This is a genomic window from Nitrospirillum pindoramense, assembly GCF_007827955.1.
Classification (GTDB): Bacteria; Pseudomonadota; Alphaproteobacteria; order Azospirillales; family Azospirillaceae; genus Nitrospirillum; species Nitrospirillum amazonense_B.
In genome coordinates this window covers 1-56,945 of sequence record NZ_VITR01000021.1, presented here as the reverse complement: position 1 = coordinate 56,945, position 56,945 = coordinate 1, and the positions used below count along the sequence as shown (strand labels likewise).

Here is a 56,945-nt window from a genome sequence, read left to right as displayed (position 1 = left end):
TATCAGAGAAGCGTTAAGACTTTTTTGACATGGGCACCAGAGATGTTTGGCGAAGATTTATCGTTCGGGGGGGCGACGGCTGCTGGAATAGCTGAAAATGGCGTTGAAGCCGAACAGCAGCAGCAGCATGCCCACGATGACCTCGGCCGCCACCACCAGCCGGATGAAGCTGCCCACCGGCACGATGTCGCCATACCCCACGGTAGACAGGGTGACGACGGAGAAATAAAGGCTTTCGGCGAAGCCGATCCGCTGTGGCGTGCCGCCGATCATGAACTGGTTGAGGGGCGCGAACCGATCAACCACCGTGTAAAGGGCGGCGAAGATGATCACCAGCAGGGAATAGAAGGTGAAGAAGGCGAAGGCCGGCTCCGCCAGTCCCGCCACCTGCTCGAAGAACTCCTCGAACAGCAGCCCCGTCTCCAGCAGCAGGACCACCACGTCGTAGCTGACCAGCAGCACGATGAAGGAGATGAACCCCATGGCGGCGACGAAGGCGTCGCGGACCACCGGCTGGGGCGTCTCCGGGGTCAGCAGGAAGGTGGCGGCCCCCACCACGCCCAGCGGCAGCACCCAGCCGAAGGCCCGGCCGAAGCGCCGCAAATCGCGCCGGGTCGGCCCCTGAGGGCGGCCATGGACGATGGCGCGGATGCCGGCGCGCCGGATGACCACGCCCGCCAGGAACGCCGCCAAGGGCAAGACGAAGCCCAGCCCCAGCAGATAGGCCGGCAGCTTGGCGAAGTGGGCCTCGACGAAGAACTCGAAAATGATGGCGTAGATGCCGACGAAGTTGGCAAGGCCGATAGTGAAGAAGCGGCTGCCCGGAAACAACAGGTGGCAGGAGCCCACGACCACGACCACGGCGCCCAGCAACGCCAGCGTCAGGCCCGGATCGGCCCCCTGGATGGTGAGGGAGATCAAGGCCAGCAGGCCCACCGTCAGGGCGATGGGCGTCACCAGTGAGCGCTTGCGACGGCGGCGGGGCGTGGCGCTGGCGTTCATCACCAACCGCCCTGCGCCAGCCAGCGTTCCACCTGCACCAGGCGGTCGGCGCCCCAGAACCCCTCCCCCTCCACGAAGATGAAGGGCGAGCCGAAGACGCCCCTGGCCATGGCCGCATCGGTGGCAGCGCGCAACGCGTCCTTCACCGCCGGGTCCTGCACACCGCTCCGCACCGCGTCCCCATCCATGCCGATGCCGGCGGCGACATCGGCCACCGCGTCTATCCCAGAAATGTCCCGCCCCTCCTGCCAGTGGGCGCGATACAGCGCCTTCGCCAAGCTCCGCGCCAAATCGACGTCGCGGGCGGCTGCCCAGTAATAGGCGCGCGAGGGCGTGACCGCGTTGATCGGCATCACCTCAGGCCAGGTAAGGGGCAGGTCGTAATAACGGGCGCAGCGCACCACGTCATGGCGCAGATAATCGCCCTGCAAAGGGCGTTGGACAGTGGCCGCCACGCCCGTGCTCTTGAATACCGCCCCCAGCAGGATGGGATGCCAGGCGACGGTCCGGCCATGACGCGCGGCCAGCTCATCGATGGCCATGGCGGCGAAATAGCCGTAGGGCGAGGCGAAGTCGAAATAGAAATCCAAGGGCTGCGCAGCCATCACCGGGTGGCCCCATCCTGATAGGAGGACGGCCGCCCCTCCCGGCGCGGCCGTCCCCAGTATGCCCACCTGCCGGATGAGATCCAGCGTGTCAGTGCAGACGCTCGATGGCCACGGCCGTCGCCTCGCCCCCCCCGATGCACAGGCTGGCCACGCCCCGGGCCAGGTCATAACGGTGCAGCGCCGCCAGCAAGGTCACGAGGATGCGGGCGCCGGACGCCCCGATGGGGTGGCCGAGGGCGCAGGCGCCGCCATGGACGTTGACCTTGTCGTGCGGAATGTCGAACTCCCGCATCGCCGCCATGGGCACCACGGCGAAGGCCTCGTTGATCTCGAACAGGTCGACATCCCGGGCCGACCAGCCGGTCTTGGCGAACAGGGTTTCGATGGCCCCGATGGGGGCGGTGGTGAACCAGTTGGGCGCGCGGGCATGGCTGGCGTGGCCGACGATGCGGGCCAGGGGCGTCAGGCCGCGCTTCTCCGCCACGCTGGCGCGGGTCAGCACCAGGGCGGCGGCGCCGTCGCTTATGCTGGCGCTGCTGGCCGCCGTGACCGTGCCGTCCTTGCGGAACGGGGTCTTCAGGGTCGGGATCTTCTCGGGCTTGCCTTTCAGCGGCTGCTCATCGCGGGTGATGACGACATCGCCGCCCTTGCCCTTGACCGTGACGCCCACCGTCTCGCCATCGAACCAGCCGCCTTCCACCGCGGCCTTGGCCCGGCGCAGGCTTTCGATGGCGTAGGCGTCCTGCATCTCGCGGGTGAACTGGTAATGGGCGGCCGTATCCTCGGCGAAGGTGCCCATGGCGCGGCCACGGTCGTAGGCGTCCTCCAGCCCGTCCAGCGCCATGTGGTCATAGATGGTGGCATGGCCATAGCGGTAGCCGCCCCGCGCCCGGTCCAGCAGATAGGGGGCGTTGGACATGCTTTCCATGCCACCGGCCAGCGCGATGTCGACGCTGCCCGCCACCAGCAGGTCATGGGCGACCATGGCCGCCTTCATGCCGCTGCCGCACATCTTGTTGAGGGTGCTGCAGGGCACGGACTGCGGCAAGCCGGCGGCCAGCGCCGCCTGGCGGCCGGGCGCCTGGCCCTGGCCGGCCTGCAGCACACAGCCCATCACCACCTCGTCAATGGCGTCGGGCGCCAGGCCCGCGCGGTCCACCGCCCCCTTGACCGCGGCCGCCCCCAATTGGGCCGCCGGCAGGCTGGACAGGTCGCCCATCATGCCGCCCATGGCGGTGCGGGCGGTGCTGACAATGACAATCGGATCAGTCGACATGGCTTATCTCTCCCGTTTGATTGTGTGTGGCGGCAGCCGCGTCCGTGACCTGGGCATGCCAGGCGCGGCGAACGAAATCCAGGCCCTCCGGCTCACCCAGCAGGCGGCAGGTCATGGTCTGGGCGAAGGCGATACCCACCATCTGGAACGCGAACAGGGTGCAATCGAGGTCGGGGCGAAAATGGCCCGCCGTTACCGCCATGGCGGCACCCTGCTGGATGAAGGTGCGCAGGCGGCGCTGCGCCCCCGCGATCTCATCGCGCAAGGGGCCGGGCCGGTCATCCAGTTCCAGGCTGGCCGCCTGGATGGGACAGCCGCCCGGGAAAGGTGGGGACTGGTTCCAGGCCCACCAGCCCTCGGCAAAGGCCTCCAGCCGGGGCAGGCCGCGCGGCAGGGGCAGCACCGGCCGGATGACATGGGTGGTGAAGCACTCCTGGGCCTGCCGCAGCACGGCCACCTGCAACTGCTCCTTGGACCCGAAATGGGCGAACAGGCCGCTTTTCGATAGGCCGGTACGCTCCGCCAGCAGGCCGATGGTCAGGCCTGACAACCCGTCCGTGCTGGTGAGGCTCAACGCCTCCTCCAGGATGGCGGCGCGCGTGCGGACACCCTTGCTCATGGACGGAAAATAAACGAACGATCGTTCTATTGTCAAGATGACGGGCGGCGCCGGAACGGAAAAGGCCGCCCCGGATCACTCCGGGACGGCCTTTTTCAGATCACGCCTCCAGCGCTGTGGGCGCCGGATCAGTTCCCCTCGCCCGCCTCGTGCATCTGGGCGTCGACCACGGCCAGGGCGGACATGTTGACGATGCCGCGCACGGTGACGGACGGGGTCAGGATGTGGGCCGGCTGGGCGGCCCCCAGCAGCACCGGCCCCACCGGCTGCCCCTCGCCCAGGGTCTTCAGCAGGTTGAAGGCGATGTTGGCGGCGTCGCGGCTGGGCATGATCAGCAGGTTGGCCATGCCTTTCAGGCGACTGTTGGGGAACACGCGGTTGCGGATGTCCTCGGAGATGGCGCTGTCGGCATGCATCTCCCCCTCAACCTCCAGCGTCGGGCACTGCTGCTCGATCTTGGCCAGGGCGGCGCGCATGGTCAAGGCCGAGGCGTCGCCGTGGCTGCCGAAGTTGGAATGCGACAGCAGGGCCACCTTGGGCACCACGCCGAAGCGCCGGACCTCTTCCGCCGCGAGCGCGGTCATGGCCGCGATCTGGTCGGCCGTCGGCTCCGGCGTCACATAGGCGTCGGCCAGGAAGAAGGTGCCCTTGGGCAGGATCAGCACCGACAGGGCGGCCGGGATGGTCGTACCCGGCTTCAGGCCAATGACGTCCAGCACATGCTTAAGGTGCCAGTCGTACAGGCCGACGGTGCCGGCGATCATGGCGTCGGCGTCGCCCTTGCGCACCATCAGCGAGCCGATGACGGTGGTGTTGTTGCGCACCACCTGGCGGGCGCGGTCCGGGCTGACGCCCCGCCGCTCCATCGTGGCGTGGTAGCTCTGCCAATAATCGGCGTAGCGCGGATCGTTCTGCGGGTCGACCAACTCGACATCGCGGTCCAGCGCGATGCGCAGGCCCAGCTTCTCGATACGGCGGGCCACCACATCGCGACGGCCGATGAGGATGGGCTTGGCCAGGCCATCGTCCACCACGAACTGTACGGCGCGCAGCACCCGCTCCTCTTCGCCCTCGCAATAGACCAGGCGCTTGGGCGCCTGCTTGGCGCGGGAGAACACCGGCTTCATCAGCAGGCCGGAGCGGAAGACGAACTGCGACAACCGTTCGCGGTAGGCGTCGAAATCGGTGATAGGCCGGGTGGCCACGCCGCTGTCCATGGCGGCCTTGGCCACCGCCGGCGCGATCTCCAGGATCAGGCGCGGATCGAAAGGCTTGGGAATGATGTTGTCCGGGCCGAAACCGGCGGACTGGTCACCATAGGCGGCCGCCACCACGTCATGCTGCTCCGCCATGGCCAGGCGGGCGATGGCCTCCACCGCGGCGATCTTCATCGCCTCGTTGATCTGCGTCGCGCCCACGTCCAGGGCGCCGCGGAAGATGAAGGGGAAGCACAGGACGTTGTTGACCTGGTTGGGATAGTCGGAGCGGCCGGTGGCGATGATGGCGTCGGGCTGCGCCGCGCGCGCCTCCTCCGGCATGATTTCCGGGGTGGGGTTGGCCAGCGCCAGGATGACCGGCTGGCCCGCCATCTTGGACACCATGGCCTTGGTCAGCACGCGCGGCGCCGACAGGCCGAGGAAAATGTCCGCGCCATCGATGATGTCGTCCAGGGTGCGGGCGTTGGTCTTCTTGGCGTAACGCGCCTTGCGCGGGTCCATCAGCTCGGTGCGGCCGTCATAGACCACGCCCTTGATGTCGCTGACCCAGATGTTGTCCACGGGCATGCCCATGTCCACCAGCAGGTCCAGGCAGGCCAGCGCCGCAGCGCCGGCGCCGCTGGCCACCAGCTTGACCTCGTCGATCTTGCGGCCGCGCAGCTTCAGCGCGTTGGTGATGGCGGCGGCGACGATGATGGCGGTGCCGTGCTGGTCGTCATGGAAGACCGGGATCTTCATGCGCTCGCGCAGCTTGCTTTCCACGTAGAAGCATTCCGGCGCCTTGATGTCCTCAAGGTTGATGCCGCCGAACGTGGGCTCCAGCGCCGCGATGATGTCGACCAGCTTGTCGGGGTCCTTCTCATCGACCTCGATGTCGAAGACGTCGATGCCGGCGAACTTCTTGAACAGGACGCCCTTGCCCTCCATCACCGGCTTCGCGGCCAGGGGACCGATGTCGCCCAGGCCCAGGACGGCGGTGCCGTTGGTGATCACGGCCACCAGGTTGCCGCGCGAGGTCATCTGGCTGGCCTCGGCCGGGTCGGCGACGATCGCCTCGCAGGCGAAGGCCACGCCGGGCGAATAAGCCAAGGCCAGGTCGCGCTGAGTCGCCAGGGGCTTGGTCGGTTGGACGGCGATCTTACCCGGCGTCGGCAGCCGGTGATAGTCTAGGGCGGCTTCGCGAAACTCGTCGGACATGGGGCCGGTCTCTTCTGCGGGGGACTGGGTCCCGAACAGCCTCACAGGCGCCCGTGGCGCCACCGTCGCGGCGGCCCCACCGGCGCCGTCAAGCGTTCGGCGCCCTTCCTGCTTAGGCCCCAGGGCCCGCCATTGTCCAGAGGCGATGGACGGCAAGGTGCCATTCAGCCGGGACGCGACCGGCTGCCATGCGTTTGATCGGCCTGGAAAAGGCGCCCGGAAACGCGAAAGGCCGAACCAAGCGGTCCGGCCTTTCAGGTCTATGGTGCGGTCAAGAAGACTCGAACTTCCACGGGTTGCCCCACAGCGACCTCAACGCTGCGCGTCTACCAATTCCGCCATGACCGCATCATGTCAGAACCTCGCCGGCAAGGGCTTGCCAACGGGTGAACGGGGGAATAGCAAATCGCCGATCCCATAGCAAGCCCCCGTGTGGCCCTTATGGGATGGGACCCCCTATATAAAGGAGGGGGTTCCCGGACCCCGGCGTCGCCCGCATGCGGCGTCGATGAAAACGCCTTCACACGATGGGTAAGCGCCGCGCCATGTCCCCCCTCCCCTCACCCGCCCAGCCCGAAACCCATGCCCCGTCCATGGAGGGACCGGAATGGCGCATCAGCGACCAGCCGGTGGCCTACCCCGAGGCGGTCGCCGCCATGGAGGAACGGGTGGCGGCCATCCGCGCCGGCACGGCCCCGGAATTGGTATGGCTGCTGGAACATCCGTCGCTGTACACCGCCGGCACCAGCGCCAAGGCGGAGGATTTGCTGGACCATGGCCGCTTCCCCGTGTTCCAGACCGGGCGCGGCGGGCAGTACACCTATCACGGTCCTGGCCAGCGCGTGGCCTATGTCATGCTGGACCTGATGAAGCGGGGCCCCGATGTGCATGCCTACGTCACCAACCTGGAAGAATGGATCATCCGCACCCTGGCCCTGTTCAACATCAAGGGGGAACGGCGGTGTGGGCGCGTGGGCATCTGGGTGGACAAGCAGCCCTATGGCGGCCTGCCGGGCCAGGAGGACAAGATCGGCGCCATCGGCGTGCGCGTGCGCCGGGGCGTCACCTTCCACGGCATCTCACTGAACGTCGACCCGGACTTGAGCCACTTCGGCGGCATCGTGCCCTGCGGCATCACCCAGTACGGCGTCACCTCCATGCACGCGCTGGGGCACCTTGCCAGCCTGCACGAGGTGGATGCGGCGCTGCGCGATGCCTGGACCGGGGTGTTCGAGACGGCGGATGGCGCGGCGGCGGCCCGCTGCGCCCCCCACGGCGGCCCCAGCGGCGGCCCCAGCGGCGGCCAGTAACGGCCGGCCGCCGCCAGCCGGCGCTCAACCCTCGGCTTTCGCCTTCAGCAGGTCGCGGATCTCCTCCAGCAGCACTTCCTGCCGGGGCGGGGCGGAAGCGGCCTTGGTGCGGAAGCGGTTGACCTGCTTCACCAGCAGGAACACGGCGCCGGCGACGATGAAGAAGCGGATGACGACGTTGATGAAAACGCCATAGTTGATGGTGGCGGCACCCGCATCCTGCGCCGCCTTCAGGTTGGCGTAGTGCTCCCCGTTCAGGGCGACGAAATAGCTGGAAAAATCGATGCCGCCCATGAGGTAGCCGATGGGCGGCATAATCAGGTCATTGACCAGCGAATTGACAATGCCGGTGAAGGCGGCGCCGACGATGATACCGACGGCCAGATCGATCACGTTGCCCCGGCTGATGAACGACTTGAACTCTTCCCACATGGCTCGTCCCCTTTATTGTGTTGAGGCCCCGGTTGGCTGGGGCGGTTCATGGGTTGATCGCCATACTATGACGCTCGCCGCCCGGCCGGGTCACTACCCACACGATGTAGGGCCGATGGAAGCCACGGCGGAAAGCGTCACGCGGACGCCGGGAATCGACAGGGCCGGTCCCGTCACCGGGCCGGCCCTGTGCGTAAACCGTCTCCGGTTCGTTCTTAAGCGAGAATGTACAGCCCGCGCTGGCCGTCCATGGGCTTAAACTTGTCAGTGATGCCCAGCACCGTCTCGGCCCCGCCCAGGTACAACACGCCATCCGGCGGCATCTGCTTGGCGATGGCCTCCAGCACCTTGGTCTTGGTCGGCTGGTCGAAATAAATCAGGACGTTCCGGCAGAACACCACATCGAACTGGCCCAGGGGCGACAGGTCGGTCAGCAGGTTGTATTCCCGGAACGTGGCCATCTGCCGTATCTGCGGCGACAATTGCCATTTGTCGCCGACCTGCTTGAAATACTTGACCAGCATGGTGATGGCCAGGCCGCGCTGCACCTCGAACTGGGTGTAGATGCCGGCGCGCGACTTTTCCACCATCTCGGAGGACAGGTCGGTACCGACGATCTCGATACGCCAGCCGGCCAGGCGGGCATTGTCCTCCGACAGCATCATGGCCAGGGAGTAGGCCTCCTGCCCGCTGGAGCAGGCGGCCGACCAGATGCGGATGGACTTCTTGGTGGCCCGCGATTCCAGCAACGCCGGAAGAACGACCTGCTTGAACTGGTCGAAGGGCTTCTGATCGCGGAAGAAGGACGACTCGTTGGTCGTCATCGCCTCCGTGATATCCTTCAGCAGGGTTTCGTCCTTGCGGGCGCGAACCGTGGCCGCCAGTTCATCCAGCGTCTTCAGGTTCCATTTCCGGGCCACGGGCATGAGGCGCGATTCCAGCAGGTAGGCCTTGTCCTTGGTTAGGACCAAGCCCGAACGCTGCTTCAGCATCGTGCAGAACATGTCGAAGTCTTCGACCTTCATGCCGCCGTCCTCAATGCGATCTTGCGGATAAACGGACCGATCTCCTTCAAGGGTAGGATGGAACTGCACAAGCCCGCCGTTGCCACGGCGCCCGGCATACCCCATACCACGCTGCTGGCCTCGTCCTGACCAACAACCATCCCCCCGGCCTGGACCACCTGGTCGCAGCCGCCGCGACCGTCATGCCCCATGCCGGTGAGGATGACCGCCAACACCTTACGCCCATAAATCTTAACAATACTGCGCAACATGGGATCGACCGCCGGCCGACAGAAATTTTCCGGCGGGTCCTTGGTCAGCTGCGCGGTGGTGACGCCGTTGCGCGACACCAGCAGGAAATGATTGTCGCCCGGCGCCACGTAGGCGCGGCCACCGACGATGGGCTCCCCGTCCTTGGCCTCCGCGCACTCGATCCCGCATTGGCGGGTGATGTGCTCGGCCAGGATGGTGGTGAAGGTCGCCGGCATGTGCTGTGTGATGACGATGGGCTGCTGCAGCCCGCCCCGGAAATGGGCCATCACCTCGAACAGCGCCTGCGGTCCACCGGTGGAACTACCGATGGCGATGATATCCGGCCGAATGTCGGGCGCGGGCCGCAGGACGACCGGCGCCTGCTCGAACAGGCGGCTGCGGATAGGCGACGGCGCCGCCGGGGATGCGGTACCGGTCGCCGGCGCCACGCCACCGGGAACCGGCGCGATGATTGGGCGCGGAGCCAGCGGGCGCGACGGCGCCCCCTTGGACGGGTCCGCGCGGCGCGCGGCCTCACCCAGGGCCTGGACCTTGCTGACCAGTTCCGCCTTGAAGCTTTCGGCCCCCGTCAGCTCCCGCGTCGACGACGGCTTGGTGACATAATCGGAGGCGCCGGCCCGCAAGGCCCGCAGGGAGATGTCGGCGTTCTTGGCCGTCAGGGTCGAAGCCATGATGACCTTGACCGCGGGGTCGGCGGAGATGAGCTGCGGCAAGGCGGTCAGGCCGTCCATCACCGGCATCTCGATGTCCAGGACGATGACGTCCAGGGACTGACGCTGCAGGGTGTTGATGGCCATCTGGCCGTTGGCGACGGAGGCGACGACACGGATGGTGCCGTCGCCTTCCAGCGTACGCGTCAGCAAGCCACGGATGACCGCCGAATCGTCCACAACCATGACCCGGTACGGCTCGGTGGTTGCGGCCGCCGGTGAAGCGGCCTGGGGTCGTCCGGGGATATCGTTCATGATCTTATGATTCCCGGGCGTCAGAGAAGCCCGACCTGCTCGAACTTGGTTTGGATGATCTCGCTGTCGAAGGGCTTCATGATGTACTCATTCGCCCCGGCTGACAGCGCTTCCTGGATGTGGGCCAGATCGTTCTCGGTGGTGCAGAATACCACCTTGGGCGTCTGGCCCCCCGACATCTTACGCAGACGTCGCAGGAACTCGATACCGGTCATGACCGGCATGTTCCAGTCCAGCAGGATGGCGTCCGGCATGGAAACCGCACACGCATCCATGGCCTGCTTGCCATCCTCGGCCTCTGAACAGGTGAAGTTCAGTTCTTCCAGGATCTTGCGCGCGACCTTGCGGACGACGCGGCTGTCATCGACGACCAGGCAGGACTTCATGCAAAGGACCTCGGGTTGCTAAGCGCTCGAAAGCACCGGTGGTTGAAGCCCAGGCTCAGGCAGCTTCGGTATTAGCGAAATTCAACAACCGCGACACGTCAAGTACAACGAGAAGATTTTCACGAAGACGATAAATACCCGTGGACACCTCGCGCCAACGCGCGTCCATGGTGGCCGGCTGGCGCTCGAAATCGTCCGAGGTCAGGCTCAGCACTTCGCCCACGCTGTCCACCATGAGGGAGTAAAGCTCCCCCTTATGGTCCACGACGATGCTCATGCCGGGCTTGTCGGCCGCACGCGGCGGCAGGCCCAGGCGCAGGCGGACGTCGATGGCGGTGACGATGCGGCCACGCAGGTTCAGCGAACCGGCAACCTCGGGCGGGGCCAGGGGAATGCGGGTGATGCGCTGGGGACCCAACACGTCCTGGACCTGCAGGACGGGGATGCCGAACACCTGGTCGGCGATGGTCATGGTGACGAAGTCTTCGTTCTTGACGACCGCGACTTCAGTGCTGGCGGTGCGCTTGGCGGGCAGGTTGGTACTCATGCGGCACCCTTGGTCTCGGAGATGGTCTGCTGCAGCGTGAAGAGCAGCGCGTCACGGTCGAACTTCGCCACGTAGTCGGTGAAGCCGGCCTGACGGCCGCGATCGAGGTCGCGCGGGGTGGCGTGGCTGGACAGCGCCACCAGGGGCACGTTCTGCCAGCGGCTGTTGCCGCGGACGGCCTGGGCGAACTCCAGCCCGCTCATGCCGGGCATCTCGATATCGCTGACGATGACGTCGAAGTCCTCGCCGGATTCGCAGAGTCCCAGGGCCTCATCCGCGCTCTGTACCGCCGTGACGGCGTAACCGGACACGGTCAGCAGCGGGGTCAGCAGGTTGCGGAAGAAGGGGCTGTCGTCGACCAGCAGCACCTTGTGCAGGCGCTCGTCCTCAAAGCGGTCGGTGGCGTTGCCGAACCAGTCGCGGAAAGCCTGGGTCAGGTAGAAGCCGGCATCGATGACGTCCGTCGCCTTGTCGGCGATGATGGCGCTGCCCATGAAGCCGGCACGCTCCGTGCCCAGTTCCACCTGCAGGCGATCCTCGACGATGTCGATGATCTCGTCCACCACCAGGCCCATGGAGCGGTCGCCGTCGGCGAACACCAGCACCGGCTGGCGCTTGTCGCGCTGCACCTGCCAGGACGGGTCGATGGGCACCAGCGGCATGAGCTTGCCACGGTACTGCACGACCGGCTGGCCGTTGGACGCCTCGACCTGGTTGAGGTCGATGTCTTCCAGACGGGCCACCAGCGACAGCGGGACGGCCTTGGGCGCGCCCTCGCCGGCGCGGAACAGCAGCAGGGCCATGCGGTCGTCCTGGCGGGTGGCGTGCTTGGCCTCCGCGGCGGCGGCGGCCGTGTCGTGCATGCCGCCCGAGATCTCGCCGGAGAAGCTGGCGATACCGTTCGGGTCCAGGATCATGATGACGGAGCCGTCGCCCAGGATGGTGTTACCCGAGAACAGCTCGATATGGCGCAGGATGGGGGCCACCGGCTTCACCACGATTTCTTCCGTGTCGAAGACGCGGTCGACGATGATGCCGAAGGTGTAGTTGCCAACCTGGGCCACCACGATGAAGGTTTCGCGGTTGTCCTGGTCGCCGTCGCCCAGCTTCAGTAGCCGTTCAAGGCTGACCAGCGGCAGCAGGCGGTTGCGCAGGCGCAGGACCGGGGTGCCGTTGATCCGCTCGATCTTGTGCTCGCTGTCGTTGGCGGCGCGCACCAGCTCGATCACGCTGATCTGCGGAATGGCGAAGCGCTCGCCACCGCATTCGACGACCAGGGCCGAGACGATGGCCAGGGTCAGCGGGATCTTGATGGTGAAGGTGGTGCCGCGGCCCTCGATGGACTTCAGCTCGATCGTGCCGCCGATCTTCTCGATGTTGGTCTTCACCACGTCCATGCCGACACCGCGACCGGAGACGCTGGTGACCTTGGCGGCGGTGGAGAAGCCGGCCTTGAAGATGAACTGCTGGATCTGCTGGTCGGACATGCCGGCCAGCTCGGTCTCGGTGGCCAGGCCGTTCTGCAGGATCTTGCGCTTGATCGCCTCGATCGCCAGGCCCTTACCGTCGTCGGCGATCTCGATGATGATGTGACCGCCCTCATGGAAGGCGTTCAGCGTGATGCGGCCGGTCTCGGACTTGCCCTTGGCCACGCGCTCGCCCGGCAGCTCCAGGCCATGGTCGGCGGAGTTGCGGACCATGTGGGTCAGCGGGTCCTTGATCAGTTCCAGCACCTGACGGTCCAGTTCCGTCTCGGCGCCCAGCATCTGCAGGTCGATCTTCTTGTGCAGTTCGTGCGCCAAGTCACGCACCAGGCGCGGCAGCTTGGCCCAGGCGTTGCCGATGGGCTGCATGCGCGTCTTCATAACGCCTTCCTGCAGCTCCGACGTCACATGGTTCAGGCGCTGCAACGGGACCGCGAATTCGCTTTCCTTCTGGCTGCGCAGGATCTGGAGCAGCTGGTTGCGGGTCAGCACCAGCTCGGAAACCATGGTCATCAGGTTTTCGAGCAGGTCGACGTTGACGCGGATGGTCTGGTTGGCCAGCGACGATTCACCATCACCACCGCCGGCGGGCGGGGGCGGCGGGGCCGCGTGGGGAGTGGCGGCGGCGGCGGGGGCCGGCGGGGCCGCCTCGGCGACGGGCGCGACCTCGCGGGTGGCGGCGGCGGCCGGCACCGAGGGAGTGGCGGCCACGGGGGCCGGCGGCGGGGCCACGGGCTCGGGCACAGGCTCCGGGGGGGGAGGTGGTGCGGCGGCGACCGGGGCCGCGGGAGCGGCGGCGGCTGCCTCCCGGCCTTCGGCCAGGGCGTTCAGACGGTTGATCAGATCTTCGTCGTTACCGGCCGGCTCAGCTTCCGTCTTTTCCAGGACCAACAGGATCGACTTGATGGCGTCCAGGGATTCCAGGATCAACGTCACCGCGTAGGGGCTGACGTTCAGCTCCCCATCACGGAAGCGGCCCAGCACGTTCTCAGACGCGTGCGCCACCGCTTCCAGCCGAGGCAGACCAAGGAAGCCGCAGGTGCCCTTGATGGTGTGAACCAGCCGGAAGATATTGCTCAGCAGGCTGGGGTCATTCGGGTTCTGCTCAAGCCGCACCAACTCAACGTCCAAGACCGCTATGTTTTCGTTGGTCTCGGTCAGAAATTCGCTCAGCAGATCATCCATGGTCCACGTCCCGTTGCCATGCGCGTATCAGGGCCGTCCCGGGCGGGCGGTCCCGTTTGGAATTGAGGTGTCAGCCCCGGCCCCCGTCCTTAATCGCGACGGGGTGGCGCCACTCCCTACACCCATCTTTTCCAGAAAGACGATTAAGAACACGTTACTCCTGCGAGATTGATGGCGTGCCCTGGGCGACAAGACAAGCGATAAACGCGTTAAGCTTCTCTATCGGCGCGAAAGAACCTTACGGGCGGATCAGGATGCCCGGCGCAACAGCTGGAAACGCAATGCTTCCGGGGCCTTGGCGTCGACGACGATGTGCCAGCCGCACTGTTCGGCAAAGCGGCCGGTGACATAAGCCTGCACGCTGCGGGGGGTCAGGTCCGCCTGGGCCAGGGCCCCGTCCAGGGCCTGGCGCACCTCCTCGCGCAGGTTGAGGACGGGCCCCTCCGCCGTCACGGAAAGCGCGGGATTCCCGCCCCCGGCGGCAAGCGTGACAACCCCGCCGTGGGGCATGGCCTCCTCCGCCAGAAGCCCCAGGTTTAGCGCCAACTTCAGCAGGCCGTCGTCGGGCTTGGGCATGACATCGGCCGGCCAATCCAACCGCACCCGCCCACCCCGGAACCAGGCGCCCAGCACGGTCCGCGCCTCTGTCGCGGTGAATGAACCGCTGTTGCCCGCCGCCCCGTAGGCCAAACGAAACAGCCGCAGCCGCCGGGCCGCCTGGTCGGCACTGTCGGCGATCAGGGACATGGCCTCATCCGCCATGGATTGTCCCATTTCTTCAATGAGTTCCACGCCGTTGGCGATGGCGCCCACCGGGCTTATCAGGTCATGGCACAGGCGGGAGCACAGCAGCTCCACGACATGAAGTTCCAGGGAAACCGTCATTCGTAGGGGGCCTTGTCTTCGATGCCGGCGCAGGAAGCCTTGCGCGGGGGGCGTGGCGGTACATAGTGGTTGGAGTGCCAGTATATTAATGATTGGCGGCCCCAAGGCAGGATTTAGCGCCCCCTGGCCCTAGAAAAACGGATAAGGGCAAAAGGATAGGTGAGATGTTTTTTGCCGCTTCCGCCTGCCGGCCCCCGCCAGCCTCGACCCTCTAGCCCAAGGATATATACCCCATGCCCCCTTTCACCCCCGAATCAGGCGCGGTCACGGCACTGCTGACTCCCGGGGCGTATGTCATGCACCCCAATCAACCCGATTGGGGCCTGGGGCAAGTGCAGTCCGCGGTCGGAACCCGGGTCACGGTCAACTTCACCCACGCCGGAAAGGTGACCATGGACGCCGCCGTCATCGCCCTGCGCCCGGTGGAGCCGGAGGATTGGGCGCCGTAACCCGCGGACAGGCTTCCGAAGGAGGGTGCCGTTGCCGCCATCACAGCGCGACGGGGGCTGAATTGCTATGGTCGCTGTACCATATTGGCGATGACGGGCGGCCAGGCCCTGAAGGTCATGGCGCCAGGACGTTTGGTTTGTGCTTGATTTGAGGATGGCTGAGACGATGGCGGATGGCGCCCTAAATACCCCACTTGGGCAAACCGCGCCGGCGCGCGACCGTCTTCCGCTGGTGGACCCTTTTGGACGCTCCATCCGCTACCTGCGCGTTTCCGTAACCGATCGGTGCGACTTCCGCTGCGTCTACTGCATGGCGGAGGAAATGACCTTCCTGCCCAAGGCTCAGGTGCTCTCGCTGGAGGAGTTGGAGCGCTTGTGCGCCGCCTTCATCCAGACCGGCGTGCGCAAGCTGCGCCTGACAGGTGGGGAGCCGCTGGTGCGCCGGGGCATCATGGATCTGGTCCGCCGCCTTGGCCGCCACCTGGATACCGGCGCCCTGGATGAACTGACCCTGACCACCAACGGCAGCCAGTTGACCAAGTACGCGGACGAACTGCGCGCCGCCGGCGTGCGCCGCGTGAACGTCAGCCTGGACACCCTGGACCCCGACCGTTTCCAGGCCATCACCCGCTGGGGCAAGCTGGCCCCCGTTCTGGAAGGCATCCGGGCCGCCAAGGAGGCGGGGCTGCACGTCAAGGTCAACTGCGTGGCGTTGCGCGGCGTGAACGATGGCGAGGTGCATGACCTGGTGGCTTGGTGCGGCCGCGAAGGTCATGATCTCACCTTCATCGAGGTCATGCCCCTGGGCGACATGGACGGCGGCGACACGGGCGGGGATGGCGGCCAGGGCGGCAGCGTCCGGGCGGACCAGTATTGGCCCCTGTCCCTGCTGAGGGCGGAGTTGGCCAAGCGCTGGACCCTGACCGACCTGCCCGTCAGCACCGGCGGCCCCGCCCGCTATGCCCAAGTGGCCGAGACGGGCGGGCGCATCGGGTTCATCACGCCCATGACCCACAATTTCTGTGAGAGCTGCAACCGCGTGCGCCTGACCTGCACCGGCATGCTGTACATGTGCCTGGGCCAGGAGGACGCCGCCGACCTGCGGGCCGTCATGCGCGCCGCCCCCGGCAACGACGCGACCCTGCTGGCCGCGATCAAGGACGCCATCGCCCGTAAGCCCAAGGGCCATGACTTCATCATCGACCGTCGTCAAAAAACCCCGGCGGTGGCCCGGCATATGAGCGTCACGGGCGGCTGACCGATCGGCGGCCTCCGATCGCCGTAGCCCACCGACACCGGTTTCCGGTCCCCGGCATTCCTTTGACGGGCTTGATCCGTTAAGGTGTGCCTCCATTCCGGTTAACGGGCCGTTCCGGTAGCGTGCCCGTGTCCTCCCTTCCCCCCTTGTCCTGGACCCAGGCGGCCCCGCCATGCTTGACGAACCCACCCGCCCCGCCGCCCCTGCGTCGGGCCAAGCCCCCGGCACCGCGGCGGAGGGATCGGCCGCGCACGGCACACCGGTTCCCCTGCCGGCAAAGCCGGCCTTCTGCATCGTCGCCGCCGAAACGCCCGAGGCCGAGGCGGCGCGCACGACCCTGTCGGAACGCTATCGCACGGTACGGGCGGAGGATGCGGACGTCATCGTGGCGCTGGGCGGTGACGGCTTCCTGCTGGAAACGCTGCATCGCCACCTGCCCCTGTGCAAGCCGGTCTATGGCATGAATCGCGGTTCCGTCGGCTTCCTGCTGAACAGCTTCAGTCCCCGGGGGCTGACCGACCGCGTGCGCCGGGCGCAGCGGGTGGCGCTGAACCCGTTGCGCATGGTGGCCGTCAACGCCCAGGGCCGGCATGAGGCGCTGGCGTTCAACGAGGTGTCGCTGCTGCGTGAGACGCGCCAAGCCGCCAAGCTGCGCATTAGCGTGGATGGGGTGGAACGCCTGGCCGAATTGGCCTGCGACGGCGCCCTGGTGTCCACCCCGGCCGGCAGCACCGCCTACAACCTGTCGGCCCACGGCCCCATCGTGCCCTTGGGCGCCGGCATCTTGGCCCTGACCCCCATCAGCGCCTTCCGCCCCCGCCGCTGGCGCGGCGCCCTGCTGCCCCATACCGCCAAGCTGCAGTTCGACATCCTGGAGGGCGCCAAGCGCCCCGTCAGCGCCGTGGCCGACTTCACCGAAATCCGCGACGTCGCCCGGGTGGAGGTGTGCGAGGACCGCAGCGTGGCCAGCATCCTGCTGTTCGATCCGGAGATGAACCTGGAGGAGCGCATCCTCAAGGAGCAGTTCACGCCTTAGTTCCGGCCCTACTCGGCCGCCAAGCGCCGGTCGCCCACGCGGGCCAGGGCGAAGGCGTGGATGGCGCGCATCAGGTCTTCCAGGTCGCGGGACAAGCGCCAGTAGCCGTCGTGGCGCTCCAGCGTTTCCTCATCCATGTACAGGCGCCGGTCGATCTCCAACTGAAGGCTGTGGCGGCCGCGTGTCGGCACGCCGTAGCGGCGTACCAGTTCCACGCCCTTGTAGGGGTCGTTGTGGCGGACGCGGTAGCCCATGCCGCGCAGCGTGGCGGCCACGAAACGGCTGAAGGACGGGTCGCAGCAGGCGCCGTCCCGATCACCCAGCACGAAGTCGGCGCCGGCGTCACCCGTGCCCAGGGTGGGCATGGAATGGCAGTTGAGATGCCAAACCTGGCCGAAACGGGCGTGCAGCCCATCCAGCGCGGTCTTGAGCTGGGCATGATAAGGGCGCCAGTAGCGCTCAATACGGGTCTGGACCTCCCTCACCGTCAGCTTGGCGGCGTAGAGCGCCTCGCCGGGACGGCTGACGGTACGCACCAGGCCCATGCCATGGCGGCTTTTCTCCGACGGGTTCAAGGGGCCCGGCCAAGGGTCGGCCAGGCAGGCGGGGTCGATGTCATCCTCCGCCCGGTTCACATCGATGTAACTGCGCGGGAACAGCGCCTGCAGCAGCGTGGCGCCCAGGGCGGGGGCGCGGGCGAACAGTTCGTCCACATGCGCGTCCTCCGACTGGCGCAGCAGCATCAACGGACAGCGGGGGGTGAAACCCAGGGGATAGGCGGACCCGCTGTGGGGCGAGTCATAGACGACAGGAACGGGCGTGCCTTCCGGATCATGGCGCACCAGCACATCGTCGATGACGTATTTCATACCCACCTCGCAACCGCCAACTGCGGCGGAACAAACAACCGCCGGACTGCCTTATCATGGCCCCGCCAGCATAGCGCAGACCGGGGCGTGCCGTCCCTTTTCATGACACCGTCCCCCATGGCGCTTTCCATGGTTGAAAGGACCCGGCACTATTGCCGAACCAGCCAATGCGGAAAAGGCGGCCATGGTTCCAAGGGGTTCGGACCCGATACTCAGGGATGGGGGCGTATGATGTGGGACCGTCTGGGTCCACCCCTGGGACCGGCCACGCCCCAGCCCCCCCTGGCCATGCCCGACCTGCGCGCGCACCGCGCGGGCAACACCGGCGTGCCCTATGTCTGGCGGTTCGAAGGCAAGGCCGAGGGGCCGCACGTCGCCGTCGTGGCGCTGATGCATGGCAATGAGCCCTGCGGCGCCGTCGCACTGGACCGGTTGCTGCGACGGGGTCTGCGGCCGACGCGCGGCACATGGACCCTGGCCTTCGCCAACACCGATGCGGCGGCAGGCGGCCGCCTGTTCGGCCCGGCGGGCACGCCCGCCCGCTATCTGGACCAGGACATGAACCGCCTATGGGCGGGGGCCCGGGCGTCGGGACCGCCGCCCGGCCACACCCATGGCCGGGAACAGGCGCGTGTGGCGGCGTTGGCGCCCCTGATCCTGACGGCGGACCTGCTGCTGGACCTGCATTCAATGCAGGTGCCCTCGCCCGCGCTGACCCTGTGCGGCCGGTCTCCGCAGGGTCGGGCCCTGGCGGTGCGGCTGGCCGATCCAGGCTGGGTCGTGGCGGATGACGGGCATGCCGATGGCCGGCGCCTGATCGACCATCCCCGCTTTTGCGGCCCCGGCGCCGAGGCCACCGCCATCCTGATGGAATGTGGGCAACACGCCTCGCCCGCCGCCGGCGCCCAGGCATGGCGCGGGTTGATCCGCTTCCTGGCGCTGTCGGAAACCCTGGACGCGGCCACGGTCCGCACCTTGCTGGGGGAGATCAACGCACCGGCCCTGCCGCCCCGGCCAACGGTGGTGGACGTGACCCACGCCATCCAGGCGCAGACGGACGAGTTCGCCTTCGTGCGTCCCTTCCAGGGGTTGGAACGTATCGCCACCGCCGGCACCCTGCTGGCCCTGGACGGGAAGCAGGCCATCCATACCCCCTACGACGACTGCGTGCTGGTCATGCCCACGCGCAGTGCCCGGCGGGGTCAGACCACTGTCCGGCTGGGGCGCGTCCTCTGATCTCCCTACGGGACGGAGACCCCCTTGCCGGGCGCGGGTCACATGAACTGGGCGCGATTCAGCAGATCGTAGAAATTGCGCAGCACGGCGGCCTTCTCGGCCTCGGTGGCCAGACCCTCGACAAACTTGGCGTCGAAATTGGGCTGCCGCAGGTGGCTGATGATCTGGTCGCGCACGATACGCCGCGCCTTGGGGCTGGCCAGCACCTCGGCAGCGGCGAACTGCACCAGGCGTGTCGCGCGGACGCGCAGGCTGGCCGCCGGATCATCCAGCCGCTCGATCACCCGACCATCGACGATGTAGGCCGCCACCATGTCATCCAGCCGGGACCCCAGCTTTTCCGCCATCTCACCCGGCAGGTCCCCATCTTCCATCACCAAGCGGTAAAGGGCGGCGCTGGCCTCCATCTTCGGCTTCAGCGGCAGGGCCCGGTCCACCAAGTCATTCAGGCCGGCCGAACGGTTGGCGACCTCCAACGCCTGGGCGGCGATGGCCGCGCCATCCGTGGCGGCCAGGTCGGAGCGGGCCAGGCAGGTCAGGTAAACCAGACGCTCCGCGCCGGTGGGCAGCAACTGCAACACGGATTCGAGCGCCAGGCGCCGCCCCTCCGCACCGCCCTGCTCTATGAAACGCTGATAGCCCATCAGCACCGCCTCGGCCATGGCCGGACCGCCCAGCAGCCCATCCAGGCGGATCAGGCGGCCGACGAAGGCGCGGTACTTGGCGATTTGCTGGAACGGCTCACCATGGGACAGGCGCTGCGTCCCCCGCACCTGGCGCCGCAGGAAGTCCAACAGGACCGCGCGGGTTTCCTTGCCATGCGGGCCCGCCACCCAGCGGCTGATGGCCGCAGTGCATTCCGGCGACATTTCCGCCGGTTGCGGCTCGAACGTGCCGCTGATCAGGTCGATCAGGCGATTCAAGGCGGTCACGAGATCCGGCTGGCGGCCCAGCATGTCGCGCACCATGTCAGGCGCGGTCAGGACATCGGCCAGTAACTGATCCAAAAGGGCCGCGTGGTCGGCGGGCAGGCTGTCGTCGGCGGCGAGTTCGATCAGCAATTCCGCCTTGCCCAGAAGGCCGCGGATGTTCACCAGGTCGCGACAGACGATCACCTTCCCCAGATATGCCGCCTCTTCCGCCGCCGTTTCGGGCGTCGCGGCGGGGGTGGCGCCCAAGATCTCATCCACCTGGCGCATGGTGGCGGCGAAGCCGATTTCCTTGGGATAGGGCAGCGTGCGGTTGGCCACCGCCTTCTCCGCCCGCTGGCGCAATTGTTCCAGTACCCCCAGGATGACGTCGCGGCGGGCGCGGCTGTCCTCCCCCGTTTCCTTGACCTGCAAGGTCGCGATTCGGCTGACGGCGTTGGGGACCAGCGCCTCGAAATTCAGGACGCGCTTCGCCTCGTTGGCGTTGTGCAGCAGTTCCGAAGCCGTGACGCCTTTCTCATCCAGGTATTGGCGCAGCACCCGGGAGATCAGGACCCGGCTGTCGAAGGCCATATACTCCTGGGGCACGCGGCAGTAATGCGCCTCATCCACCGGGACCGGCGCGATGGGGCGCTTGGGCTCCTGCCGGTATTCGGTGTGGATGATGGTGTCCACCGTCTCCCCACCCCGGCCGGGGCGGACGAATTCGCGGATGATACGCACGCCAGTGCGGGTGGGCAGGATGCGGGCGGCCAGCGCGCGGGCATCCTCTTCCTTGCGGCAAATCTGCTCGGTAAGCCAATGGTCATCCTTCAGGTATTGCACCTCGAAGGAAATGCCCCGCGGCTCGCTCAGCGGCGGCGGCCGTTTCGCCTTATCCTGTAGCAGCCCCAAGACCATCGCCCGCCCCGACCGGCAATAACACCCGTGGGGCGGGGAAGCCCCTTCCCCGCCCTCACCAGGCCAACCTTCGGCCTATGGGCAGCCCCGCCGCTAAGCCGAACGCACCACCGATATATGGATGCAGGCTTAAAGGTGACGTCGCACAAGCGGGTAGTCAACCGAATGATGTATGCCTACCGGGGAAGTGGGCTGCTTTTTTATCCCGGTTGAACAGGGGGTTAACGGTCCGGCTTGCCCTTGGTCCAGGTGGGGTTGGCGCTGAACAAGGGTACAGTGGAAATGGCCATCTTGGCCGACGCGTCCTTCACCTGCCGGCTGTAAACGACATAGATCAGGGTGTCGTTGGCCCGGTCATAGATGCGCCGGACGGCGATGGACTTGAAGATCAGGCTTTTGCGCTCGGAAAACACCTCCTCCCCATGCTTGGAGGTGTCGATCTTGCCGATGACGATAGGGCCGGTCTGCCGGCACGAGATCGAGGTGTTGGACGGATCCTCGAACCAGTTGCCCTTGCGCAGCCGGTCGATGACGCTGCGGGAGAAACTGACGATGTGGCAGGTGACCCCTTGGATGTCGGGGTCGGGCACGGCCTCCACCGTCAGCTCGTTACCTGTCCAATCGTTGCTGAACGACCCCACTTCATCGGCCCGCGCCGCGCCGGGCACGACGGAAAGGCCCACCACCAGGGCCGCGACAGCCCCCGCCGCCAGCAGGCGCCTCAATTGGTCAACTCTTCCATGGTCTGGCGGACGATCTGGACGATCTGGCCGCCACGGCCGGCCACATCGAACCCGGCGGCGTTGCTGATGACCGACAGCTCGATTTCCGTCGTGGGGGCGTAGCGGGCGATCTCCGCCACCACGCTGTTGGACAGGATCTCCTCCTTGTCCACGCCCAGCGCCTTGGCGACGTCGGTGCGCCAGCTGTTGATGGCCGATATGATGGCCGACTCGATCTGGGCGGTTTCCTCCTTGCGGCGCAGGTCGCGGTATTGGACCAGCACCCGCCAGGCGCCGTCGGCATAGGCGGTATCGATGCGCGAGACTTCCACCGTGCGCAGGAACGAGGCCAGGCGAGTCTCGTCCTCGTCATGCACGGCGTCACGGATGGAGAAGGTGCGGATTTCCAAGGTCATGCCCAGTCCCGGTCAGAGTAGCCCGGATGGTCCGCCCGGCGCCGAGGCCGGCGGGCCGCTTCCGTGGATAAGTGGCAATATAACCGAGGCCGGGCCGCTTTACAGGGGGCTGAGGTCCCGACGCGTTGGTTTTTCGGGTTGGGTTTGCGGTTTTTCGCCTCGCGCCCGCGGGCGGATTTCACTAATAGCAGCCAGATCGTTCATCGGCCGACGCAACACCGGTGCCGCCGCCGCCGCTAAAGGGAAAACGACCATGCCCACGATCCACGTTATCGACGCCGATGGCGCGGAGCACGTCCTCGAGGGGGACGTGAAGGCCTCCCTCATGGAGAACCTGTGCGATCACGACTTGCCGCTGGACGCCGATTGCGGCGGCTCTTGCGCCTGCGCCACCTGCCACGTCCTGGTGGACCCAGACTGGGCCGCCCGGCTCGCGACCCCCAGCCTAGATGAGCAGGCGCTGCTGGAGGAGGAGGCGAGCTACCAGCCGGGCCGGTCGCGCCTGTCCTGCCAGATCGATTTCAGGGCCGAGCTTGACGGCCTGCGCGTGACCCTGCTGCCCCGCCGCTGAAGCGGGCGGCATCGCTAAAAACGAAGGGCGCCAAAAAACGAAGGGCGCGGACCTTGGACAGGTGCCGCGCCCTTCGCTTTTCACCACGCCGGCTCAATGGCCGGGGGGGCCTTACTTGGAAGCCAGCACCCGCTCGGACGCCAGTTCCGCCAGGATGCTCCAGCGGGACAGCGAGATGAAGTGGGAGTAGACTAGGCCCAGGTAGCCACGCTTGCGCCACTCCAGGAACACGTCGTCCGGCAGCTCGTTGAACTTCTTCTCATCGATGATGGTGAAGCCGGTCAGCGTCATGCGGCTGTTGTCGTGCGACAGCGTCAGGTCCAGGCGCTGTTCCACCAGCAGGCCACGGTCGAACAGTTCCTTGCAGAAGGCGCTGGTGGCGACGGCGGACTGGTTGAAGGTGGCGCAGAAGTTCAGGGCGTCGTTGCCCGCCGGGCCGGCCTTGTCACCCTCGAACAGGGGGACGTCGCCGTCCGGACCCACCAGGTTGGCGTCCTCTTCCAGGCACAGCACCAGGCGCTCACGGTCCGGCGTCTCCATCATCAGGAAGGGATAGCGGCGGACATAGGCCGGGATCGGCGTGTTCTTACGCCAGTTGCCCTCGGCGTCCACGAACAGGTTCTCGTCCGGGCGCACACCGGTCAGCACCACGGCGGCCGGGTTGTTGCCCAAGGTGAAGACGATGGGATAGTGGCCGTTGAGGGAGATGAACTCCTCACCCACGATCGGAATGGCGTTGGCGCCGGCGGCATAGGAGAACGTACGCTGCTGCTTCAGCTTCCAGTCACGGTGACGGCTGATGTCGACGGGAACGGGCTCCCGATAGAACGGGGGCATCTGGCCGGCATCGTTGGCGGCGGCGGCGTCGGTCATGGCAAAAGTCCTGATTTACCGGTTAAATTCCACTGACTGGGAATTGGACCCTGACACGCGCGCCCTCTCCCCCGACAGGATGGGCTTTGAAGTGCCGGAATTGTATGCGCAAGTCAACAGCGCCGCGACCCAGCCATGACTTCAGCGCGTGACAAGATGTGACGCCGCCAGGAGGCGGCGCGGCCCGCCGCGGAGCACAACGGGGGTTCACCGGCTGCGCAGCATGGCCTTGACGCGCTTGGCCCCCCCCTCCTGCTCACCCAGCCAAATGACCAGCGTGGCTGAGCCGGACATGACCTGCAGCACCTTCTCCGCCTTGGCGGGGATGCGAATCTTCCGGGTCATGCAGTAGTTCACCAGGGCCGCCGCCACTTCCATCTCGGCGTAGCTGGTTTCGAACACCGTGCCGTAGTCGTCCTCGATGGGCAGTTGGACGGTTACCGGGGGCCCCTCGACGATGACGGGGTCCTTGACCATGCCCACGGGCAGCTTGCGGTTGAGACGGCCCGTGAATTCCACGATCGCCGTCGTCAGCTCCCGGTCCGTGAAGCTGATCGCCCGCAATTCCTGCATGCACCGTCCCCTTGGATACATTAACCCCAGAGTGGGGCCGCCCCTGAGTTGGGGCGCGGCATCATATAGGCGACGCGTCCGCCAAGTCACCCCATCGCAAGGATCATAATCATCCTGGCCCATAACGAAAAAGGCCGGCACCCACCAAGTCACCCTGGCAGGCACCGGCCCTCAGCGTCATGGGTATGGATGGGGATCAGGCGACCTTGGCCATGCCCTGGGCGCGACCGGCGGCCAGGCGCTCCCGCGCCATCTGGTCGGCGACCTCGTTGGTGGGACGGTCCTCGGCGTCGGCGCGGCGGAAAATATCCGCCAGCGTGCCATGGATAGCCTCCACCTTGGACAGGATGGCGTCCTTGCTGTAGGCGCCGCCCACCTCGCCGGCCACGTTGATGATACCGCCGCCATTGATGACATAGTCGGGGGCGTACAGGATGCCCAGGCCGCGCAGCTGGCGACCCACGGCGTCCACCGACAGCTGGTTGTTGGCGCCGCCGGCCACCACCTTGGCCTTCAGCTGGGGCAGCGACAGCTCGTTCAACACGCCGCCCAGGGCGCAGGGGGCGAAGACGTCGACATCCTGGGCATGGATGACCGACGGGTCCACGGCCGTGGCGCCATGGCGGTCGACTACGCGCTTCACCTGGTCGGCGAAGATATCGCTGACGACCAGGATGGCGCCGTCATCCGCCAGGCGCTGGCACAGGTGGCTGCCCACATTGCCCAGGCCCTGCACGGCCACGCGCACGCCCTTCAGGCTGTCCGTGCCCAGGCGGTGCTGCACCGCCGCCTTGATGCCCAGATAGACACCATAGGCGGTGAAGGGCGACGGATCGCCGCTGGCGGCGGCGCCGTGGTTCAGGCCGGCCACATGCTTGGTTTCACGACCCATGACCTGCACGTCGGCAACGGTGATGCCCACGTCCTCCGCCGCGATGTAGCGGCCGCCCAGGCTTTCCACCATGCGGCCGAAGGCGCGGAACAGGGCGTCGGACTTGGCGGTCTTGGGGTCGCCGATCAGCACCGACTTGCCGCCCCCCAAGGGCAGGCCCGCCATGACGTTCTTGTAGCTCATGCCGCGCGACAGGCGCAGGACGTCCTTCACGGCGTCGGCCTCGGTCGCGTACGGCCACATACGGCAGCCGCCGCAGGCGGGCCCCATGGTGGTGTCATGGACGGCGATGATGGCCTTCAGGCCACTCTCCGGGTCACGGCCGAACAGGACCAGCTCGTGATTATCGAAATCCGGAGCGTCGAACAGCATGGGGGCACTCTCCTGCCTGGTGCCCGGGACCAAGGGCGCCGGGCCGGTGATCCGGCCCCTCTTCCCATAGGACGGGGGCGGAACTGTCTGCGCGACGAAGCTTAGGGGGCTGGACGGGCCGGGTCGATTTCGTTGTTTTATTGCGCGGCGCAGCTTTGGCGAACCCGCAGGTGTCCACCGCGTAATGTCCTGTCGCGCCCGCCCGAGAGCGGCCGCCTTGGCGGGGAAAGGCCCGTCAGCGGCCGACGCGCAGTCCCGGCGGGCGGCTAGGACGGGCGGCGCCATCCCCCAGGCGGGGCATGACTCGGCCGTCGGGAAGGCGGCTATCCTCCCCGCTCAGCGACGGCTCACGCCGCGCGTCGGCGGAGCGGCCGCGCTTGGGCGCCTTGCGGCTGGGGCGGCGGCCGCTCCACCACCAGATGCCAGCCATCAGCGCGAACAAGGCGCCAACGAAGCCCAGAAGCGCGTTGCGCGCCCAATCCGGGGCGGTGATCTCGGTCGCCGCCTGTTCCGGCGTGTCGCCGGTCGACTGCGTCTCCACTGCGATGCGGCCGGCACCGGTGGGGCTGGACGCGTCCTGCCCGGTGGTCGAGGCCGCCGGGGCGTCGCCGGGACGTTGGGTCACGGAGGGCGGCGGCAAATCGGCAGGGGCGGAAGGCGTGGCGGAAGGCGTGGCGGTCGGGGTGCGCGACACGCTCAGCACGGTGCTTTCCTGGCCCTGGGGGCCGCGCTCGACGCCAACGGCGGAGCGGGCGGCCCGGGGCTGCACATCCTCCTCCTTCAGGCGCGGTTGCGAGGCCCTGGCGCGGCTGGTGGGGTCGGCCAGGTTGCCCACCGTCTTGTCCACCGGACGGCCTTCCATCATGCGGGCGATGGTGTCCTGGTCCAGCTTGCCCGTCACCTTCAAGCCCTCGGCCTTCTGGTACTGGCGCAAGGCCGCGATGGTCGGCGGGTCCATGCGCGAGGTGGCGCGCCCCTCATACAGCTCTTTTTCCTTCAGGATGTTCTGGGCCCACTGGATGGTGGCGCTGTTGGGCTCCCCCCCGTTGGCGTCGGCAGGGGCGGCCCACGCCTGGCCGGCGCCGGCCGTGGTCAGCATCACCGCCAGGATGGCAGAGGCGAACAGGGGCCGGCGGGCGTTGGACATCGTGAAACGATCCTTTTTCCAGGTCATGCAAGGCGGCCTGATGGGAGCAAGCACCGGGCAAATCAACGGGCCGCGGCTGTCCCAAGCGTGTTACAATTCATGCCGCTTTGCCATGCGCATTTTAGCCGCCGACCCCCGTGCATGCTGCATTGCACCGGAAAGACGGTGCCGCCGGAACCGGAGGAGCATCAAGACCAATTGGGTATGCCTGACGGCGACATGATGACCATGCGACTATAAGCGTTGCCAAAATCACCCCGGATTGTGGGTAAATAATGGCACGGGCGGCCCCAAGACCCCCGTGGCGCATGCCAAATAACATAATAAACCAAGCGAACTAACGGAAAAGGCCTATGACCGCGCATCCCGAAACCGAAAACTGGCAACTTGAAGACACGCCCGTTCTGGACCGTGGCGTTCTGACCGCCCACATGAACGACCTGGGCGTCGATTTGGTCCGCCAGATCGCGGAGAAATATCTGGAGGATGCGCCGAGCAGCGTGGCCGCCGTGCAGGCGGCACTGGAGGCGCAGGATCTGCCGCTGCTGCAGCGGCTGATCCATCGCCTGGGTGGCGGCGCCCAGACCGTGGGCCTGGCCGCCCTGTCGGCGCAGGCCAAAAAGGCGGAACACGCCTTGCGCCAAGGGCAGAGTGAGGAGGGTCTGCGCGAGGCGACCCGCCTGCTGGCGCGTGTGAACAGCGACCTGAAGGCGCTGGAGGAATTCCGCGCCGGCCTCAAGGGCTGATGACGGACACGGGTCAGGCCCAATCCGAAAAGGATCGGGCCCGATCGTGCTCAAACCCAGGGCATGCGGAGAGAGGCGGCTTACACCGGGCCGGTGACGTCGGCGCCCAGGCGGTAGCCCAAGCCCTTCTCCGTCAGGATCAGACGCGGCTGGGCGCCGCCGTCGTTCATCTTGCGCCGCAGGCGGCTGACCAGCACATCGATGGTGCGGTCGCTGGGGTTGCGGTCGGTGCCGCTGACGGCGTCGATCAGCTGGTCGCGGGTGACCACCCGGCCGCCCGAACGGACCAGCAGCGCCAGCAGTTCGAATTCACCGCGCGTCACGCGCACTTCCATGCCCTGCGGATCGATCAGGCGGCGACGCGCCAAATCGATGGTCCAGCCGCCGAAGCGGCGCACCGTGCCTTCGGCCCGCCGCATCTTGCTGGGATGGGTGCGGCGCAGCAGGTTGCGCGCGCGGGCCAGCAGCTCACGAGGGTTGGGCGGCTTGGTCACATAGTCATCGCCACCGGTTTCCAAACCGAAGACGCGGTCGTCCTCATTGGCCCTGCGGGTGACGATGATGATGCCGACGTTGGAGATCTCGCGGATGTCGCGGGCGATGGAAAACCCGTCCTCGTCCGGCAGCTCGATATCCAACAGCACGAGGTCGGGGGGCTGCCGGATGATGGCTTCCCGCGTCTGCTTGCCATTGGCGGCCTCGGCGATCATGAACCCGGCCTGATGAAAGTACCCTGCCAGCAAGGCCCTGGTCGCCGGCTCGTCCTCAACGATCAGGACCAGCGGCGCTTCCACACTCTCCGTCATGACTCTTCCAACCCCCCTGCCGGCCATTGCCCCAAATGCACCGCCGGACGTTGGCGACAGAATGTCTCTCGCGGCCTGTTAACGCAAGTCCCTGGCGAACCAAGGCCGTATGGCCTTTTCATAGGGAAAAAGGCCGAGGCGAAGCCACGAAACCTATCCAAAAAAGCATAGGGCGGGCATCGCGGACAATCACCGCGAGCACCCGCCCCATGCCGGACCCTACCGCCGGAGGATCGTCAAGCCCGAGTCTTTGCCCGAGTCTTGAGGAGGAAGAGGTAAGTGGTCAGCCGCCCAGCCCCAGCAGGTCGGCATTGCCGCCGAAGGCGGTGATGTTGACGGTCAAGGTTTTTTCCGTGGCGAAGCGCAGCAGATAGTGCGGGCCGCCGGCCTTGGGGCCCGTGCCGGACAGGCCGTGGCCGCCGAAGGGCTGCACGCCGACGACGGCGCCCACCATGTTGCGGTTGATGTAGGTATTGCCGCAGTTCAGGCGCTTGAAGATCTCCTGCGCCCGACCCTCCAGCCGGCTGTGGACGCCCAGGGTCAGGCCATAGCCAGTGGCATCGATGTCGGCCAGCACCTGGTCCAGGCTGTCGGCCTTCCACCGCACCAGGTGCAGGATGGGGCCGAACACCTCGCGCGGCAGGCGCTTCAGGCTGTCGATCTCATAGAGGCGTGGCCCGAAGAAGGTGCCGTTGGCGAGATCCGCGCCGGGGTCGCAGGCGTGGACCAGCTTGGCCTCGCGGTCCATGCGCGCGGCATGGGCCACCAGGATCTTACGGGCGTCCTCATCGATGATGGGCCCAACGTCGGTGGCCAGATCCAGCGGATCGCCCAGGGTGACCAGTTGCATGGCGCCCTTCAGCAGATGCGCCATCTGGTCGGCCACGTCGTCCTGCACGAACAGGACGCGCATGGCGGAGCAGCGCTGCCCGGCCGACTGGAAGGCGGAGGTGATGCAGTCGTCCACCACCTGCTCCAGCAGGGCGGTGCTGTCGACGATCATGGCGTTCTGGCCGCCGGTCTCGGCGATCAGGGGAACGATGGCGCCGTCGCGGGCGGCCAAGGCCCGGTTGATCAGGCGGGCGGTCTCGGTGGAGCCGGTGAAGGCCACGCCGCCGATGCGGGCGTCGGCCACCAGGGCGGCGCCCACCGTTTCGCCATCGCCCGGCAGCAGGTGCAGGATGTCACCCGGCACGCCGGCCTTGTGGAACAGGCGCACGGCGCGGGCGCCGACCAGGGTGGTCTGCTCCGCCGGCTTGGCCGCCACGGCGTTGCCGGCGGCCAGGGCGGCCGCCACCTGGCCGGTGAAGATGGCCAGCGGGAAGTTCCACGGGCTGATGCAGACGAAGGTGCCGCGGCCATGCAGCGACAGTTCGTTGCTCTCGCCCGTCGGGCCCGGCAGGCGTGTGGGCGCGCCGAACTGCTTGCGGGCGAGGTCGGCGTAGTAGCGGCAGAAATCCACCGCCTCGCGCACCTCGGCGACGGCGTCGCCCCAGGTCTTGCCCGCCTCGCGGATCAGGATGCCCAGCAGGGCCGGGGTGTCGGCCTCCAGCGCGTCGCCCATGGCGTCCAGGATGCGGGCGCGGCCCTCGCCGCCCAGGGCGTCCCAGCCGGGCTGGGCCTTGGCGGCCAGCGCCAGGGCGCGATCGATATGCTCCGCCGTGGCGTCGGCGGTGGTGCCCACCGTGCGGGTGCGGTCGGACGGGTCCAGCACCGGCCGGGCCTTCTGGCCGGCCACGTCCTGGCCACCGACGATGGGGGCGGCCGTCCAGGCCTGGGCCAGGGCGGCGTCGATGCCGGCGCGCAGGGTCCGCACCGTGGCCTCATCCGTCAGGTCGACACCGCGGGAGTTGGCGCGGTCGTCACCATAGAGCTTGTCGGGGGTGGGGATACCGGCATGGCGCAGCACGGGCAAAGCCTCCAAAAGGGCGATCGGGTCGGCAACCACCTGGCCCACCGGAATGGCCGGGTCCATGTAGGCGTTGACGAAGTTGCTGTTGGCGCCGTTCTCCAGGAGACGGCGGACGAGATAGGGCAGCAGGTCCTCATGCGTGCCGACGGGCGCGTAGATGCGCACGCGCGGCACGTTCTTCAGACGGTCCCGCGCGGCGGCGTACAGCAGGTCGCCCATGCCGTGCAGGCGCTGGAACTCCAGGTCGCGGTTGTCGCCCGCCAGGTGCAGGATGGCGGCGATGGTGTAGGCGTTGTGGGTGGCGAACTGCGGATAAATGGCGTCCTTGGCCGCCAGCATCCGCCGCGCGCACACCAGGTAGCTGAGGTCCGTCGCCGCCTTTTTGGTGTAGACGGGATAGTCGGCGTGGCCCTGGGTCTGGGAGAATTTGATCTCCGTGTCCCAATAGGCGCCCTTCACCAGGCGCACCATCAGCCGGCGCCCGGCGGAACGGGCCAGCGCCGCCAGCCAGTCGACCAGGTGGGCGGTGCGCTTCTGATAGGCCTGGATGGCCAAGCCCAGGCCGTTCCAGCCGGCGAGGTCGCCATCGCGCGCCAGTGCCTCCAGCAGGTCCAGCGAGATGTCCAGGCGGTCCGCCTCTTCGGCGTCGATGGTCAGGTTGATGTCCCAGCGCTTGGCCGCCAGGCACAGGTCCTTCACCCGGGGCAGCAGCTGGGCCATGACGTCGGCGCGCTTGGCGAAGACATAGCGCGGGTGCAGGGCCGACAGCTTGATGGAGACGCCGGGGGCGGCGTAAGGGCCGCGGCCGGCCGCCGCCTTGCCCACCGTGTCGATGGCGTTGAGGTATGACGCCTGGTAGCGGTCCGCCTGTTCCCAGGTGCGCGCCCCCTCGCCCAGCATGTCATAGGAATGGACGGTTCCCTCGGGCTTGGCCTTTTTCGCCTCGGCCACCGCCTCGGCGATGGTGCGGCCCATGACGAAGTGTTCGCCCATGACGCGCATGGCCTTCATCATGGCGGCGCGGATGACGGGCTCACCCGAGCGCTGGACCAGGCGGCGCAGCAGGCCGGGGGCGTCCCCCTGCTTCTTGGTGTCGACCTCCACCACCCGGCCGGTCAGCATCAGGCCCCAGGCGGCGGCGTTGACGAAGGCGCTGTCGGATTGGCCCAGGTGCTGGTCCCACTGGCCTTTCGTGATCTTCTCGGCGATCAGCCGGTCGGCCGTGGCCGGGTCCGCGATGCGCAGCAGGCACTCGGCGATGCACATGAGGGCGATGCCCTCCTGGTTGGACAGGCCGAACTCCTGCATGAAGGCGTCGAGCGGCCCCAGCTCCGACCGGCGGGCGCGGGCGGCGTTCACCACATCCACCGCCTGGGCGTCGATGGCCCGCCGCTCCTGCGTCGTCAGGCCGTGCGCCGCCAGCAGGGCGCGCACCGCCGTCTCCTCATTCACATGCTTGGCCCGGCGCAGGGCCGCGCGGGGGCCGTCAAGATCGGGCGTGGCCGGGGAGGAAGAGCTGGACGGGGCGGTCGCCTGGTACATGACACTGCCTGGGGCTGGGGTGGGCGGTTGATGTCGCGGATTATGGCGAGATCACCGGCATATTTCCCGCCAATTTAGGGCATTTTTCAGTATATCATCCGGCCATGGGGCCCTTCGGACGATGAAAATATGACCCGCCAAACCGCTGACCAGTTGGACCGCATCGACCTGAACATCCTGCGCATCCTGCAGGAGGATGGGCGCCTGTCGAACGTGGAGCTGTCCCGCCGTGTGAACCTGTCCCCCACCCCGTGCCTGGAGCGGGTGCGGCGCCTGGAACGCGACGGCTATATCCGGGGCTATGCGGCGCGGCTGGACCCGGAACGGCTGGGCCGCAGCCTGATGGCCTTCATCGAGGTGCGGCTGGACCGCACCAGCCCCGACGTCTTCAAAATCTTCGCCGACGCCATCGCCCCCATGGACGAGATCCAGGAATGCCACATGGTGGCCGGCGGCTTCGACTATCTCATCAAGGTGCGGGTGGCCGACATGGCAGCGTACCGCGCCTTCCTGGGCGACAAGCTGTCCAGCATCCCGGGCGTCGCCCAGACCCACACCTATATGGTGATGGAGGAGGTGAAATCGACGGCGGCCATACCCGTGCCGGTGCGGTAGTGTGCCATAATGGAAGTATCGTAAATCGCGGCTACACGTCACCGGATCATCAGTTGACGGCAGCCGCGACTTCGGAAGAACTGAATTGAGGCCTGATTATAACAGCCGTGGCGGATGTGGCAGCAAAGCCAACCTCCGCTGTAACGAATTAGCGCATATAAGTCTCCCGACTTAGCTTGCGGGGTTCAGAGCGGCGATGATGCTCTTCCACGTGGACGAGAGGGAATAAGTGCCGCCAGAATTTTCCAACAGGGCGGAGGCCGCCGACGTGATCCAGCTCTGCAGCGCGCTCTCCTGTGAACTGCAGTAGGCTGGGAGGCCGGTCGACAGCTCTGGATCGATGCGATAGAAGTTGCCGGGCGTTTTCTGTTGGGCGATCGCTGAAGTGAGAAACTGCATCGTCCAATCTGCAGCACCCTCACTCAACAGAGAGGACAACTCTCCTTCATCGCTTATATAGTTGACTGTATTGTTGCTTGACCCGGTTTTGGCCGCAGATGACTGTCTGGCTGTCATGAGCCATCCGGGCTCGGTGCTGATATTCGCAAGCTTGAACGCCCCATTGACCACTTCAGCTGCACCCTTCGGCAGGCTCTGGACTAAAGCCCAGGCCACACCAGCACCGTATGCCTGAGCGGTCGTATATCCCGGAGCAGTGATGGCGCTGGGCGGCTGACCGCAACCAAGCGAGATCATGGTGCCGATCTTAAAGCCATTACTGACGGCCCACATGTAGGTGGCCAAAGCCGGATTGCCCGCCCAGACCCCACCATCGAGAAAGTAATTATCTTGCTCGGAGGCGCCGGTAAAGTTCAGATCGTAAGGCACTGGCGGAAGCAGCATGGGGAAAGCACTGGTCATTAAGCACGCCTGCAGCGCGCTTACATACAGGGGATTCTCGGTGGTCGAGCCGGCAAGCGTCGTGTCGTTGTTTATAAACAACGGTCCCCACGGGGTCGACGCGTCGATCTGATTCGTCGTCGCGCCAGCACTGGGGCTGGACCCATTGTTGAACGTCGAGATCATGACGCTCGTTGCAGCTTGGTTCAGGGTATTGAACGCGCCATCATAATAACTGCTGGTGGAAAGATTGTTGACTGCGAGACTGCTGGGAGATCCCCAGCCGTCCACATTCGCTGACTGGTTTGCCGGCGCACCAGCGATGGTCTTGATAAGGCCGGTGTTGTTGAACATCGGACCGCTCAACAGCAACGGGTCGACCGGGGCCGAAGGCATAGGAAATATCGTGCTGCCCTGATTATAAAACAGGTTGACCAGATCCGCCGCCTGGCAGGTGTCGCCATTGAGCTTGGGTACGGTCATGCCGACGGTCAACAACCCGCCAGCAGAGGTGCCCACGATAAGGTCAAAGCATTCCGCCAGCGATTTCGATCCAGTAGAAACACCGACAGTGGGGCCGGAAGGCGGCTTAATTCCGTCAGATGATATATTTGACCCCGAAAAATCGGCAATGTTGCCGTAGCTTCCATCCAAGAAGGAAAGAAGTGTCGCGGGTACGATGCCGCGCAACGCGCCGCCATCGATCGTCAGAATGTTAATCGGAGTACCATCCGCCAGCTTCTTCTGAAGCGTCGCAGACGGGGTGGGCTGTAGGGCTGGAATGGTCATTGGTAACGTCCCTGGCACGGCTGGTTTCGATGCCTGCCCCATTGGCATGAACCGTGCCAAGCTACTAATCATTTACTTCCAATGCCTTACATAGACCAACGAGTCATCCGGCCGTTTTCCGGACACGTCGGACGCGTTGGACACGCGCCATCATCTGTCCTGCTTGGGGCGATGCCGCGCCTCGGCGTCGGCGTATAGCCGCAACTATGGAAAGGATGGGCCTGACGGTGTTCCAATTAAGCGGAACGGGCTCTTAACCACCACCCGTTCAACCGGCTGCCCCCTCCGCCGCCACCAAGGCCCCGCTGAAGCAGGCCTGCAGCAGGTAGCCACCGGTGGGCGCTTCCCAGTCCAGCATCTCGCCCACGGCGAAGACGCCGGGCAGGCGGCGCAGCATCAGGTGCTCGTCCAGTTCGGTCAGCTTGATGCCGCCGGCGGTGGAGATGGCGCGGTCGAGGTCCCGAATGCCCGTGAGCGTGATGGGCAGGGCCTTGAGGCGGGCGGCCAGCGCCGCAGGGGTGGCGAGCTCGGCGGGCATGGCGCCTTCCCGCAGCAGGGCGGGGATGACTCCCTCCAGCCCCAGGGCCTTGCGCAGGCGGTTCTTCAGGCTTTCGGACGGCGGCGCCTTCGCCAAACGCTCCGCCATAGTGGCCAGGTCCAAATCGGGCTTGAGGTCGATGTGCAGCACCGCTTGGCCGTCGCGGGCGATGGCCTCCCGCAGCGGCGCGCCCAGGGCGTAGAGGGCGCCGCCCTCCAGGCCGGTGCGGGTCACCACCGCCTCCCCCCGGCTGGTCTGGCCGGCGAAGGACAGGGCGATGCGCTTCAGGGGCCGGCCCTCCGCCCGCGCGACGAAGGCGGGGGACCAGGCGACGTCGAAGCCGGCGTTGGCGGCGCGGAAGGGGGCGAGGTCGATGCCCTTCGCCGCCAACAAGGGCGCCCAACCGCCGTCGGAGCCCAGGCGCGGCCAGCTGGCGCCGCCCAGGGCCAACAGGGTGGCGTCCGCCGCCACCGCCAGCGGCCCCTCCGGCGTGTCGAAGGCCAGCGCGCCGCCGTCGGTCCATCCGGTCCAGCGGTGGCGGGGCTTCAACGTCACGCCCAGCCCATCCAGCCGGCGCAGCCAGGCGCGCAGCAGGGGGGAGGCCTTGAGGCCCACGGGAAAGACGCGGCCGCTGCTGCCGACGAAAGTCTCGATACCCAAGCCATGCACCCAGGCGCGCAGGTCGTCCGGCGTGAAGCGCCTGATCCACGGCGCCACCACCGGCGCTGCCGCGCCATAGCGGGTGAGAAAGCGGTCCAGCGGTTCGGAATGGGTGATGTTCAGGCCGCCGCGCCCGGCCATCAGGAACTTGCGCGCAGGTGACGGCATGGCGTCATAGACGGTGACGGCGATGCCCTTGCCGGCCAACGCCTCGGCCGCCATGAGGCCGGCGGGGCCGGCACCGATGATGGCGACCGATGGGCGTCCCCGTCCCGCTTTTTCCGCCGTTTGCGGCACCGCTCAACCCTTTCTCAACACTCTTAGCCGCTTCTAGGCATGGCGACCCGCCGCCGTCAATGCGCGCCGGGGCGGCGTCCGCGCAAAAGCGCGGGGCGCCTGCGCCCGACGCATCACATAAAGACATCTTTATGTTTGCATCTGTATCCCCACATCACTAGGGTGGCGAACATTGTTACCTGAGAACCGGCTGCTTCGATGCCCGAAGGCCCGTCGGTGGAGTACGCGATCATGGCCCTGACCCGTTCCGAACGCCTGGCCCGCCTGCCGGATCTGCTGAAGCAGCGCATCTTGGTGCTGGATGGCGCCATGGGCACCATGATCCAGGGCTACAAGCTGGATGAGGCCGGCTATCGCGGGGAGCGGTTCAAGGACTGGCACCGCGACGTGCGCGGCAACAACGACCTGCTGAACCTGACCCAGCCGCAGATCGTGCGCGAAATCCACCAGCAGTATTTCGACGCCGGCGCCGACATCGTCGAGACCAACACCTTCAATTCCACCAGCATCAGCCTGGCCGATTACGGCATGGAGGATCTGGCGTACGAGTTCAACAAGGCCGGCGCCGCCCTGGCTCGCGCCGCCGGCGACGCGCTGGAGGATGCCGACCCGTCGCGCCCACGCTATGTCGCCGGCGCCATCGGTCCGACCAACCGCACCGCCTCCATCAGTCCGGTGGTGACCGACCCCGGCTTCCGCAATGTCGACTTCGATGAGCTGCGCGCCGCCTATCGCACCCAGGTGGAGGGCCTGATTGACGGCGGCGTCGACATGCTGCTGGTTGAAACCATCTTCGACACCCTGAACGCCAAGGCCGCCCTGTTCGCCGCCGAGGAGGTGCTGGAGGAAAAGGGGCTGGAACTGCCGGTCATGATCTCCGGCACCATCACCGACCGCTCCGGCCGCACTTTGTCCGGCCAGACGACGGAGGCCTTCTGGAACAGCCTGCGCCATGTGAAACCGCTGAGCATCGGCCTGAACTGCGCGCTGGGCGCCGACCTGATGCGTCCCTATGTCCAGGAACTGAGCCGCATCGCCGACACCTATGTCAGCGCCCATCCCAACGCCGGCCTGCCCAACGAGTTCGGCGGCTATGACGAGACGCCGGAGCAGATGGCCGACGCGCTGCGCCACTGGGCCGGCGACGGGCTGGTGAACATCGTCGGCGGCTGCTGCGGCACCTCCCCCGTGCATATCCGCGCCATCGCCGAGGCGGTGAAGGGCATCACCCCGCGGCCGCCGGCCGACCGCCCGGCGCGCATGCGCCTGGCCGGTTTGGAGCCGTTCGAGATGCCGGCGTTCTGACCCACCCCACCCAGACCCCAGCGCCCTCGCCCCTCGTTTCGCTTCCGGAATCAGCCGCCATGACCCAGCCCCGCACCGCCGTCTTCATCAATGTGGGTGAGCGCACCAACGTCACCGGATCGGCCAGGTTCAAGAAGCTGATCCTGAACGGCGATTACGAGGCGGCCCTGGCCGTCGCCCGCCAGCAGGTGGAGGGCGGCGCCCAGATCATCGACGTGAACATGGACGAGGCCATGCTGGACAGCGAGGCCGCCATGGTCCGCTTCCTGCGCCTGATCGCCTCGGAACCCGACATCGCCCGCGTGCCGGTCATGATCGACAGTTCGAAGTGGAGCGTGATCGAGGCGGGGCTGAAAAACGTCCAGGGCAAAGCCATCGTCAATTCCATCAGCCTGAAGGAAGGCGAAGAAGCGTTCATTGCCCAGGCCCGCAAGGTGCGCCGCTATGGCGCCGCCGTGGTGGTCATGGCCTTCGACGAGAAAGGCCAGGCCGACACGGAGGAGCGCAAGGTGGCCATCTGCCGCCGCAGCTATGACGTGCTGGTGAACAAGGTTGGCTTCCCCCCCGAAGACATCATCTTCGACCCCAACATCTTCGCCGTCGCCACGGGCATCGAGGAACACAACAACTACGCCGTCGACTTCATCAACGCCACACGCCGCATCCGGACGGAGCTGCCGGGCGCCCACGTCTCCGGCGGCCTGTCCAACGTCTCGTTCAGCTTCCGCGGCAACGAGACGGTGCGCCAGGCGATGCACGCCGTGTTCCTGTACCACGCCATCGCCGCCGGCATGGACATGGGCATCGTCAACGCCGGCGAGCTGCCGGTGTATGAGGATATCCCGGCCGAGCTGCGCGAGCGGGTGGAGGACGTCATCCTCAACCGCCGTGAGGACGCCACCGACCGCCTGCTGGAAGTGGCGGAGAAGTACAAGGGCGGCGGCGCCAGGAAGGAAGCGGACCTCAGCTGGCGCCAGGCGCCGGTGAACCAGCGCCTGACCCACGCCCTGGTGCATGGCCTGACCGACTGGATCGACGAGGATGTGGAGGAGGCGCGCCAAGCCGCCGACCGTCCCCTGTCGGTCATCGAGGGCCCGCTGATGGACGGCATGAACGTGGTGGGCGACCTGTTTGGCGCCGGCAAGATGTTCCTGCCCCAGGTGGTGAAGTCCGCCCGCGTCATGAAGAAGGCCGTGGCCTACCTGCTGCCCTTCATCGAGGCGGAGAAGGACGGCGCCGCCAACCGCAGCAACGGCAAGGTGCTGCTGGCCACCGTGAAGGGCGACGTGCACGACATCGGCAAGAACATCGTCGGCGTCGTCCTGCAATGTAACAATTACGAGGTCGTGGACCTGGGCGTCATGGTGCCGTGCGCCCAGATTCTGGAGACGGCGCGCAAGGAAAAGGCCGACATCATCGGCCTGTCCGGCCTGATCACCCCGTCGTTGGATGAGATGGTGTTCGTGGCCAAGGAGATGCAGCGCGAGGGCTTCGACCTGCCGCTGCTGATCGGCGGCGCCACCACCAGCAAGGTGCACACCGCCGTCAAGATCGACCCGGTCTACCAGGGGCCCGTCGTCCATGTCATCGACGCCAGCCGCGCCGTGGGCGTGGCCGGCAACCTGGTCAGCCTGGCGGCCAAGGCCGACTACATGCAGAATGTGAAGGGCGACTACGCCCGCATGCGCGAGGCCCACGCCCGCGCCCAGGCCAACCGCGCCCGCTTGCCCATCGCCGACGCCCGCGCCAACCGCGCCAAGCTGGACTGGGCGGCATACGAGGCGCCGCAGCCGCTGAAGCCCGGCCTGACGGTGTTCGAGGATTACGACCTGGCGGAGCTGGTGTCGCGCATCGACTGGCGCCCCTTCTTCCAGGCCTGGGAACTGGCCGGCACCTTCCCCGCCATCCTGGAGGACGCCGTGGTGGGCGAGGCCGCGCGCAACCTCTACGCCGACGCCCAGGCCATGTTGCAGCGGATCATCGGGGAGAAGTGGCTGACGGCCCGCGCCGTCATCGGCCTGTGGCCCGCCAACGCCGTGGGCGACGACATCGAGGTCTATGCCGACGCCGGCCGCGCGACGGTGACGGCCACGCTGCATACCCTGCGCCAGCAGATGGCGCGCGAGGCCGGCCGCGACCGGCCGCACCTGGCCCTGGCCGACTTCGTGGCGCCCAAGGAGACGGGCGTCGCCGACTGGATCGGCGGCTTCGCCGTCACCGCCGGCATCGGGCTGGAGGAACGGGCCAAGGCCTTCGAGGCGGCGCACGACGACTACAGCGCCATCCTGCTGAAGGCCCTGGGTGACCGCCTGGCCGAGGCCCTGTCGGAGCGCATGCATGAGCGCGTGCGCACCGAACTGTGGGGCTATGCCGCCGGCGAGACGTTGAGCAACGAGGATCTGATCGCGGAGAAGTACCGCGGCATCCGCCCGGCCCCGGGCTATCCCGCCTGCCCCGACCATACGGAGAAGGGCATCCTGTGGCAGTTGCTGGATGCGGAGAAGAACGCCGGCGTCACGCTGACCGAAAGCTACGCCATGACCCCCACCGCCGCCGTCAGCGGCCTGTATCTCGCCCATCCGGACGCCAAGTATTTCGGCCTGGGCAAGGTGGAACGCGACCAGGTGGCGGACTATGCCGCGCGCAAGGGCATGGACCTCGCCACCATGGAACGCTGGCTGGCCCCCAACCTGAACTATGAGCCCACTACCGCCGGGGACGCGGCGGCGGCATGAGGGCTGCGGCGGGCGGTCGCAGTCACGTCGCGTTCATAATCCCGCGACCTCGTGGCGCTATGGTTTCCTCCTGGTTGAGAAACCCGCCACAGGTCGCCTAATGCCACGTCTCCGCCTGCTGCTTATCCTCTTCCTGCTCATGATCTGCCTTCCCGCAATGGCGGAGAGGCGCGGCGATTATCCCCCGAAGCCCACCACAGTGCAGGGCTGGCGCAAGGCGGCGGCGGAAGATTTGGCCGCCATCCATACCCTCCTCAAAAAGAACCACCCCGCCATGGTTGTCGATAAGGGGGGTGAAAGCTTCAAGGCTTGGATCGACAAGGGATATGAGCAGGCCAAGCGCCAAATCCCCGATATTCGGGGGGAGTGGGACTATTATTTCCTGATCACCCATTATGTCGGCGGATTCCGTGACGCCCACATCCGGATCAACCGCAACGCCAAATATCGTTATTCCGACTTGCAACGCTGGCCCGGCATCATCCTGGCCTATGTCGACAGCCACTATGTGGTTCGAAACGTCGCCCCCTGGCTGGGGGAGCGTGGACCGCCCGTGGGGGCGGTCCTGGTCACCTGTGACGGCTATCCCGTGGACGCGCTGGCCCGGGCCCGCCTGGATGCCTATTTCGACAATCTGGACCTGGAGGGCGGGCGGTACCGCACGGCACCGCTGCTGCTGCTGGACCTGGGCAACACGTATGCGCCACTGCCGCGGGCTTGCTGGTTCAAGGGCCAGTCCGGAGGCCGCATGTACCCCCTGGAATACCGCGCCCCTCCACCGGAAAACGATTTGCAGGCCGAGATAAACGCGGCCGCCGGATACGGTCCCGCCCCGCCCCTGGGGCTGTCGCAGCCGGCACCCGGCCTATGGTGGATCACCCTGTCATCGATGGCGCCGTCCGGTGAAAACTGGAACGCCTTCCTGGCTGAGATCAAGGCGCACTTGGCCGACATCCGAGCCGCACACCAAGTGGTGATCGACCTTCGTGCCAACTGGGGAGGCAGCGATCTGGTGCCCCAACGCCTCGCTTCCTTGCTTTGGGGTGACGACTTTTTCTCCAGCCACCAGCCAGCGTCGGGACGCGCCCTCTATCGCGTGACGCCCCTCGTGGTTGGGAAATACCGGGAGATGGAGCGTCAGAGCGCGGGGGTCTATGCCGCTGCCACGCCGGAAACGGGCAGCCAGATGGGGATGATCCTGCAGCGGGCGTTGGATCACGGCAAGCCTAGCCACACCTTCATGAACGGACTGGGCCGGACCGGAGATGCCATCGCCCCTGCCGATCCTATCGCCGGCCAGGTCATCCTGCTGACGGACTATGCTTGCGTCTCCGCCTGTCTGGACGGCGTGGACATGATGCTGCCAATGCCCAATACGATCTTGGCGGGCCGGGACACGGGCGCCGACACCATCTTCGGCTCCATCATCCGAACACCCCTACCCTCGCTGCGGTGGTCCCTGTATTTCTCGGTCAACGCCGCCATCGACCGCTGCCGGGGCAACAACATCCCTTATCGGCCCCTGCCTGGGTTCCGCTTTCGAGGGGATATCACCGATACCGCCGCCGTCCAGGCGTGGGTGCAGCATCTGCCGCCGACTCCGGCGGACTGGGGGGCGACCGGCCCTGGGTGTCCCCGCTCCCAACCACAGCCGCCCCATCCGCCGCCCAGCATCATCATGGATTAAAGTTGGTTCGGCCACCGCTCTCCGCCCCGAAAACCCTGCCCGGCTAATCCTCCGGCCAAATATCCGTTTGGCGGTAGGCGCAGTTATAGCCCCACACCTTGCCATCCCAGGTGAGCCGCCCGTCACTTGGGCCGCCGTCGAAACCACCCTCGCCGGCGGAGCCGAAGCGTTGGGCGAAGGCCGCGCGTATATCGGGCCGGCAGTCGCCCGCGCTGGTGAGGGACCATAGGGTCGCCGGCCGTCTGGTGTTCCACACGATGGGTGAACCGGTGCCGGTGGTCGCCACCGGTGCTGGCGCCGGCCGATCGACACGGCGGACGGAGGAAATGGCCCGGTCCAGGCCGATGCGGGACAAGTCGTTGATGACATCCCAAGCGCTGACCGTCTCGCAGTCACGGTAGCCGGCGTGGCGGCACACCTCCCACGTTCCCGCCGTGACCGTCAGGGACCGCGCCCGGTCGTTCCAACCGCTGCCGGCCAGGTTCTCGGTATCGTCCTCAATATCGAGGGTGCTTCCGCCCCGGTCCTGTCCCGAATACAGGATGATCCCGGCGTCGTACGCCCATGCGGTCCCCGTTCCGGACAGGGCGGCACCGACCATCAGGCCCGTGGCAATCAGCAGCCGGGCGGTGACACCTGACATTCCCGTCCCCCATCATCACTGCCAGATGTTGATCTGCTCCGGCGTGCAGCGGTAGTGCCAGCGGTCCCCATTCCAGAAGATGCGGCCTTCCCACTCCTCACCCCGGAAATTGACGTCGCCAGGCGGGCCGAAGCGCTGGACGAAGGCGTCATAGATGCGGCGGCGGCAATCGCCCATGGGCGGGGGCCCGTCCCGCCGGTCGTCATTCCAGGTGACACCGCCACCATAACTGGGCGGCGGGGGCGGTGGCTGGTCATAAGCCGGCGGGCCCGAGGGGGCATTGTTCCAGGTGATGCCACCGCCATAGCCGGGCGGCGGGCCATAGACCGGGGGCGGAGGCGGCGGCGGGTCGTAGACCGGCGGCGGAGGCGGTTCCGGCTGGTAGTAGCGGCCGTCGATCTGCCGGGCGGAGGAGATGGCGTTATACAGCCCGATCTCACCCAAATCGCCGATGCGGGTGCCGCGGCCCACACGCTTGCAGTTGCGGAAGCCGGAGTCCTTGCACACCTCCCACTCGCCTGAGCGGACGATCATGGATTTGGCGCGGTCGTTCCAGCGCCCCATGTCGGCCAGGTTTTCCACGCCATCGCGGATGGTCAGCGCGTCGCCCCGGAAGAAGGCCTCGGAATACAGGGTGATTTCCCCCGCCAGCGCACCGCCAGCGGTCATCAGGGTACCGGCCAGCACGGCCGCCCCCATCACTCGGTGCATCAATCGTGTCATGACGGTCCACCCTGTCGCCCGGCCCGGCGGCATGTGCCGCCCGGCCCATTCAGTACCGGCCCAATTCCTTGCAATCATCGTTTGCAAGAATGCCTGCCGGCGGATTTAACCTAAAGCCAGGAGAATGGCGAGCCCGTGGCGGCGCGGTGGCATCATCCGGATTTCAGGTTCGCGTCGGGAACCGCTCAGGCGACCTTGGGCGCCCGCACCCCCAGCATATGGCAGATGGCGACCGTCAGGTCGGCGCGGTTCAGGGTGTAGAAATGGAAATCCCGCACCCCTTCCCGCTCCAGCCGCAGGCACTGCTGCACGGCCACGGTGGCGGCCACCAGTTGGCGGGTTTCCGGTTCCGCGTCCAGGCCACCGAACAGGTCCGCCATCCACGCCGGCACGGCGCAGTTGCACTTGGCGCCCAATTCCACGGCGCGGCCGAAATTGGTGATGGGCAGGATGCCCGGCACGATGGGAATATCGATGCCGGCCGCCGCCACCCTGTCGCGGAAGCGCAGGAACTTGTCGGTATCGAAAAAGAACTGGCTGATGGCGCGGGTGGCGCCGGCGTCCACCTTGCGCCGCAAATTGTCGATGTCGGCGGCGGCGCTGGCGGCCTCTGGATGGGTTTCAGGGAAGCAGGCCACGGAGATTTCGAAATCCGCCACCCGCTTCAGCCCCGCGACCAGGTCGGTGGCGTAGGCGTAGCCGCCGGGGTGGGGCTGATAGCCGCTGCCGCCCAGGCCGCCACTGCCATCCGCCGCCTGGGGCGGGTCACCCCGAAGCGCCACGATGTGGCGGATACCGGCGTCCCAATAGGCGCGCGCGATGGTGTCGATCTCTTCCTTGGTGGCCGCGACGCAGGTCAAATGCGCGGCGGCCGGGATGCCCGTCTGCTGCTGGATGGCGGTGACGGTGGCGTGGGTGCGTTCCCGTGTGGAGCCGCCGGCGCCGTAGGTAACCGAGACGAAGGCCGGGGACAGCGGTGCCAGGCGGTGAATCGCCTGCCACAGCGTCTGTTCCATCTTTTCCGTCTTGGGCGGGAAGAATTCAAAGCTGACGCGCAGGTCCCGCGGCACGGTCACCAGCGGCTCCCCGCCACCCAGGGCACGGTCGGTGTCGGCGCTTTCGTTCACGATGGTCATGGCGGCTTCTCGGGGTTCTCGGAATGTCAGGAGGCGGGCCGCTGGCCGGACCACAGGGTCACGGTCAGGGGGGTGCCAGGCAGATGCACGGGTGCCGCCGCCGTCAGACCGGCGTTGGCGAACCATTGCGCCATATCCGCATCGGTGAAGCCCAGGCGGCGATGGGCGTGGTCGGTCCGCAGGTTCTCCAGGGCATGGCTGGCGAAGTCGACCACCACCAGCCGGCCGCCGGGGCGCAGCACGCGCGCGGCCTCGGCCAGCACCTCCTGCGGCTCCTCGGCATAATGCAGCACCTGGTGGATGATCACCATGTCCTGGCTGCCGGTGGGAACCGGCACCTGGTACATGTCCGCCAGACGGACCTGGACATGGCGCAGGCTGGCCTTTTCCAGGTTCGCCCGGGCCACCGCCAGCATCTCGCGCGAGGCGTCGATGCCCAGGGCCCGGGTGACGTGGGGGGCGAACAGCTCCAGCATGCGGCCGGTGCCCGTGCCGATATCCAGCAGATCGCCGATGCCGGCGGCGGGCACCAGGGCCAGCAACGCCTGCTCCACCTCGCGCTCCGGCACATGCAGGCTGCGCACCTCATGCCAACGGGCGGCGTTATCACGGAAATACTGGGCCGCCGTCTCCTGGCGCGCGCGCTTGATCTGGTCCAGCCGTTCCAGATCCAGTGCCAGGCCCGGATCGTCCGCCGGGATGGCATCCACCAGGGTACGCGCCAGTTCCGCGACCGCCCCGCGTTCCGCCAGTCGGTAATAGGCCCAGATGCCCTCGCGGAAGCGGTCCAGCAGGCCCGCGTCGCACAACAGTTTCAGGTGGCGGGACACACGCGGCTGGCTCTGCCCCAGAATCTGGGTCAATTCGCTGACCGTCAGCTCACCATGGGCACACAGGGCCAGCAAGCGCAGGCGCGTCGGTTCGGCCGCCGCCTTCAATGCCCCCAGCAGAAAATCCATGGTCCACCAAATCCCGCGCCGTCGTTATCGCTGGATCGTTTGTACATATAAAGATGTCTTTATGCGAGAGAATTTATGCCACCGCCGGGCACCCCCATCGGATCGACATCGGGGCGGGGTGTTGCGGGAGGCCTACGACGGGACGCCGAGCGCTCCAGGCGCCATCCCGGCACCCACTCGCCGGATGGCTGAATCCTATATCGAAGGTTGGATAGAAAATGGCCCCACCCTGGCCCACCTCATAGTGGTGCCTGGATTTGGCCACAAAGTATGCCAATCATTCCCCCCAGTAACCAACTTAACCGTGGGTTGACGCATGCGCCTCATGTCGCTGACCGTGCCGGATGGGTCCTTGGCTTCCAGCCCAAAGCGGCCCCCTCCGGCCCGCTGGGGACGGCGTCTGGCCCCCCCATTACTTGCCTTGATGGCCTTGCTCGGCACATCGGCCTGCGCCCACAAGCCCGATGGCACCCCGATGCAGCCCGCCTTGGCGGGCCCGGAGGCCAATGACCCGCTGGAAGGGATGAACCGCGGCGTTTTCTGGTTCAACGACCAGGTGGACCAGGCCGTGCTGCGCCCGGTGGCCCAGGCCTACCGCTGGGCCATCCCGCCGGCCCTGCGCGACGCCGTGTCCAACGTGCTGAACAACGTGCGCTCCCCCCTTACCCTGGCCAACAACCTGCTGCAAGGCGACTTCGAGGGCGCTGGCGTGACGGTGGAGCGGTTCGTCATCAACTCCACGGTGGGCATCGGCGGCCTGGTCGACGTGGCGGCCGCCAATGGCATCCCCTATCATTATCAGAGCCTGAGCCAGACCTTCGCCGTCTGGGGCATCGACGAGGGCCCCTATCTGGTGCTGCCCTTCCTGGGCGCCTCCTCCGTCCGCGATGCCGCCGGCTTCGGGCTTGAGGCATGGGGCGATCCCGTCACCCGCGTCGCCGGCAACACCGACAACGACTGGGCCAACTATACCCGCGTTGGCTTGACGGTGCTCGACGCGCGGTCAACCTATTTCGAGGCGCTGGACGATCTGCGCAAGAACAGCGTCGATTACTACGCCGCCATCCGGGCCGCCTATCGGCAGCAACGCGACGGCTATATCCTGAACGGCAAGGCAGATCCGCGCCAATATCCCACCATTCCCGACTACTCCCAGAACCCCGACCCGTAATAGAAAGGCGCCCGGCGCCTGGGCGTCGGCCATGCCGCCGCCATGATGGAAGCGGGACGCCCGAAACTGTACTGACCCGCCGTGACCCCCATCACTGCATCAGCCCCCGTCCCCAGCGGACAGTCTTGACACACGAAGAGATCAACAAGGCCATGACCAACATGCTGACGCGCCGTACCCTTTTGCTCGGCACCGCCACGATGGGCCTCGCCCTTTCCCTGGGCCTGCCCTTCGCCACCCCCGCGCTGGCCGCCGCCGATGCCGGCGCGGCCGTGAAGTTCGTGCAGGGATTGGGCGACCGGGCCATCGGCGTCTTGTCCAAGCCCGGCGCCTCGAAGGCGGAAATCCAGTCCACCTTCACCCAGCTGCTGGAACAGAATTTCGACCTGCAGACCATTGGCCGCTTCGTCCTGGGCCGGTACTGGAACATCGCCAACGACGCCCAGCGTCAGGAATACATGAAGCTGTTCCAGACCATGATCGTCTCGGTCTACGCGGAACGGTTCAGCCAGTACGCCGGTGAGACGTTCAAGGTCGGCAACGCCCAGCCGGACGGTGAAAAGGACGCCATCGTCAACAGCCAGGTCATCCGTTCCAACGGTCCGGCGGTGAATGTCGACTGGCGCCTGCGTTCCAAGGACGGCAGCTTCCGCATCATCGACGTGGTGGTGGAAAACGTCAGCATGAGCCTGACGCAGCGTTCCGAGTTCGCCTCCGTGATCGAAAGCCATGGCGGCGACTTCAACGCCCTGCTGGAAGCCCTGCGCGACCGTATCCAGAAGGCCAACGCCGGCGTGGCCCAATAAAGCCGGCAGAATCGAGAGAATTGGCAGTTGGAATGGCGCCCCGGGGCAACGACCCTGGGGCGCCATTTCTTTTTGGCGCTGGGCACCGTAGCCTCCCTCCATGCTTGTGGAATGGATCACCAGCGGCCTGACGGCCTGCCCACCCGCCGCCCGGCGGCTGGGATATCATCGCGAAGCGGCGGCCATCGCCGCCCGGGGGCGCCGCCGCGCCCGCGACTGGGCGCCCCACCTGGAATACAGCCGGCGGCAGGTGGCCGAGGCGGCGGAGCGGTTCGGCCGGGGCGGAACCCTGCTGGTCCTGGGCTCCGGCCCGCTGCTGGACCTGCCGCTGGCGGCGCTGCTGCCCCGTTTCGAACGGCTCATCCTGGCCGATATCGCCCATGGACCGTCGGCGCGCTGGCGCGCCTGGCGCGATCCGCGCATCACCCTGGACCGTGTGGACCTGACCGGCCTGGTGGACAGCGTCGTCGACGGGCGCCCCCTGAAACCCGGGTGCGATGCCCATGTCGGCACCGCCTTGGATTTGGTCATCTCGCTGAACCTGGCCTCCCAACTGCCCCTGACGGCGCGCGGCCTGGTGGCGGCGCAGGACGGTGAAGCGGTGGCCGATCGGCTGGCGGCGGACATCGTGCGGGCGCACCTCGACCACCTGGCGCGCCTGGCCGCCCCCTGCCTGATCCTGGCGGATGTGGAGCGCCGGTGGCGGGACGGCCAAGGAGGCGTCCAGTCGGTGGAGGACCCGTTGTTCGGCCAGGCACTTCCGGGAAAGCGCCTGGCCACATGGTCATGGGACGTGGCGCCACCCGGTGAAATCTCCCGCGATACCGGCTTTGACACCACGGTGGCCGCGCATCTGCTGCTGCCGCCCCATCACTCCTGAGGCGGGAGCGGTCATGAGAATGTCATGCGTCCAGGGTCGCAACCGACGGTCGTTGATGATAGACGCCGCGCCATCGCAGGCCAGGGGCGCACGCCATGACCGAGGATTCACTGCCTGAACGCACCAGCCTCTATCGGTTCATCATGCGCCGGGTGGGCGACCCCTGGGTCAGCGAGGACCTGGTGCAGGAAACCTTCATCCGGCTGTTCACCTATCGCCTGAAAAGCACGGTGGGGGACAGTGCCGCCCTGTGCTTCCGCATCGCGCAGAACCTGGTGCGCGATCATTTCCGCGCCAGCCATCGCGCCGCGACCGAAGAGCTGGGCGACGACCTGGCGTGCGACGCCCCCCGGGCGGAGGAGGTGATCATGCACCGTCAGCGCGTGGCCGCCTTTCAGCGGGCCTTGGAGGCCATGCCTCCCTTGCGCCGGGAGGTCTTCGTCCGCCGGCGCCTCAAGGGGGAAAGCCTCCGTGATATCGCGCAGGCCCTGGACATGAGCGAGGCGGCGGCGGAAAAGCATGTGGTGCGCGCCCTGGAATGGTTGCACCAGGAAATGGCGCGCGGCGAACGCGCCCGCCCGCTGGCGAGCCGGAAGGAGGGCACGCCGTGATGGCCGACCACAGCACCAATGGCCCCCCCGGTGTGGGGGAGGAGGCCGCCCGCTGGGCTTTGCGCCGTGCCGATGCCCTCCTGCCGCCGGCGGAGGAGGCCGCGTTCCAGGCCTGGCTGGCCGCCGACCCGCACCACCGCGACCGGTACCAGGCGCTGGCCACCACCCTGGAGGATCCCGCCCTGGCGGAGGCGCTGGCCGCACTGGACGCCCCAGCCCCCGGCCGCAGTGCCACCCGGACCGCTGTGGTGGCCCGCGTGCTGCCCCGCCTCGCGCTGGCGGCCTGCGCCGTCGCGGCCATGGTCATGGCCTGGCCCACCCTGGATTGGGCGCTGGCCACGCCCCTGCGCTATGAGACGGCCAACGGGCAAGGGCGCAGCGTCACCCTGCCGGACGGAACGCGGCTAGACCTCAACGGCGACACGGTGGTCGAGGCACGCTTGGGCCACGGCCACCGATGGCTGACCTTGAGCCGGGGCGAAGCCTTCTTCGACGTGGCGCACGACAGCGACCGGCCGTTCGAGATTCAGGCCGGCGACCGCGCTGCGATCACCGTCCTGGGCACCGCCTTCGATATCGACCTGACCCGCGACGTGGTGGAACTGTCCGTCTATCGCGGCCGGGTGCGCCTCAGCGCCACCGGCGGCCGGCGCGAGCTGACGGCGGGACAGCGCGCCGATGTCCATAACGGCCAGCTTCAGGCCATGGCCGACTTCAACCCCACCGCCGAGGATTGGCGCCAGGGCTGGCTGGAAACGGAGGGAATCACCCTGGGCCGTCTGGCCGAACGGCTGAGCCGCCGCAGCGCCGTGCCAATCGTGCTGACCGACAGCCGCTTGGCCGCGCGCCAGATCTCCGGCCGCTTCCGGCTGGATGATCCCGCCCGCCTGCTCGGCACCCTGGGCCGGGTCCACGGCTTCACCGTGGAGCGGGACGCCGATCGCCTGGTGCTGCAACCCACGGCGTAGGCCCCGTCTCATAAGCTTCACAAAATTCGCTGTCCGGTTTGCGAAGGCCCGACCGTCTTCCGGCCCGAGGTCGCGCCCACGGGGGGACGCGGCCACGGGATTTGGGGACAAGAATGAAGAACCTGGATACGGCCCTGGGCCGCGCCCTGCGCCACCTGCGCGCCTCAGCCTCCGCCCTGGCCCTGGCCACGGCGGCGATCACGACCACGGCGCCGGCCGCCCTGGCGGCGCAGAGCGTGACGCAATTCACCATCGCCGCCGGCGACCTGCGCGCCGCGCTCAACGCCTTCTCCCGCGCCACCGGCTTACAGGTGCTGGCCGACCCGGCGCTGCTGGACGGCAAGCGTACCGGCGGCCTCAGTGGCGCCTTCAGCACACCGGACGCGCTGGGCCGCCTGCTGGCCGGCACCGGGCTCGACTACACCCTGGATGGCGACAGCGTCGTGTTGAAGATGGGGGTCCCCAAGGCCGCGACCGAAACCCCGGCCGCGAGCGCGGCCCCCGCCACCAGCCTGGCGGCCGCCGATGCCAGCCCGCTGGAGGAAATCATCGTCACCGGCTTCGCCGGCAGCGTCACCCGCGCCCTGGACACCAAGCGTCTGGCGGACAACGTGGTGGACGCCATTTCGGCGGAGGACATCGGTAAATTTCCCAGCCAGAACGTGGCCGAGGCCATGCAGCACATCCCGGGCGTCACCATCTCCCGCGATCGGGGCGAGGGCCTGTTCGTCCGCATCCGCGGCCTGGGCCCGGATTTCGAGGTCACCACCTTGAACGGCCGCAGCATGGCGGTGAACGAGAACGTGCGCGACAGCGGCCAGTCGGGCCGCAACTTCCGCTTCGACACCCTGCCGTCCGAACTGGTGTCGGGCATCGAGGTAGTGAAAAGCCCCCTGGCCAGCCAGGATGAGGGCGCCATCGGCGGCCTGGTGAACATCCGCACCTTTCGCCCGCTGGAGCTGGGCGACCTGACCTTCACCGGGTCGGCCAGCGGCAGCTATGCCCAGTTGGCCGACGCCACCGACCCCCACGTCTCCGGCCTCACCAGCTGGAACAACGACGCCAAAACCTTCGGCGTGCTGCTCGCCGCCGTGTATGACGAGCGCACGGTGCGCCAAGATCGCGTGCTGGGCAGCACCTGGACCCTTTACCCCAACGGCATCGACACCAACGGCGACGGCAAGGCCGACAGCGGGCCGGTGATCGACGCCAGCGGCGTGCGCCCGACCCTGGAAATGCAGCACAGCCGCCGGGTGGGCATGAACGCGGCGGCGCAATGGGCGCCCAACGACAATCTGGAGGTCGGGCTGGATGTGCTGTTCACCCGGCTGAACATGCACTACGACGAGAAGACCTACTCCGCCGACTGGAATATCGCCAAGGCGGCGCCGGGCAGTGTGTCCATCCGGGACGGCGCCGTCGTGGCGGCGACCGCCCCGGTCAGCGTGCAGATCGGGCGCGAGGAGTCCGACCTGCTGCACACCAACTATCAGGTGGGTCTGAACGGCAAGTACCGCATCGACGGCTGGACCCTGTCGGCCGACGGCGCCTACAACCGCGCCGACAGCGGCACCCCCACGCCCATCCGCCGGTCCCGCATCCTGGGGTCCGCCGGCCAAGTCGCCTTCAACATGCCCTCATCGGACGATGGCGTGCCCAGCCTGACCTATCTGACGGCCGACCTGAACTCCATCACCCTGCTGCCGGGCCGCCGGCTGGAATGGCGCACCGAGAACGCCAAGGACACGGAAGGCGCCATCCAGTTCGACGCGGAGCATGACCTGGACTGGGGCCCCTTCTCCAAGATCCAGATGGGCGCCAAGTATCGCGATCGGGGCCGCGACTACGACCGGCGCGACTTGACCATCACCAAGAACATCACCGGCCAGTATTTCCCCGCCAGCTATTACGACAGTTTCCCGGTCAGCGGCTTCCTGGCCGACGCCTCCGGCACGCTGCCCCGCACCTGGCTGGTGCCGGACACCGGCGCGTTCTACAGCCGCATGGACCCCACCGTGGTGGACCAGCCGCTGACCGCCGCCGACCTGCGCAATTCCTACAAGGTGACGGAGACCATCAGCGCCGGTTACGTCATGACCAGCCTGTCCACCACCCTGTTCGGCCTGCCCCTGCGCGGCGACGCCGGCGTGCGCGTCACCAACACCGACCAGACGTCCAGCGGCAGCGCCACCAGCGGCACCCGGGCCATCCCGGTGCGGTACGAGCGCATCTACACCAACGCCCTGCCCTCGGCCAACCTGGTGCTGGAACTGCAGCCCGACGTGCAACTGCACCTGGCGGCCTCCAAGGTCATCACCCGGCCCTCGCTGTCCAGCCTGGGCCCGCAGATCACGCTGAACTCCTCCAACACCATCTTCACCGCGACCGGCGGCAACCCGCAGCTGCGCCCTTATGAGGCCTGGCAGTACGACGCCTCGGCCGAGTGGTACTTCACCCGCAGCAGCGCGCTGATCGCCGACTTCTTCTACAAGGACATCAGCACCTTCACCTTCAATCAGGTGACCCCGCTGGTGGTGGACGGGCAGAGCTATCTGCTGACCGCCCCCGTCAACGGCGGCGGCGCCCATGTCATCGGCGGCGAGCTGGCCTATCAGCAGCTCTTCACCTTTCTGCCCGCCCCGTTTGATGGCCTGGGCTTCCTGGCCAACCTCACCATCACCAATTCCGGGGCGACCTACCACGACATCACCACAGGCCGCTTTTTCGAGGCCGATCTGGCCGGTGTGGCCCGTCACAGCTACAACCTGACCGCCTTTTACGAGAAGGGGCCCATCGGCGTGCGCGCGGCCTACAGCTGGACGGGCAACATCCTGAACCAGGTGGGCACCAACGGGCTGTCGTCGGTCAACGACCGGGCCTTCGGCACCCTGGACCTGAACGCCACCTACGCGGTGGACGACCACATGACCCTGACGGCGGAGGCCATCAACGTGACCGGTTCAGCCCAGAGCCAGTATGTGAACAACGGCCTGTTCGCCACCTACACCGACTTCGGCCGCACCTTCCGGTTCGGCGTGCGGGTGAAGTACTGATGGGTGGCAAGGCCCTGCTGCGGGGGCTGGCGGCGGCGATGCTGCTGCTGGCCCTGCCCGCCCGGCCGGAAGCAGCCGGGGCGCCGGCGGACCATCTGGAGCGGGTGGTCATCCTGACCCGGCACGGTATCCGCGCCGCCATGTCGACGCCGGAGGAGCTGGGGCGCTGGACGGCGGAACCCTGGCCGTCCTTCGCCGTGCCGCCCGGCCACCTGACAGCCCACGGCTTCCAGGCCGCCGCCCTGTTCGGCGGCTATTACCGGGAGCATTACCGGGCGCTGGGGCTGTTGCCAGCAGGCGACTGCGCCGCCGCCCGGGTGCATGCCAACCTGCCCCAGCGCACGGTGGAAACAGGCCGGGCGCTGGCGGAGCAACTGCTGCCCGGCTGCCCCGCCCACGTCGACACGGTGACGACCAAGGCGGACCCGCTGTTCGACCCGGTGCCGGCGGGGGCCACGCACCTGGACCCCGACCTGGCCCTGGCCGCCGTGCGCGGGCGCATCGGCGACGCCACGGCCTGGACGGCGGCGCATGCCGACACGGTGGAGGCCCTGCAGCGCCTGCTGCTGAACTGCGCCCCGGCGGACTGCCGCGCTCAAGTCCAGCCGGGCGGCAGGCTGGCGGGCCGTCGGCTGCTGACCGACGTACCGTCGGCGCTGGACCGGGGCCAAGGCGATGACTGGCTGAACCTGCAAAGCCCGCTGGCCACGGCCTCGGGCCTGACGGAGAGCCTGATCATGGCCTATGCCGACGGGGCGCCGCTGGCCAGCCTGCTGGGCGGACGGGTGACCGCGGACGCGCTGAACCGCGCCGGGGCCGCGCACGCCACCGACCTGGACGCGCGGCTGCGCACGCCCTACATCGCCCGCGTGGGGGCCGGGCCGCTGGCGCGGCACCTGGCGGACCTGCTGGCCGGGGAGGCACCCGCCGTCACCGTGCTGGTGGGCCACGACGGCACCATCCTACTGCTGGCCAGCCTGCTGCGCCTGGACTGGGTGCTGCCGGGCTATCAGCCCGACCAGGTGCCCCCGGGATCGGCCCTGGTGCTGGAACGCTGGCGCCGGGTGGACGGCCAAACCGTCATCCGCGCCCGCTTCACGGCGCAAAGCCTGGACCAGCTGCGCACCCTGACGCCCCTGACGGAGGCCCAACCGCCCCTGTCGGCCCCCGTCTTCATCCCCGGGTGCAGCCAGGCGGGCCCGGCGATGGACTGCCCGGTGGAGCGCTTCCGCCACGTCGCGGAGGACGCCACGCAGGGCGAGTGAGCCACCAATGAAAACGGGGAGCGGCATCACCGCTCCCCGTTTCCCGTCCTTCTGACCCCAACCGCTTAGTTGCGCACCAGCGGGCGGTACTTGATGCGGTGCGGCTGGTCGGCGGCCGAGCCCAGGCGGCGCTTGCGGTCGGCTTCGTAGTCCTGGTAGTTGCCCTCGAACCAGACCACCTGGCTTTCGCCTTCGAAGGCCAGGATGTGGGTGGCGATGCGGTCCAGGAACCAGCGATCGTGGCTGATGACCACGGCGCAGCCGGCGAAGCTGACCAGCGCCTCTTCCAGGGCCCGCAGGGTTTCCACGTCCAAATCGTTGGTCGGTTCGTCGAGCAGCAGGACGTTGGCGCCAGACTTCAGCATCATGGCCAGGTGCACGCGGTTGCGCTCACCGCCCGACAGCTGCCCCACCTTCTTCTGCTGGTCGGAACCACGGAAGTTGAAGGCGGAGACGTAGGCGCGGCTGGGCATGGACTTCTTGCCCAGCTCGATGATGTCCAGACCGCCGGAGATCTCTTCCCACACCGTCTTGTTGGGGTTGAGGGCGTCGCGGCTCTGGTCGACATAGCCCAGCTTCACCGTCTCACCCACCTTGAAGGTGCCGGCGTCCGGCGTGTCCTGGTTGGTGATCATGCGGAACAAGGTGGTCTTGCCGGCGCCGTTGGGGCCGATGATGCCCACGATGCCGCCCGGCGGCAGGCGGAAGGACAGGTCGTCGATCAGCAGGCGGTCGCCGAAGCCCTTCTTCAGGTGATCGGCCTCGATGACCACGTTGCCCAGGCGGGGCGGCACGGGGATGACGATCTGCGTATCGGTGATCGCCTCTTTCGTGCTCTGGGCCAACAATTCCTCGTAGGCCTGGATACGGGCCTTGGACTTGGCCTGACGGGCGCGCGGGCTCTGCCGCACCCATTCCAGTTCCTGGGCCAGCTGCTTCTGGCGGGCGTCCTCGGTGCGGCCTTCCTGGGCCAGGCGCTTTTCCTTCTGCTCCAGCCAGCTGGAGTAGTTGCCCTCGTAGGGGATGCCCGAGCCGCGGTCCAGTTCCAGGATCCAGCCGGTGACGTTGTCCAGGAAGTAACGGTCGTGGGTGACCATCACCACCGTGCCCTTGTAGTCGGCCAGGAAGCGCTGCAACCAGGCGACGCTTTCCGCGTCCAGATGGTTGGTCGGTTCGTCCAGCAGCAGCATGTCGGGCTTGGACAGCAGCAGCTTGCACAGCGCCACGCGGCGCTTCTCACCGCCCGACAGCTTGGTCACGTCGGCGTCGCCCGGGGGGCAGCGCAGGGCGTCCATGGCGATGTCCACGGTGCGCTCGATGTCCCAGGCGTCGGCGGCGTCGATCTTCTCCTGCAGCTCCGCCTGCTCGGCGATCAGCGCGTCGAAGTCGGCGTCCGGGTCCGCCATGGCGTTGCTGACCTCGTTGAACCGGTCCAGCAGGCCCTTGGTGGCGCCCAGGGCGTCCATGACGTTTTCCTGGACGTTCTTGTTGGGGTCCAACTGCGGTTCCTGCGGCAGGTAACCGACGGACACGCCGTCGGCGGCCCAGGCCTCGCCGTTGTAGTCCTTGTCCAGGCCGGCCATGATCTTCAGCAGGGTGGACTTACCCGAGCCGTTCACGCCCAGCACGCCGATCTTGGCGCCGGGGTAGAAGCTCAGCCAGATGTTCTCGAAAACCTTGCGGCCGCCGGGGTAGACCTTGGTCACACCCTTCATCACATAAACGTATTGGTAGCTGGCCATGCTATTGATTTCCTTAGATAATTCCGGTTCAAATTTGCCTGTGTAGAACCTGTGTAGGTCGATCTCGAAAAAAATTGAGTTCGACGCACCTTTCCTACTCAGACAGCCGGGTGATTCCTGCGTCCGCTATGCCCATCAAAATGCATGCTGCGCACCCTGAAACGGCCACCTCCAGGGCACCCCATAGATAATCGAGCCGCTGGCCATGTCCACAAAAAAGCCGACGCCGATTGAGCCCCCCGCGAGCGATCTCATGTGCGGTCAGCTTGACTTGCTGATCTTTCAGCAGGATATCCAATTGGTGGAAAGCTGGGGCATTGCTACGAGCGGTGGCGAGGGACTTGGGCCCGCGACTAGGGGTCAGAGGACCCCGCCAGAGACTATAGGTCTCGCCAAGGAACTATAGGTTCCGCTGTCCGTCACTGTTTGCGGCCGATGCTTTCGGCTTTCCACACCGCCCTTGGAAAGATTAGGACAGTCGGGTTATCCGGCTCCCCTTTGCCCCACTCCCGCTATGCGGATGGCTAACGGATGGAAGCAGCCCATGCGGGACCATCAAGGCGGCTCACTTCCGCGCCTGCGGCTTGTGCAGTAGCGCCCCGCAACCGGCGCTGGGCGGCCTATGACAGCCCCGCCCTTGGGCTGCTCGTTCCTTTCGCAGAAGGCCAAGCGTTGCTGAGATGGGCTCATGACTGGCATTGATATCACGCCGCTGGCAAACGCGCCGGCACGTCTAGGCAGCGCCTTCAAGCATTCCCCACCGCCCTGTTAAGGGGCGACAGCATGATGCATTCCCACCACAGCTAGAATTTTTGTCCGTCCCCGCCACATGGTAAGGTGTTTTTTGTCCGTTGAGTTCACCGGCAAGCGAATTCAAATCCCTGTCAATTCGGGCGGCTTCCTCAAACAATGCGGCATGTCCACCTTCACCGGAGTTTAGTCGATGCAGAATGCTACTACCTCCCATCGCCGGGGCCGCCCCTTGGGAAGCGAGTTGCCCGGAGACAAGGCCATTCTCGCCCGAATGGCCGATTACCTGCTAGCGCACGCGGATGCCGCAGTGGCGGATGCCATCCGTCAAACAGCGCCTAGCGCCAATGAGTCCATGATTCACCGGCTGCGCCGTAAGTTTAGAAAGCAGCAGGATACGCTGATGGCTCAAGCACGAAATCGGGCAGCTTCTAATAGCCCCCCCCCTCGGAGCACCGGAAGCACCGGAGGCAGGCTTAAGGTGCGCCTCGACCCAAATGTGCAGCACGCCCGAGAACAGACGCTGGCCGCTTCTATTGCCGGGTTAGGGCTGGCGGCCCACGTTGATCCAAGTGTGCAGCATGCCCGCGAACAGATGGCAGCTAGCCTTGCCGCCGCCGCTATGACCGATAGTCTACAGGCAGAGCATGCGAAGACGTTGGAAGCGGCCCGTGGAGCATTATCGGTTAAGCAATTCACAACCGATCAGCACAACTGGGCGGAGAATATGGCCCGAAGCAACCTTGAAGCAGGCATTGCCGGACATGCCGCTCAACTATACACGTCCAACTCTCTCGATGAGGTAACGAGGCAAATGCAGCGCTCTCTGGAGGAAACAACCCAGATTAGCGCCCTCAAGGCAATGATCGAGGCCGATATGACCCGCGCCAGGTCCTTGGCACTTGGCGGCAACAACGCCATCTACGACATGTATGGATTTGATCCGTTTGCACCCTCTCGTCGTCGCTAGGCGGCCCCTGCTTGTCTGTGTAAAGGGGGAGCGCCATAAGCTCCCCCCTCCCTCTTGGCCTTCCCGCTTCTAGCCTGGATAATTCACCGCCCCGATTTGCCCGGCTCATGCTGGTGACGCAAGTTCGCGCATAGGATGTGAGGCGCCCACCGCCCCCCCCCGC

Annotated in this window: 48 protein-coding genes and 1 tRNA gene; 19 read left to right on the top strand and 30 right to left on the bottom strand. The window is 67.0% G+C overall.

Annotated features, from left to right (window positions below):
• Positions 1–57: 57 nt before the first annotated feature.
• The 6 genes from FBZ90_RS28180 to FBZ90_RS25510 all read right to left on the bottom strand — a co-directional run bounded on the left by FBZ90_RS28180 (position 58) and on the right by FBZ90_RS25510 (position 6,267).
• The gene (locus FBZ90_RS28180) at positions 58–1,002 is read right to left on the bottom strand and encodes an ion channel (RefSeq protein ID WP_211102322.1); all 945 of its coding nucleotides are present in this window, start codon (positions 1,000–1,002) and stop codon (positions 58–60) included.
• A complete protein-coding gene (locus tag FBZ90_RS25530; protein ID WP_145736159.1) occupies positions 1,002–1,607 on the bottom strand; it encodes a 2-hydroxychromene-2-carboxylate isomerase in 606 nt (201 codons plus the stop codon). Before FBZ90_RS25530 ends, FBZ90_RS28180 begins: the two co-directional genes overlap by 1 nt.
• A 91-nt stretch (positions 1,608–1,698) precedes the next feature.
• Positions 1,699–2,886, bottom strand: a complete 1,188-nt coding sequence (locus tag FBZ90_RS25525) for an acetyl-CoA C-acyltransferase (RefSeq protein WP_145736157.1) — start codon at positions 2,884–2,886, stop codon at positions 1,699–1,701.
• Entirely contained in the window at positions 2,876–3,505 is a 630-nt protein-coding gene (locus FBZ90_RS25520) for a TetR/AcrR family transcriptional regulator (protein WP_145736155.1), read from the bottom strand. Before FBZ90_RS25520 ends, FBZ90_RS25525 begins: the two co-directional genes overlap by 11 nt.
• 128 nt (positions 3,506–3,633) lie before the next feature.
• A complete protein-coding gene (locus FBZ90_RS25515; protein WP_145736153.1) occupies positions 3,634–5,919 on the bottom strand; it encodes an NADP-dependent malic enzyme in 2,286 nt (761 codons plus the stop codon).
• A gap of 263 nt (positions 5,920–6,182) precedes the next feature.
• Positions 6,183–6,267 (bottom strand) — tRNA-Leu (locus FBZ90_RS25510).
• A gap of 197 nt (positions 6,268–6,464) precedes the next feature.
• On the opposite strand from FBZ90_RS25510, the gene lipB reads away from it, so the two are divergent.
• A complete protein-coding gene (gene lipB / locus FBZ90_RS25505; protein WP_145736151.1) occupies positions 6,465–7,229 on the top strand; it encodes a lipoyl(octanoyl) transferase LipB in 765 nt (254 codons plus the stop codon).
• Between the two features lie 24 nt (positions 7,230–7,253).
• Here lipB and mscL read toward each other — a convergent pair whose 3' ends face one another.
• The 7 genes from mscL to FBZ90_RS25470 all read right to left on the bottom strand — a co-directional run bounded on the left by mscL (position 7,254) and on the right by FBZ90_RS25470 (position 14,390).
• Positions 7,254–7,661, bottom strand: coding sequence for a large conductance mechanosensitive channel protein MscL (gene mscL, locus FBZ90_RS25500; RefSeq protein WP_145736149.1), 408 nt, complete (start codon positions 7,659–7,661; stop codon positions 7,254–7,256).
• Positions 7,662–7,876: 215 nt separating this feature from the next.
• Positions 7,877–8,686, bottom strand: a complete 810-nt coding sequence (locus FBZ90_RS25495; protein ID WP_145736147.1) for a CheR family methyltransferase — start codon at positions 8,684–8,686, stop codon at positions 7,877–7,879.
• Positions 8,683–9,903, bottom strand: coding sequence for a protein-glutamate methylesterase/protein-glutamine glutaminase (locus FBZ90_RS25490; RefSeq protein WP_145736145.1), 1,221 nt, complete (start codon positions 9,901–9,903; stop codon positions 8,683–8,685). The genes FBZ90_RS25495 and FBZ90_RS25490 overlap by 4 nt, the downstream gene beginning before the upstream one ends.
• Before the next feature lie 20 nt (positions 9,904–9,923).
• On the bottom strand, positions 9,924–10,289 hold the full coding sequence (locus FBZ90_RS25485) for a response regulator (protein ID WP_145736143.1): 366 nt from the start codon (positions 10,287–10,289) through the stop codon (positions 9,924–9,926).
• A 55-nt stretch (positions 10,290–10,344) separates the two neighbouring features.
• Positions 10,345–10,836, bottom strand: coding sequence for a chemotaxis protein CheW (locus tag FBZ90_RS25480; protein WP_044559593.1), 492 nt, complete (start codon positions 10,834–10,836; stop codon positions 10,345–10,347).
• Positions 10,833–13,505, bottom strand: coding sequence for a hybrid sensor histidine kinase/response regulator (locus FBZ90_RS25475; RefSeq protein ID WP_145736141.1), 2,673 nt, complete (start codon positions 13,503–13,505; stop codon positions 10,833–10,835). Before FBZ90_RS25475 ends, FBZ90_RS25480 begins: the two co-directional genes overlap by 4 nt.
• Positions 13,506–13,754: 249 nt before the next feature.
• The gene (locus FBZ90_RS25470; RefSeq protein WP_145736139.1) at positions 13,755–14,390 is read right to left on the bottom strand and encodes a histidine phosphotransferase family protein; all 636 of its coding nucleotides are present in this window, start codon (positions 14,388–14,390) and stop codon (positions 13,755–13,757) included.
• A 233-nt stretch (positions 14,391–14,623) separates the two neighbouring features.
• Between FBZ90_RS25470 and FBZ90_RS25465 the strand changes: the two genes are divergently transcribed.
• From FBZ90_RS25465 to FBZ90_RS25455, 3 genes are all read left to right on the top strand, one after another.
• Positions 14,624–14,839, top strand: coding sequence for a DUF3553 domain-containing protein (locus FBZ90_RS25465; RefSeq protein WP_145736138.1), 216 nt, complete (start codon positions 14,624–14,626; stop codon positions 14,837–14,839).
• A 154-nt stretch (positions 14,840–14,993) separates the two neighbouring features.
• Complete coding sequence (moaA, locus tag FBZ90_RS25460) at positions 14,994–16,097, top strand: GTP 3',8-cyclase MoaA (RefSeq protein WP_420872620.1); 1,104 nt, start codon at positions 14,994–14,996, stop codon at positions 16,095–16,097.
• A gap of 172 nt (positions 16,098–16,269) precedes the next feature.
• Positions 16,270–17,133 (top strand): NAD kinase, encoded by an 864-nt coding sequence (locus FBZ90_RS25455; RefSeq protein ID WP_145736136.1) that lies wholly within the window; start codon positions 16,270–16,272, stop codon positions 17,131–17,133.
• 8 nt (positions 17,134–17,141) lie between these two features.
• Here the strand turns inward: FBZ90_RS25455 and FBZ90_RS25450 are convergent, their stop codons facing one another.
• Positions 17,142–18,002, bottom strand: a complete 861-nt coding sequence (locus FBZ90_RS25450; RefSeq protein ID WP_145736134.1) for an N-formylglutamate amidohydrolase — start codon at positions 18,000–18,002, stop codon at positions 17,142–17,144.
• A gap of 228 nt (positions 18,003–18,230) precedes the next feature.
• On the opposite strand from FBZ90_RS25450, the gene FBZ90_RS25445 reads away from it, so the two are divergent.
• Positions 18,231–19,238: a M14 family metallopeptidase gene (locus tag FBZ90_RS25445; protein ID WP_246130871.1), complete on the top strand. Its 1,008-nt coding sequence runs from the start codon at positions 18,231–18,233 to the stop codon at positions 19,236–19,238.
• A 38-nt stretch (positions 19,239–19,276) separates the two neighbouring features.
• On the opposite strand, the gene FBZ90_RS25440 is transcribed toward FBZ90_RS25445, so the two are convergent.
• From FBZ90_RS25440 to FBZ90_RS25430, 3 genes are all read right to left on the bottom strand, one after another.
• The gene (locus FBZ90_RS25440; RefSeq protein ID WP_145736133.1) at positions 19,277–21,067 is read right to left on the bottom strand and encodes a hypothetical protein; all 1,791 of its coding nucleotides are present in this window, start codon (positions 21,065–21,067) and stop codon (positions 19,277–19,279) included.
• A gap of 221 nt (positions 21,068–21,288) precedes the next feature.
• On the bottom strand, positions 21,289–21,792 hold the full coding sequence (locus tag FBZ90_RS25435) for a CreA family protein (RefSeq protein ID WP_145736131.1): 504 nt from the start codon (positions 21,790–21,792) through the stop codon (positions 21,289–21,291).
• Positions 21,789–22,205 carry an HRDC domain-containing protein gene (locus FBZ90_RS25430; RefSeq protein ID WP_145736129.1) on the bottom strand — a complete coding sequence of 139 codons (417 nt, stop codon included), beginning with the start codon at positions 22,203–22,205 and terminating at the stop codon, positions 21,789–21,791. The genes FBZ90_RS25435 and FBZ90_RS25430 overlap by 4 nt, the downstream gene beginning before the upstream one ends.
• Positions 22,206–22,458: 253 nt before the next feature.
• Here FBZ90_RS25430 and FBZ90_RS25425 point away from each other — a divergent pair, with 253 nt between their 5' ends.
• The gene (locus FBZ90_RS25425; RefSeq protein WP_145736128.1) at positions 22,459–22,776 is read left to right on the top strand and encodes a 2Fe-2S iron-sulfur cluster-binding protein; all 318 of its coding nucleotides are present in this window, start codon (positions 22,459–22,461) and stop codon (positions 22,774–22,776) included.
• 111 nt (positions 22,777–22,887) lie between these two features.
• Here the strand turns inward: FBZ90_RS25425 and FBZ90_RS25420 are convergent, their stop codons facing one another.
• From FBZ90_RS25420 to FBZ90_RS25405, 4 genes are all read right to left on the bottom strand, one after another.
• Positions 22,888–23,649 carry a SapC family protein gene (locus FBZ90_RS25420; protein ID WP_145736126.1) on the bottom strand — a complete coding sequence of 254 codons (762 nt, stop codon included), beginning with the start codon at positions 23,647–23,649 and terminating at the stop codon, positions 22,888–22,890.
• 207 nt (positions 23,650–23,856) lie between these two features.
• A complete protein-coding gene (locus FBZ90_RS25415) occupies positions 23,857–24,222 on the bottom strand; it encodes a hypothetical protein (RefSeq protein WP_145736125.1) in 366 nt (121 codons plus the stop codon).
• Between the two features lie 196 nt (positions 24,223–24,418).
• Positions 24,419–25,486, bottom strand: coding sequence for a Glu/Leu/Phe/Val family dehydrogenase (locus FBZ90_RS25410; protein ID WP_145736123.1), 1,068 nt, complete (start codon positions 25,484–25,486; stop codon positions 24,419–24,421).
• A gap of 235 nt (positions 25,487–25,721) precedes the next feature.
• Positions 25,722–26,633, bottom strand: a complete 912-nt coding sequence (locus FBZ90_RS25405) for a peptidoglycan-binding domain-containing protein (protein WP_186456043.1) — start codon at positions 26,631–26,633, stop codon at positions 25,722–25,724.
• A gap of 353 nt (positions 26,634–26,986) precedes the next feature.
• On the opposite strand from FBZ90_RS25405, the gene FBZ90_RS25400 reads away from it, so the two are divergent.
• The gene (locus FBZ90_RS25400) at positions 26,987–27,379 is read left to right on the top strand and encodes an Hpt domain-containing protein (RefSeq protein ID WP_145736119.1); all 393 of its coding nucleotides are present in this window, start codon (positions 26,987–26,989) and stop codon (positions 27,377–27,379) included.
• 80 nt (positions 27,380–27,459) lie between these two features.
• Here the strand turns inward: FBZ90_RS25400 and FBZ90_RS25395 are convergent, their stop codons facing one another.
• Positions 27,460–28,185, bottom strand: coding sequence for a response regulator transcription factor (locus FBZ90_RS25395; RefSeq protein WP_145736117.1), 726 nt, complete (start codon positions 28,183–28,185; stop codon positions 27,460–27,462).
• Positions 28,186–28,468: 283 nt separating this feature from the next.
• Positions 28,469–31,639: a bifunctional proline dehydrogenase/L-glutamate gamma-semialdehyde dehydrogenase PutA gene (gene putA, locus FBZ90_RS25390; RefSeq protein WP_145736115.1), complete on the bottom strand. Its 3,171-nt coding sequence runs from the start codon at positions 31,637–31,639 to the stop codon at positions 28,469–28,471.
• 129 nt (positions 31,640–31,768) lie between these two features.
• Here putA and FBZ90_RS25385 point away from each other — a divergent pair, with 129 nt between their 5' ends.
• A complete protein-coding gene (locus FBZ90_RS25385) occupies positions 31,769–32,254 on the top strand; it encodes an Lrp/AsnC ligand binding domain-containing protein (protein WP_145736114.1) in 486 nt (161 codons plus the stop codon).
• A gap of 171 nt (positions 32,255–32,425) precedes the next feature.
• On the opposite strand, the gene FBZ90_RS25380 is transcribed toward FBZ90_RS25385, so the two are convergent.
• Both FBZ90_RS25380 and FBZ90_RS25375 read right to left on the bottom strand, forming a co-directional pair.
• Positions 32,426–33,883 carry a patatin-like phospholipase family protein gene (locus tag FBZ90_RS25380; protein ID WP_186456042.1) on the bottom strand — a complete coding sequence of 486 codons (1,458 nt, stop codon included), beginning with the start codon at positions 33,881–33,883 and terminating at the stop codon, positions 32,426–32,428.
• A gap of 268 nt (positions 33,884–34,151) precedes the next feature.
• Complete coding sequence (locus FBZ90_RS25375; RefSeq protein WP_276509118.1) at positions 34,152–35,378, bottom strand: BaiN/RdsA family NAD(P)/FAD-dependent oxidoreductase; 1,227 nt, start codon at positions 35,376–35,378, stop codon at positions 34,152–34,154.
• A gap of 231 nt (positions 35,379–35,609) precedes the next feature.
• Here FBZ90_RS25375 and FBZ90_RS25370 point away from each other — a divergent pair, with 231 nt between their 5' ends.
• From FBZ90_RS25370 to FBZ90_RS25360, 3 genes are all read left to right on the top strand, one after another.
• Positions 35,610–36,683: a homocysteine S-methyltransferase family protein gene (locus FBZ90_RS25370; RefSeq protein WP_145736110.1), complete on the top strand. Its 1,074-nt coding sequence runs from the start codon at positions 35,610–35,612 to the stop codon at positions 36,681–36,683.
• Positions 36,680–39,418 carry a methionine synthase gene (gene metH, locus FBZ90_RS25365; protein WP_246130873.1) on the top strand — a complete coding sequence of 913 codons (2,739 nt, stop codon included), beginning with the start codon at positions 36,680–36,682 and terminating at the stop codon, positions 39,416–39,418. Before FBZ90_RS25370 ends, metH begins: the two co-directional genes overlap by 4 nt.
• Positions 39,419–39,518: 100 nt before the next feature.
• Positions 39,519–41,105 carry a S41 family peptidase gene (locus FBZ90_RS25360; RefSeq protein ID WP_145736106.1) on the top strand — a complete coding sequence of 529 codons (1,587 nt, stop codon included), beginning with the start codon at positions 39,519–39,521 and terminating at the stop codon, positions 41,103–41,105.
• 43 nt (positions 41,106–41,148) lie between these two features.
• On the opposite strand, the gene FBZ90_RS25355 is transcribed toward FBZ90_RS25360, so the two are convergent.
• The 4 genes from FBZ90_RS25355 to FBZ90_RS25340 all read right to left on the bottom strand — a co-directional run bounded on the left by FBZ90_RS25355 (position 41,149) and on the right by FBZ90_RS25340 (position 44,566).
• Positions 41,149–41,748, bottom strand: coding sequence for a beta/gamma crystallin-related protein (locus tag FBZ90_RS25355; protein ID WP_145736104.1), 600 nt, complete (start codon positions 41,746–41,748; stop codon positions 41,149–41,151).
• A 15-nt stretch (positions 41,749–41,763) separates the two neighbouring features.
• On the bottom strand, positions 41,764–42,471 hold the full coding sequence (locus FBZ90_RS25350) for a beta/gamma crystallin-related protein (RefSeq protein ID WP_186456041.1): 708 nt from the start codon (positions 42,469–42,471) through the stop codon (positions 41,764–41,766).
• Between the two features lie 185 nt (positions 42,472–42,656).
• Positions 42,657–43,607, bottom strand: a complete 951-nt coding sequence (gene metF, locus FBZ90_RS25345; RefSeq protein ID WP_145736102.1) for a methylenetetrahydrofolate reductase — start codon at positions 43,605–43,607, stop codon at positions 42,657–42,659.
• 26 nt (positions 43,608–43,633) lie between these two features.
• Positions 43,634–44,566, bottom strand: coding sequence for an ArsR/SmtB family transcription factor (locus FBZ90_RS25340; protein ID WP_145736100.1), 933 nt, complete (start codon positions 44,564–44,566; stop codon positions 43,634–43,636).
• 424 nt (positions 44,567–44,990) lie between these two features.
• Here FBZ90_RS25340 and FBZ90_RS25335 point away from each other — a divergent pair, with 424 nt between their 5' ends.
• The 7 genes from FBZ90_RS25335 (at position 44,991) to FBZ90_RS25305 (ending at position 53,320) form a co-directional block, all read left to right on the top strand.
• Complete coding sequence (locus tag FBZ90_RS25335) at positions 44,991–45,737, top strand: MlaA family lipoprotein (protein WP_145736099.1); 747 nt, start codon at positions 44,991–44,993, stop codon at positions 45,735–45,737.
• 125 nt (positions 45,738–45,862) lie between these two features.
• Positions 45,863–46,543, top strand: a complete 681-nt coding sequence (locus FBZ90_RS25330) for an MlaC/ttg2D family ABC transporter substrate-binding protein (RefSeq protein WP_246130870.1) — start codon at positions 45,863–45,865, stop codon at positions 46,541–46,543.
• A 100-nt stretch (positions 46,544–46,643) separates the two neighbouring features.
• The gene (locus FBZ90_RS25325) at positions 46,644–47,423 is read left to right on the top strand and encodes a hypothetical protein (protein ID WP_145736097.1); all 780 of its coding nucleotides are present in this window, start codon (positions 46,644–46,646) and stop codon (positions 47,421–47,423) included.
• A gap of 95 nt (positions 47,424–47,518) precedes the next feature.
• A complete protein-coding gene (locus tag FBZ90_RS25320) occupies positions 47,519–48,034 on the top strand; it encodes an RNA polymerase sigma factor (protein ID WP_145736094.1) in 516 nt (171 codons plus the stop codon).
• Entirely contained in the window at positions 48,034–49,002 is a 969-nt protein-coding gene (locus FBZ90_RS25315) for a FecR family protein (protein ID WP_145736092.1), read from the top strand. Before FBZ90_RS25320 ends, FBZ90_RS25315 begins: the two co-directional genes overlap by 1 nt.
• 113 nt (positions 49,003–49,115) lie before the next feature.
• Positions 49,116–52,055, top strand: coding sequence for a TonB-dependent receptor (locus tag FBZ90_RS25310; RefSeq protein ID WP_145736090.1), 2,940 nt, complete (start codon positions 49,116–49,118; stop codon positions 52,053–52,055).
• Complete coding sequence (locus FBZ90_RS25305; RefSeq protein ID WP_211102320.1) at positions 52,055–53,320, top strand: histidine-type phosphatase; 1,266 nt, start codon at positions 52,055–52,057, stop codon at positions 53,318–53,320. Before FBZ90_RS25310 ends, FBZ90_RS25305 begins: the two co-directional genes overlap by 1 nt.
• A gap of 65 nt (positions 53,321–53,385) precedes the next feature.
• Here the strand turns inward: FBZ90_RS25305 and ettA are convergent, their stop codons facing one another.
• Complete coding sequence (ettA, locus tag FBZ90_RS25300) at positions 53,386–55,062, bottom strand: energy-dependent translational throttle protein EttA (protein WP_044563973.1); 1,677 nt, start codon at positions 55,060–55,062, stop codon at positions 53,386–53,388.
• Between the two features lie 1,024 nt (positions 55,063–56,086).
• Here ettA and FBZ90_RS25295 point away from each other — a divergent pair.
• Entirely contained in the window at positions 56,087–56,782 is a 696-nt protein-coding gene (locus FBZ90_RS25295) for a hypothetical protein (RefSeq protein ID WP_145736088.1), read from the top strand.
• Positions 56,783–56,945: the final 163 nt, after the last annotated feature.

Excerpts from the sequence above, each read along its gene's own strand:
- FBZ90_RS28180 (WP_211102322.1), bottom strand. The coding sequence starts at position 1,002 with ATGAACGCCAGCGCCACGCCCCGCCGCCGTCGCAAGCGCTCACTGGTG.
- FBZ90_RS25530 (WP_145736159.1), bottom strand. The coding sequence starts at position 1,607 with ATGGCTGCGCAGCCCTTGGATTTCTATTTCGACTTCGCCTCGCCCTAC.
- FBZ90_RS25525 (WP_145736157.1), bottom strand. The coding sequence starts at position 2,886 with ATGTCGACTGATCCGATTGTCATTGTCAGCACCGCCCGCACCGCCATG.
- FBZ90_RS25520 (WP_145736155.1), bottom strand. The coding sequence starts at position 3,505 with ATGAGCAAGGGTGTCCGCACGCGCGCCGCCATCCTGGAGGAGGCGTTG.
- FBZ90_RS25515 (WP_145736153.1), bottom strand. The coding sequence starts at position 5,919 with ATGTCCGACGAGTTTCGCGAAGCCGCCCTAGACTATCACCGGCTGCCG.
- lipB (WP_145736151.1), top strand. The coding sequence starts at position 6,465 with ATGTCCCCCCTCCCCTCACCCGCCCAGCCCGAAACCCATGCCCCGTCC.
- mscL (WP_145736149.1), bottom strand. The coding sequence starts at position 7,661 with ATGTGGGAAGAGTTCAAGTCGTTCATCAGCCGGGGCAACGTGATCGAT.
- FBZ90_RS25495 (WP_145736147.1), bottom strand. The coding sequence starts at position 8,686 with ATGAAGGTCGAAGACTTCGACATGTTCTGCACGATGCTGAAGCAGCGT.
- FBZ90_RS25490 (WP_145736145.1), bottom strand. The coding sequence starts at position 9,903 with ATGAACGATATCCCCGGACGACCCCAGGCCGCTTCACCGGCGGCCGCA.
- FBZ90_RS25485 (WP_145736143.1), bottom strand. The coding sequence starts at position 10,289 with ATGAAGTCCTGCCTGGTCGTCGATGACAGCCGCGTCGTCCGCAAGGTC.
- FBZ90_RS25480 (WP_044559593.1), bottom strand. The coding sequence starts at position 10,836 with ATGAGTACCAACCTGCCCGCCAAGCGCACCGCCAGCACTGAAGTCGCG.
- FBZ90_RS25475 (WP_145736141.1), bottom strand. The coding sequence starts at position 13,505 with ATGGATGATCTGCTGAGCGAATTTCTGACCGAGACCAACGAAAACATA.
- FBZ90_RS25470 (WP_145736139.1), bottom strand. The coding sequence starts at position 14,390 with ATGACGGTTTCCCTGGAACTTCATGTCGTGGAGCTGCTGTGCTCCCGC.
- FBZ90_RS25465 (WP_145736138.1), top strand. The coding sequence starts at position 14,624 with ATGCCCCCTTTCACCCCCGAATCAGGCGCGGTCACGGCACTGCTGACT.
- moaA (WP_420872620.1), top strand. The coding sequence starts at position 14,994 with ATGGCTGAGACGATGGCGGATGGCGCCCTAAATACCCCACTTGGGCAA.
- FBZ90_RS25455 (WP_145736136.1), top strand. The coding sequence starts at position 16,270 with ATGCTTGACGAACCCACCCGCCCCGCCGCCCCTGCGTCGGGCCAAGCC.
- FBZ90_RS25450 (WP_145736134.1), bottom strand. The coding sequence starts at position 18,002 with ATGAAATACGTCATCGACGATGTGCTGGTGCGCCATGATCCGGAAGGC.
- FBZ90_RS25445 (WP_246130871.1), top strand. The coding sequence starts at position 18,231 with ATGATGTGGGACCGTCTGGGTCCACCCCTGGGACCGGCCACGCCCCAG.
- FBZ90_RS25440 (WP_145736133.1), bottom strand. The coding sequence starts at position 21,067 with ATGGTCTTGGGGCTGCTACAGGATAAGGCGAAACGGCCGCCGCCGCTG.
- FBZ90_RS25430 (WP_145736129.1), bottom strand. The coding sequence starts at position 22,205 with ATGACCTTGGAAATCCGCACCTTCTCCATCCGTGACGCCGTGCATGAC.
- FBZ90_RS25425 (WP_145736128.1), top strand. The coding sequence starts at position 22,459 with ATGCCCACGATCCACGTTATCGACGCCGATGGCGCGGAGCACGTCCTC.
- FBZ90_RS25420 (WP_145736126.1), bottom strand. The coding sequence starts at position 23,649 with ATGACCGACGCCGCCGCCGCCAACGATGCCGGCCAGATGCCCCCGTTC.
- FBZ90_RS25415 (WP_145736125.1), bottom strand. The coding sequence starts at position 24,222 with ATGCAGGAATTGCGGGCGATCAGCTTCACGGACCGGGAGCTGACGACG.
- FBZ90_RS25410 (WP_145736123.1), bottom strand. The coding sequence starts at position 25,486 with ATGCTGTTCGACGCTCCGGATTTCGATAATCACGAGCTGGTCCTGTTC.
- FBZ90_RS25405 (WP_186456043.1), bottom strand. The coding sequence starts at position 26,633 with ATGTCCAACGCCCGCCGGCCCCTGTTCGCCTCTGCCATCCTGGCGGTG.
- FBZ90_RS25400 (WP_145736119.1), top strand. The coding sequence starts at position 26,987 with ATGACCGCGCATCCCGAAACCGAAAACTGGCAACTTGAAGACACGCCC.
- FBZ90_RS25395 (WP_145736117.1), bottom strand. The coding sequence starts at position 28,185 with ATGACGGAGAGTGTGGAAGCGCCGCTGGTCCTGATCGTTGAGGACGAG.
- putA (WP_145736115.1), bottom strand. The coding sequence starts at position 31,639 with ATGTACCAGGCGACCGCCCCGTCCAGCTCTTCCTCCCCGGCCACGCCC.
- FBZ90_RS25385 (WP_145736114.1), top strand. The coding sequence starts at position 31,769 with ATGACCCGCCAAACCGCTGACCAGTTGGACCGCATCGACCTGAACATC.
- FBZ90_RS25380 (WP_186456042.1), bottom strand. The coding sequence starts at position 33,883 with ATGACCATTCCAGCCCTACAGCCCACCCCGTCTGCGACGCTTCAGAAG.
- FBZ90_RS25370 (WP_145736110.1), top strand. The coding sequence starts at position 35,610 with ATGGCCCTGACCCGTTCCGAACGCCTGGCCCGCCTGCCGGATCTGCTG.
- FBZ90_RS25360 (WP_145736106.1), top strand. The coding sequence starts at position 39,519 with ATGCCACGTCTCCGCCTGCTGCTTATCCTCTTCCTGCTCATGATCTGC.
- FBZ90_RS25355 (WP_145736104.1), bottom strand. The coding sequence starts at position 41,748 with ATGTCAGGTGTCACCGCCCGGCTGCTGATTGCCACGGGCCTGATGGTC.
- FBZ90_RS25350 (WP_186456041.1), bottom strand. The coding sequence starts at position 42,471 with ATGACACGATTGATGCACCGAGTGATGGGGGCGGCCGTGCTGGCCGGT.
- metF (WP_145736102.1), bottom strand. The coding sequence starts at position 43,607 with ATGACCATCGTGAACGAAAGCGCCGACACCGACCGTGCCCTGGGTGGC.
- FBZ90_RS25340 (WP_145736100.1), bottom strand. The coding sequence starts at position 44,566 with ATGGATTTTCTGCTGGGGGCATTGAAGGCGGCGGCCGAACCGACGCGC.
- FBZ90_RS25335 (WP_145736099.1), top strand. The coding sequence starts at position 44,991 with ATGGCCTTGCTCGGCACATCGGCCTGCGCCCACAAGCCCGATGGCACC.
- FBZ90_RS25325 (WP_145736097.1), top strand. The coding sequence starts at position 46,644 with ATGCTTGTGGAATGGATCACCAGCGGCCTGACGGCCTGCCCACCCGCC.
- FBZ90_RS25320 (WP_145736094.1), top strand. The coding sequence starts at position 47,519 with ATGACCGAGGATTCACTGCCTGAACGCACCAGCCTCTATCGGTTCATC.
- FBZ90_RS25315 (WP_145736092.1), top strand. The coding sequence starts at position 48,034 with ATGGCCGACCACAGCACCAATGGCCCCCCCGGTGTGGGGGAGGAGGCC.
- FBZ90_RS25310 (WP_145736090.1), top strand. The coding sequence starts at position 49,116 with ATGAAGAACCTGGATACGGCCCTGGGCCGCGCCCTGCGCCACCTGCGC.
- FBZ90_RS25305 (WP_211102320.1), top strand. The coding sequence starts at position 52,055 with ATGGGTGGCAAGGCCCTGCTGCGGGGGCTGGCGGCGGCGATGCTGCTG.
- ettA (WP_044563973.1), bottom strand. The coding sequence starts at position 55,062 with ATGGCCAGCTACCAATACGTTTATGTGATGAAGGGTGTGACCAAGGTC.
- FBZ90_RS25295 (WP_145736088.1), top strand. The coding sequence starts at position 56,087 with ATGGCCGATTACCTGCTAGCGCACGCGGATGCCGCAGTGGCGGATGCC.